General features: G+C 68.1%; 49 protein-coding genes, 2 pseudogenes and 4 riboswitches. Of the genes and pseudogenes, 37 read left to right on the forward strand and 14 right to left on the reverse strand.

What is annotated here, in order from left to right; all coding sequences use genetic code 11:
- Both BKN37_RS29065 and BKN37_RS06675 read left to right on the forward strand, forming a co-directional pair.
- Positions 1-460, forward strand: a 460-nt coding sequence (locus tag BKN37_RS29065; protein ID WP_479724548.1) for an Rv2253/PknI dimerization domain-containing protein, incomplete at its 5' end; no start/stop codon positions are given.
- Positions 461-608: 148 nt separating this feature from the next.
- On the forward strand, positions 609-1,580 hold the full coding sequence (locus tag BKN37_RS06675; protein ID WP_071023609.1) for an acyl-ACP desaturase: 972 nt from the start codon (positions 609-611) through the stop codon (positions 1,578-1,580).
- A gap of 3 nt (positions 1,581-1,583) precedes the next feature.
- Here the strand turns inward: BKN37_RS06675 and BKN37_RS06680 are convergent, their stop codons facing one another.
- On the reverse strand, positions 1,584-2,453 hold the full coding sequence (locus BKN37_RS06680) for a D-alanyl-D-alanine carboxypeptidase family protein (protein WP_071023611.1): 870 nt from the start codon (positions 2,451-2,453) through the stop codon (positions 1,584-1,586).
- A gap of 45 nt (positions 2,454-2,498) precedes the next feature.
- Here BKN37_RS06680 and BKN37_RS06685 point away from each other — a divergent pair, with 45 nt between their 5' ends.
- From BKN37_RS06685 to trmD, 6 genes are all read left to right on the forward strand, one after another.
- A complete protein-coding gene (locus tag BKN37_RS06685; protein ID WP_071023614.1) occupies positions 2,499-2,918 on the forward strand; it encodes a nuclear transport factor 2 family protein in 420 nt (139 codons plus the stop codon).
- Positions 2,919-2,947: 29 nt separating this feature from the next.
- On the forward strand, positions 2,948-4,264 hold the full coding sequence (gene mgtE / locus BKN37_RS06690) for a magnesium transporter (RefSeq protein WP_242657122.1): 1,317 nt from the start codon (positions 2,948-2,950) through the stop codon (positions 4,262-4,264).
- A gap of 160 nt (positions 4,265-4,424) precedes the next feature.
- A complete protein-coding gene (gene rpsP / locus BKN37_RS06695; protein WP_071023619.1) occupies positions 4,425-4,904 on the forward strand; it encodes a 30S ribosomal protein S16 in 480 nt (159 codons plus the stop codon).
- Between the two features lie 7 nt (positions 4,905-4,911).
- On the forward strand, positions 4,912-5,154 hold the full coding sequence (locus BKN37_RS06700) for an RNA-binding protein (protein WP_071023621.1): 243 nt from the start codon (positions 4,912-4,914) through the stop codon (positions 5,152-5,154).
- Between the two features lie 16 nt (positions 5,155-5,170).
- Positions 5,171-5,692 carry a ribosome maturation factor RimM gene (gene rimM / locus BKN37_RS06705; protein ID WP_071023623.1) on the forward strand — a complete coding sequence of 174 codons (522 nt, stop codon included), beginning with the start codon at positions 5,171-5,173 and terminating at the stop codon, positions 5,690-5,692.
- On the forward strand, positions 5,692-6,378 hold the full coding sequence (gene trmD, locus BKN37_RS06710; protein WP_071023626.1) for a tRNA (guanosine(37)-N1)-methyltransferase TrmD: 687 nt from the start codon (positions 5,692-5,694) through the stop codon (positions 6,376-6,378). Before rimM ends, trmD begins: the two co-directional genes overlap by 1 nt.
- Positions 6,379-6,460: 82 nt before the next feature.
- On the opposite strand, the gene BKN37_RS06715 is transcribed toward trmD, so the two are convergent.
- Complete coding sequence (locus BKN37_RS06715) at positions 6,461-7,378, reverse strand: serine hydrolase (protein WP_071023628.1); 918 nt, start codon at positions 7,376-7,378, stop codon at positions 6,461-6,463.
- A 340-nt stretch (positions 7,379-7,718) separates the two neighbouring features.
- On the opposite strand from BKN37_RS06715, the gene rplS reads away from it, so the two are divergent.
- The 9 genes and pseudogenes from rplS (at position 7,719) to ettA (ending at position 15,163) form a co-directional block, all read left to right on the forward strand.
- Positions 7,719-8,060, forward strand: a complete 342-nt coding sequence (gene rplS, locus BKN37_RS06720) for a 50S ribosomal protein L19 (RefSeq protein ID WP_071023630.1) — start codon at positions 7,719-7,721, stop codon at positions 8,058-8,060.
- 84 nt (positions 8,061-8,144) lie between these two features.
- Positions 8,145-9,029, forward strand: a complete 885-nt coding sequence (gene lepB, locus BKN37_RS06725) for a signal peptidase I (protein WP_071023632.1) — start codon at positions 8,145-8,147, stop codon at positions 9,027-9,029.
- 2 nt (positions 9,030-9,031) lie between these two features.
- A pseudogene (locus BKN37_RS06730) lies at positions 9,032-9,786 on the forward strand (ribonuclease HII).
- Positions 9,783-10,088, forward strand: coding sequence for a DUF2469 domain-containing protein (locus BKN37_RS06735; RefSeq protein WP_012393608.1), 306 nt, complete (start codon positions 9,783-9,785; stop codon positions 10,086-10,088). Before BKN37_RS06730 ends, BKN37_RS06735 begins: the two are co-directional and overlap by 4 nt.
- A gap of 63 nt (positions 10,089-10,151) precedes the next feature.
- Entirely contained in the window at positions 10,152-11,198 is a 1,047-nt protein-coding gene (locus tag BKN37_RS06740) for a questin oxidase family protein (RefSeq protein ID WP_071023636.1), read from the forward strand.
- A gap of 61 nt (positions 11,199-11,259) precedes the next feature.
- Entirely contained in the window at positions 11,260-11,925 is a 666-nt protein-coding gene (locus BKN37_RS06745; protein ID WP_071023703.1) for a GNAT family N-acetyltransferase, read from the forward strand.
- Positions 11,926-12,087: 162 nt separating this feature from the next.
- A complete protein-coding gene (locus BKN37_RS06750; RefSeq protein WP_071023638.1) occupies positions 12,088-13,110 on the forward strand; it encodes an ABC transporter ATP-binding protein in 1,023 nt (340 codons plus the stop codon).
- Between the two features lie 50 nt (positions 13,111-13,160).
- Entirely contained in the window at positions 13,161-13,472 is a 312-nt protein-coding gene (usfY, locus tag BKN37_RS06755) for a protein UsfY (RefSeq protein ID WP_207547212.1), read from the forward strand.
- A gap of 17 nt (positions 13,473-13,489) precedes the next feature.
- The gene (gene ettA, locus BKN37_RS06760; protein WP_071023643.1) at positions 13,490-15,163 is read left to right on the forward strand and encodes an energy-dependent translational throttle protein EttA; all 1,674 of its coding nucleotides are present in this window, start codon (positions 13,490-13,492) and stop codon (positions 15,161-15,163) included.
- Between the two features lie 92 nt (positions 15,164-15,255).
- Here the strand turns inward: ettA and narI are convergent, their stop codons facing one another.
- The 8 genes from narI to BKN37_RS06800 form a co-directional block, all read right to left on the reverse strand.
- Positions 15,256-15,996: a respiratory nitrate reductase subunit gamma gene (narI, locus tag BKN37_RS06765; protein ID WP_071023646.1), complete on the reverse strand. Its 741-nt coding sequence runs from the start codon at positions 15,994-15,996 to the stop codon at positions 15,256-15,258.
- A gap of 89 nt (positions 15,997-16,085) precedes the next feature.
- Positions 16,086-17,639, reverse strand: coding sequence for a MutS-related protein (locus BKN37_RS06770; protein WP_071023648.1), 1,554 nt, complete (start codon positions 17,637-17,639; stop codon positions 16,086-16,088).
- Positions 17,636-19,165, reverse strand: a complete 1,530-nt coding sequence (locus tag BKN37_RS06775) for a MutS-related protein (protein WP_071023650.1) — start codon at positions 19,163-19,165, stop codon at positions 17,636-17,638. Before BKN37_RS06775 ends, BKN37_RS06770 begins: the two co-directional genes overlap by 4 nt.
- 33 nt (positions 19,166-19,198) lie before the next feature.
- Positions 19,199-19,259: riboswitch (Fluoride riboswitch) on the reverse strand.
- Between the two features lie 32 nt (positions 19,260-19,291).
- Positions 19,292-19,576: a WXG100 family type VII secretion target gene (locus tag BKN37_RS06780; protein WP_071023652.1), complete on the reverse strand. Its 285-nt coding sequence runs from the start codon at positions 19,574-19,576 to the stop codon at positions 19,292-19,294.
- Between the two features lie 12 nt (positions 19,577-19,588).
- Positions 19,589-19,885 (reverse strand): WXG100 family type VII secretion target, encoded by a 297-nt coding sequence (locus BKN37_RS06785; protein WP_071023654.1) that lies wholly within the window; start codon positions 19,883-19,885, stop codon positions 19,589-19,591.
- Between the two features lie 41 nt (positions 19,886-19,926).
- Positions 19,927-21,066, reverse strand: coding sequence for a PPE family protein (locus BKN37_RS06790; protein WP_071023657.1), 1,140 nt, complete (start codon positions 21,064-21,066; stop codon positions 19,927-19,929).
- 44 nt (positions 21,067-21,110) lie between these two features.
- A complete protein-coding gene (locus BKN37_RS30155) occupies positions 21,111-22,262 on the reverse strand; it encodes a PPE family protein (protein WP_071023659.1) in 1,152 nt (383 codons plus the stop codon).
- Positions 22,263-22,274: 12 nt separating this feature from the next.
- Positions 22,275-22,574, reverse strand: coding sequence for a PE family protein (locus tag BKN37_RS06800; RefSeq protein WP_071023661.1), 300 nt, complete (start codon positions 22,572-22,574; stop codon positions 22,275-22,277).
- Between the two features lie 283 nt (positions 22,575-22,857).
- Positions 22,858-22,919: riboswitch (Fluoride riboswitch) on the reverse strand.
- Between the two features lie 168 nt (positions 22,920-23,087).
- On the opposite strand from BKN37_RS06800, the gene BKN37_RS06805 reads away from it, so the two are divergent.
- A complete protein-coding gene (locus BKN37_RS06805; RefSeq protein WP_071023663.1) occupies positions 23,088-23,402 on the forward strand; it encodes a hypothetical protein in 315 nt (104 codons plus the stop codon).
- Here BKN37_RS06805 and BKN37_RS06810 read toward each other — a convergent pair whose 3' ends face one another.
- Entirely contained in the window at positions 23,403-23,972 is a 570-nt protein-coding gene (locus BKN37_RS06810; protein ID WP_071023665.1) for a histidine phosphatase family protein, read from the reverse strand.
- A 146-nt stretch (positions 23,973-24,118) separates the two neighbouring features.
- Positions 24,119-24,196, reverse strand: a riboswitch (Fluoride riboswitch).
- A gap of 92 nt (positions 24,197-24,288) precedes the next feature.
- Positions 24,289-24,363: riboswitch (Fluoride riboswitch) on the forward strand.
- A gap of 49 nt (positions 24,364-24,412) precedes the next feature.
- Here BKN37_RS06810 and BKN37_RS06815 point away from each other — a divergent pair.
- The 7 genes from BKN37_RS06815 to BKN37_RS06845 are packed head-to-tail and all read left to right on the forward strand — an operon-like array spanning position 24,413 to position 32,355.
- Entirely contained in the window at positions 24,413-24,868 is a 456-nt protein-coding gene (locus BKN37_RS06815) for an NUDIX hydrolase (RefSeq protein WP_071023667.1), read from the forward strand.
- Positions 24,865-25,824: a respiratory chain complex I subunit 1 family protein gene (locus tag BKN37_RS06820; RefSeq protein WP_071023670.1), complete on the forward strand. Its 960-nt coding sequence runs from the start codon at positions 24,865-24,867 to the stop codon at positions 25,822-25,824. The genes BKN37_RS06815 and BKN37_RS06820 overlap by 4 nt, the downstream gene beginning before the upstream one ends.
- Complete coding sequence (locus BKN37_RS06825; RefSeq protein WP_095407014.1) at positions 25,824-26,504, forward strand: hydrogenase; 681 nt, start codon at positions 25,824-25,826, stop codon at positions 26,502-26,504. The genes BKN37_RS06820 and BKN37_RS06825 overlap by 1 nt, the downstream gene beginning before the upstream one ends.
- Positions 26,505-26,507: 3 nt before the next feature.
- Positions 26,508-28,013: a proton-conducting transporter transmembrane domain-containing protein gene (locus BKN37_RS06830; protein WP_071023672.1), complete on the forward strand. Its 1,506-nt coding sequence runs from the start codon at positions 26,508-26,510 to the stop codon at positions 28,011-28,013.
- Positions 28,010-29,530 carry a hydrogenase large subunit gene (locus BKN37_RS06835; protein ID WP_071023674.1) on the forward strand — a complete coding sequence of 507 codons (1,521 nt, stop codon included), beginning with the start codon at positions 28,010-28,012 and terminating at the stop codon, positions 29,528-29,530. The genes BKN37_RS06830 and BKN37_RS06835 overlap by 4 nt, the downstream gene beginning before the upstream one ends.
- Positions 29,531-30,328: an NADH-quinone oxidoreductase subunit B family protein gene (locus tag BKN37_RS06840; protein ID WP_071023676.1), complete on the forward strand. Its 798-nt coding sequence runs from the start codon at positions 29,531-29,533 to the stop codon at positions 30,326-30,328. It begins immediately after the preceding gene.
- Positions 30,325-32,355: a proton-conducting transporter transmembrane domain-containing protein gene (locus BKN37_RS06845; RefSeq protein WP_071023679.1), complete on the forward strand. Its 2,031-nt coding sequence runs from the start codon at positions 30,325-30,327 to the stop codon at positions 32,353-32,355. The genes BKN37_RS06840 and BKN37_RS06845 overlap by 4 nt, the downstream gene beginning before the upstream one ends.
- Before the next feature lie 10 nt (positions 32,356-32,365).
- Here the strand turns inward: BKN37_RS06845 and eno are convergent, their stop codons facing one another.
- Complete coding sequence (gene eno, locus BKN37_RS06850) at positions 32,366-33,640, reverse strand: phosphopyruvate hydratase (RefSeq protein WP_071023681.1); 1,275 nt, start codon at positions 33,638-33,640, stop codon at positions 32,366-32,368.
- Positions 33,641-33,783: 143 nt separating this feature from the next.
- Between eno and BKN37_RS06855 the strand changes: the two genes are divergently transcribed.
- The 12 genes from BKN37_RS06855 to BKN37_RS06900 all read left to right on the forward strand — a co-directional run bounded on the left by BKN37_RS06855 (position 33,784) and on the right by BKN37_RS06900 (position 45,072).
- Positions 33,784-34,863 (forward strand): DUF190 domain-containing protein, encoded by a 1,080-nt coding sequence (locus BKN37_RS06855; RefSeq protein WP_071023707.1) that lies wholly within the window; start codon positions 33,784-33,786, stop codon positions 34,861-34,863.
- A 4-nt stretch (positions 34,864-34,867) separates the two neighbouring features.
- Positions 34,868-36,070, forward strand: a complete 1,203-nt coding sequence (locus BKN37_RS06860; RefSeq protein WP_071023684.1) for an MFS transporter — start codon at positions 34,868-34,870, stop codon at positions 36,068-36,070.
- A 205-nt stretch (positions 36,071-36,275) separates the two neighbouring features.
- Entirely contained in the window at positions 36,276-37,445 is a 1,170-nt protein-coding gene (gene nhaA / locus BKN37_RS06865) for a Na+/H+ antiporter NhaA (protein ID WP_165618300.1), read from the forward strand.
- 162 nt (positions 37,446-37,607) lie between these two features.
- A complete protein-coding gene (locus BKN37_RS06870; protein WP_071023688.1) occupies positions 37,608-37,976 on the forward strand; it encodes a YraN family protein in 369 nt (122 codons plus the stop codon).
- Positions 37,976-39,484 (forward strand): YifB family Mg chelatase-like AAA ATPase, encoded by a 1,509-nt coding sequence (locus BKN37_RS06875; RefSeq protein ID WP_071023690.1) that lies wholly within the window; start codon positions 37,976-37,978, stop codon positions 39,482-39,484. The genes BKN37_RS06870 and BKN37_RS06875 overlap by 1 nt, the downstream gene beginning before the upstream one ends.
- Entirely contained in the window at positions 39,484-40,608 is a 1,125-nt protein-coding gene (gene dprA / locus BKN37_RS06880) for a DNA-processing protein DprA (RefSeq protein WP_071023692.1), read from the forward strand. Before BKN37_RS06875 ends, dprA begins: the two co-directional genes overlap by 1 nt.
- Positions 40,609-40,658: 50 nt before the next feature.
- Positions 40,659-41,069, forward strand: coding sequence for a hypothetical protein (locus BKN37_RS28795; protein ID WP_131823532.1), 411 nt, complete (start codon positions 40,659-40,661; stop codon positions 41,067-41,069).
- Positions 41,044-41,322 carry a hypothetical protein gene (locus BKN37_RS28800; protein WP_131823533.1) on the forward strand — a complete coding sequence of 93 codons (279 nt, stop codon included), beginning with the start codon at positions 41,044-41,046 and terminating at the stop codon, positions 41,320-41,322. The genes BKN37_RS28795 and BKN37_RS28800 overlap by 26 nt, the downstream gene beginning before the upstream one ends.
- 181 nt (positions 41,323-41,503) lie before the next feature.
- The gene (locus BKN37_RS06885; protein ID WP_071023694.1) at positions 41,504-42,352 is read left to right on the forward strand and encodes a siderophore-interacting protein; all 849 of its coding nucleotides are present in this window, start codon (positions 41,504-41,506) and stop codon (positions 42,350-42,352) included.
- A gap of 3 nt (positions 42,353-42,355) precedes the next feature.
- Positions 42,356-43,516: a lactate 2-monooxygenase gene (locus tag BKN37_RS06890; RefSeq protein WP_071023696.1), complete on the forward strand. Its 1,161-nt coding sequence runs from the start codon at positions 42,356-42,358 to the stop codon at positions 43,514-43,516.
- 32 nt (positions 43,517-43,548) lie between these two features.
- On the forward strand, positions 43,549-44,451 hold the full coding sequence (locus tag BKN37_RS06895) for a tyrosine recombinase XerC (protein WP_071023699.1): 903 nt from the start codon (positions 43,549-43,551) through the stop codon (positions 44,449-44,451).
- A 153-nt stretch (positions 44,452-44,604) separates the two neighbouring features.
- Complete coding sequence (locus BKN37_RS06900; RefSeq protein ID WP_071023701.1) at positions 44,605-45,072, forward strand: hypothetical protein; 468 nt, start codon at positions 44,605-44,607, stop codon at positions 45,070-45,072.
- 35 nt (positions 45,073-45,107) lie between these two features.
- Here the strand turns inward: BKN37_RS06900 and BKN37_RS06905 are convergent, their stop codons facing one another.
- Positions 45,108-45,752, reverse strand: a complete 645-nt coding sequence (locus BKN37_RS06905; RefSeq protein WP_242657123.1) for a Uma2 family endonuclease — start codon at positions 45,750-45,752, stop codon at positions 45,108-45,110.
- Positions 45,745-45,852: pseudogene (locus BKN37_RS29770) on the reverse strand (M23 family peptidase); the annotation flags it as partial. The gene BKN37_RS06905 and the pseudogene BKN37_RS29770, both read right to left, overlap by 8 nt.

Below are 45,852 nucleotides of genomic sequence, written 5' to 3' on the forward strand. Positions count from 1 at the left end.
GCTCGACGGCGCCTACCAGGTCGACGTCAACCGGACCCAGCAGACGTTCAACGGCACCCCGGCCCCGCAGCCGCCCAACGTCAGCACCTGGTGGGCGTTTCGGTCCTCCTGCAGCGCCAGCGGATGTGTCGCCACCGGTATCCAGCTCGACGACACCGACCACCAGCGGGTCAACCCGGCCGCCGCCAGTCAGCTGCTGGTGCTGGATTTCCGCGACGGCGCCTGGCAGTCGCGGCCGCAAACGCTGCGGTTCCCGTGCGTGGGACCGAACGGGGCGGCGGACAAGGAAACCACGACCCAGGCGCTGCGGCTGCAGCCGCAGCCGCACGGGCCGATGCACGGTGTGATGACCGTCACCGTCGAAACCGATGAGTGCGGTCAGCGCGGCGGCAACATCGAAATACCCGCCGTCGCCGGACGAGTCGGCGCGGTGCCGCCCGGCGTCACCGTGCCCCGATGAGCCCCGGCCCGGTGTTGGTCGCGCAATGGGCGAGGTCACGCGCGTAATGGGGTAGCGTCACGCAGATAGCGTGAACCCGAGTAGGCACGGTCTGGACTTAGCACTCCCGGCGATGCGCCCGCGAAATGCCCGACGCCTAAGGAGACCGATGTCGACTGCCTACACCGATGGGGACCTGCTGCGCGAACTCGAACCGACCGTGGAGGCCAACCTCAATCGGCACCTGTCGGCGACCACCGACTGGCAGCCGCACGATTACGTCCCGTGGGGTGAGGGACAGAACTACGCGGCGTTGGGCGGCGCCGACTGGGACGTTGCCGAATCGCGGCTGTCGAAGCTGGCGCGGATCGCCATGGTCACCAACCTGCTCACCGAGGACAACCTGCCCTCCTACCACCGTGAGATCGCCCAAAATGTAGGGATGGACGGCGCCTGGGGCGCCTGGGTGAACCGCTGGACCTGCGAGGAAAACCGGCACGGCATCGCGTTACGCGACTACCTGGTGGTCACCCGGGCGGTGGACCCCATCCAGCTGGAGACGGCCCGCGTCGAACAGGTGACCGCCGGCTTCAGCCCCGGTCAGCAGGGCCAGGGCGTGGTCTTCGCCGACACCCTGTTCGACTCCATCACCTATGTGACGTTCCAGGAGTTGGCCACCCGGGTCTCCCATCGCAACACCGGTAGGGCCTGCGGCGACCCGACCGCCGAGGGGTTGCTGCGGCGCATCTCCAACGACGAAAACCTGCACATGATCTTCTACCGCAACGTGATGGAAGCCAGTCTCGAGATCGCCCCGAACCAAGCGATCGAGTCGATCCGGCGCATCCTGACCCACTTCCAGATGCCGGGTTTCTCGATGCCCGACTTTCGGCGCAATGCCGTCACCATGGCCGTCGGCGGCATCTACGACACCCGGCAGCACCTCGACGATGTGGTGATGCCGGTGCTGCGCAAATGGCGCATTTTCGATCGCACCGACTTCAGCGGCGAGGGGGAGAACCACCGCGACCAGCTGGCCACCTTCCTGCACGGCCTGGAGGCGGAGGCGACGAAGTTCGAGGAATCCCGGGACCGTTACCTGGCGCGGGAAAAGCGCAGGGCCGCAGCAAAACTGGGCTAAGAATTACAGCGAGCCGACGGCCGCCTGCGGGCTCTGCGCGAAGCCCCAATCCAACAGGCTGGCGGCCTGATCCCAGTACGTCGGGCCGCCCTCGTGGATCAGCCCGTACATCATCGCGATCACCAGCCGGCGGCCGTTGCGGGCGGCGGCGCCGACAAACGTCTTGCGGGCGGCGTTGGTGAACCCGGTCTTGCCGCCGATCGCACCGGGATAGCGCTGCAGCAACTCGTCGGCGTTGAGGATCTGCTTCTCGCCGGTATCGGTGGGGAACATCGCCGACGGCTCCGCGGTGATCAGCGCGAACACCGGATTGGCCAGCGCAGCCCGGAAGATCACCGCCAGATCGTGCGGGGTGGTCGACCCCGAACCGCCCGGGCCGTCCAGCCCGGAGGGGGTGGCGGCGTGGGTGCTGGTGGCGCCGATCGCGGCGGCCTTGGCGTTCATCTTCGCCACCGCGGCATCAGCGCCGCCGAGCATCTCGGCCAACGTGTTGGCGGCGTCGTTACCGGACACCAGCAGCGTCGCATCCAGCAGCTGGCGGGCGGTGTAGCTGCGGCCGGGTTTGATCCCGACGCAATTGCACTCCACCTCGGTGTCGGCGGGGGTGGCGACCACACTGGAATCCAGGTTCAGCTCATCGAGCGCCACCAGCGCCAGCAGCACCTTGATGGTGCTGGCCGGCGGGTGGACCGCGTAGCCGTTGCTTTCGGCCAGGATCTGCCCGCTGTCCAGGTCGGCGACGATCCAGTTCGGCGCCGGGCCGGCCGGGATGGGAACCGAGCCCGCGGGCTGGGACACGTCGGCCGAGGCGGTGGGCGCCAGGGTGACCACCCCCGCCACGGCGACCGCGACGCACGCGATGAACTTCCGCATGGGCGCTGAGCCTAGCTGCGGCAATTGATCGTGTTCAATCGAGGAATGCTGAGCCAGGCCGAAATTTCCGACCGGTGGCAGATCCAGCAACTGCTGGTCGACTATTCCACCGCCATCGACCTCCGCCGATTCGACGACCTCGACCACGTGTTCACCCGCGACGCCTACATCGACTACCGCGCCATGGGCGGAATCGACGGCCACTATCCGGAGGTCAAGGCGTGGCTGAGCGAGGTGTTGCCGGCCTTCGCCAACTATGCCCACATGCTGGGCCTGCCGTCGATTCGGGTCGACGGTGACCGCGCCGCCGCCCGCACCTTCTGTTTCAATCCCATGGTGTTCGCCGGCGACAAACCCACCACCATGCTGTTGGGGCTGTGGTACGACGACGAGTTCGTCCGCACCGGGGCGGGCTGGCGGATGAGTCGGCGCGTCGAGACCAAGTGCTTCGACCGGGTCGGGTGACGCCGTTGCGCTATGAGTCCGATACCCGGGTGATTGAACGTGCCCTCGTCGACGTCGACCTGGCCGCGGCGACGGCCGCGGTCCGTCGGCTGAGCCCGCCGCAGACCGTGGACGTGCTGGAACGGCTGAATCGGCAGCAGCGCGCCATCCTGTACCGGCTGCTGACCAAAGAGCAGGCCCTTGCGGTGTTCGAGGATCTCGAACCGACGCTGCAGGGTGATTTGGTGGGTGCGTTGCAGCAGGAGGACGTCGCCATCCTGTTCGCCGATCTGGACCCCGACGACCGGGTCGAGTTGCTCGATGAGCTGCCCGCATCGGTGGCCCGACGGTTGATCCAGGGGCTCCCGCCGCATGAGCGGGGCCTGACCGCGACCGTCCTGGGCTATCCGCACGGGTCGATCGGGCGGCGGATGAGCCCGGAGTTCGTCGCGGTCCGGTCGGATTCCACTGCCGCGCAGGCGTTGTCGCGTGTTCACCAACGCCTCGAGGACGCCGAAACCGTCTACACCCTGCCGGTCACCGACGACCGACGCACCCTGGTCGGGGTGGTCAGCCTGCGTGATCTGCTGCGGGCGTCGCCGGCCACCCCGATCGGCGAGCTCATGCAGCCGGCGCACCCGGTGCGGGCCACCGACGACGCCGAGACCGCCGCCCGGCACTGCGCCGACCTGAAGGTCCTGGTGCTGCCGGTGGTGGACAACGAGTCGCGGCTGGTGGGCATCCTCACCGTGGACGACGCGCTGCGCATCCTGGACACCGCCGAGACCGAAGACCAGGCCCGCACCGGCGGCACCGAGCCGCTGCGGCGACCGTATCTGGCCAGCCCGATCCGCAACCTGGTCCGGGCCCGCGTGGTCTGGCTGCTGGTATTGGCGGTGGGCGCCACGTTCACCGTGCAGGTGCTGTCGGCGTTCCGCGGGACCCTGAGCCACGTGGTGGCGCTGGCGCTGTTCGTCCCGCTGCTGATCGGCACCGGCGGCAACACCGGCAACCAGGCCGTCACCACCGTGACCCGGGCGTTGGCGCTGGGGGACATCGGCCCGCGCGACACCGCCAAGGTGGTGGCCCGCGAATTCCGGGTGGGGCTGATGCTCGGCCTGCTGCTCGGGTCGGTGGCGTTCGTGCTGGCCAGCGTGGTCTACAACCGCTCGCTGGGCGCGGTGATCGGCTTGTCGCTGCTGGCCGTGTGCACCATGGCCGCCACCGTCGGCGGGGCGATGCCGTTGGTGGCCCGCGCCCTGCACGCCGACCCGGCGGTGTTCTCCAACCCGTTCATCAGCACCTTCGTCGACGCGACCGGTTTGGTGATCTACTTCCTGATCGCCAAGGCCGTGCTGCCCATCTGAGGCTGGATTACCGGCGCCGCGGCGCGTTATGGCAGGATAGGCGGCTGTCCGCCGCGCGACTACGCGCCGCTCGGCGGTCATTACACGCAAGGCAAAACCGGGTCTGGGTACTCCCGCCCCGACCGCTGAATTGCAGCGTGACACCACAGGAGATACCCGCATGGCTGTCAAGATCAAGCTCACCCGGCTTGGCAAGATCCGCAATCCCCAGTACCGCATCGCCGTCGCCGACGCGCGCACCCGCCGCGACGGCCGCGCGATCGAGGTCATCGGCCGCTACCACCCCAAAGAAGAGCCCAGCCTGATCGAGATCAACTCCGAGCGGGCCCAGTACTGGCTGTCGGTGGGCGCCCAGCCGACCGAGCCGGTGCTCAAGCTGCTGAAGATCACCGGGGACTGGCAGAAGTTCAAGGGTCTGCCCGGCGCCGAGGGCACCTTGAAGGTCAAGCCGCCCAAGCCCTCCAAGCTGGAGCTGTTCAACGCCGCACTGGCCGAGGCCGAGGGTGGGCCGACCACCGAGGCCGCCACCCCCAAGAAGAAGAAGGCCCCGGCCAAGAAGGCCGACAAGGCCGAGGCCAAGGCTGAGGACGCCGAGGCCAAGCCCGCCGAGGGCGGCGAGCAGGCCGAGACCGAGAGCTGACCCGCCGATGAGCACCGTCGTCGTCGACGCCGTCGAGCATCTGGTTCGCGGGATCGTCGACAACCCCGATGACGTCCGGGTTGACCTGGTCACCAACCGACGCGGCCGCACCGTCGAGGTGCACGTGCACCCCGATGACCTCGGCAAGGTGATCGGCCGCGGCGGGCGCACCGCCACCGCGCTGCGCACCCTGGTCACCGGGATCGGCGGCCGCGGTATCCGCGTCGACGTGGTGGACACCGACCAATAAGCACCGCGGAGCTCTGATGGAGCTGACAGTCGGGCGGGTCGTCAAGGCGCACGGGATCACCGGCGAGGTCGTCGTCGAGGTGCGCACCGATGACCCCGACGCCCGGTTCGTGCCCGGGGCCGCGTTGCGCGCCCGCAAATCCGGCAGCCCCGAGCGCAGCTACGTCATCGACACCGTCCGCGAGCACGGCGGGCGGCTGCTGGTGCGGCTGGCCGGGGTGGCCGACCGCGACGCGGCCGACGCGCTGCGCGGCAGCCTGTTCGTCATCGACTCCGACGAACTGCCGCCGATCGAGGACCCCGACGAGTTCTACGACCACCAGCTGGAAGGGTTGCGGGTGCAGACCACGGCCGGTCAGCAGCTCGGCACGGTGACCGAGGTGCTGCACACCGCCGCCGGGGAACTGCTCGCGGTGCGCCGGGAGGGCGCCGCCGAGTTGCTGGTGCCGTTCGTGGCCGCGATCGTCACCTCGGTGTCGCTGGACGCGCAGACGATCGAAATCGATCCGCCCGAGGGCCTGCTGGAGCTGGGGACCTAGTGCGTATCGATGTCGTGACGATCTTCCCCGACTACCTGGAGCCGCTGCGACAGTCGTTGCCGGGCAAGGCGATCCAATCCGGGCGGGTCGAGCTGGGGGTGCACGACCTGCGCCGCTGGACCCACGACGTGCACCGGTCGGTGGACGACGCGCCCTACGGCGGTGGACCGGGGATGGTGATGAAGGCCCCGGTGTGGGGCGCCGCGCTCGACGAGCTGTGTTCCCCGGACACCTTGCTGGTGGTGCCCACCCCGGCCGGGGTGCTGTTCAGTCAGGCCACCGCCCAGCAGTGGACCGGCGAGGGGCACCTGGTGTTCGCCTGCGGGCGCTACGAAGGCATCGACCAGCGGGTCATCGATGACGCGGCCCGGCGGATGCGGGTGGCCGAGGTGTCGATCGGTGACTACGTGCTGCCCGGCGGCGAGGCGGCGGCGCTGGTGATGATCGAGGCGGTGCTGCGGCTGCTGCCCGAGGTGTTGGGCAATCCGGCGTCGCACCACGACGATTCGCACTCGCCGGGCACCGATGGGCTGCTGGAGGGGCCCAGCTACACCCGGCCGCCGAGCTGGCGCGGGCTCGACGTCCCGGAGGTGCTGCTGTCGGGCAACCATGCGCGGATCACCGCCTGGCGTCAGCAGGCCTCGCTGCAGCGCACCCGGGAGCGCCGCCCCGACCTGCTGGACTAGCCGCGGTAACCAGGCCGCGAGTGGGAATTTCCCGACGCGACACACCGGCGAGGCGTCGGGAAATTCCCCCTCGGCGACGGGATTAGATCCGACCGCCGGGGAACATCGTCTTAACGGCCTGGGTGATGGTCTGCCGCGCGGTGGCGTCGTCGCTGGGCTGCAGCGACTCCACCACCACCACGTAGCGGTGATCGGTGCCGACGACCCCGGTCGACAGGTGCATCCAGTCGGCCCCGATGCAGCACATCCAGCCCTGCTTGACGGCGACCGGTTCGGCGTACAGGCCCTCCGGGATACCGAACCGCTGCGGGTATCCGTCGATGCCGACCGCGGTGGAGTGGGCCAGGTCGGTCATGATCACGTCGGCCCGTTCCCGGGGCAGCCCGCCGGCCCCGTCGAGCAGCATGTCGTAGTAGCGGACCAGGTCCGCGGCCGTGCTGATGGTGTTCCACCAGCGCCCGTCGCTGCCGGGCGTGGTGGCGGCCAAACCGTAGCGGGCCGCCACCCGGCTGATGATCGCGTCGCCGCCGCCCGCGCTCCAGAACTTCTCGGCGGCGTTGTCGTCGGAAGATCGCAGCATCACGTCCAGCTCGGCGCGCTCCTCCGGGGACAGCTTGGTGGCCCCGTCCGACTCGTGTAGCAGCAGATCGTCGGCGATGAATAACTTCGCCACCGACGCGGTCGCGATGTTGTGCGCCGAGCCGTTGGAGATCAGTTGACCGGTGGCGCGGTCGAGCACCGCCGCCGAGATGCTGGCGCCCTGCGCGGCCGCTTCGGCGGTGGCCTGTTCGATACGGGCCGGCAGGCCGTCGAGGTCGGGGGTGGCCTGTCCGGCCGGCGCACCCGGGCCGTTCAGCGCGGTAGCCATCGGGGTGACCACGGCGATGCGGGGCGTGGGCGCGCTGGCCGCCGGTGCGACGTGCACCTTGCCGACGCACGCCCCCACCAGCACCGCCACCGAGGCGATGGTGAGCAGCAGCTTCGACGGCCGCGCGCGCATGGGCCTCCTCAGGACGCGTAACGCAAACTGTGAGTGGGCTCGCCGCATTCCGCCGCCCGCGCATTAGGGTACCGGAGGTCGGCCCCGCTCTCCGGTACATCTGCCACGTCAGCGTGCCTTCCGACGCTGGATAGACGGCCCGGATTTCCGGCGATTTCACCGCATGGAGGCCATCTGGCACAATTGAGCAGTTGTCGTCGAGCAGTTGCCGGCTGCCGGTTGGCTTAGCCTGCTGCACGACACGCCACAATGCCCGAATCCAATCGGCTCGGTGAGCACGCCACGCCCCCTGCGTGAGCAGCTGCCCGCAGTCGCGACCCGCAAGGAAGTGCCTTCGGAAATGAACACGCTGGACTTCGTCGACAAGGCGTCGCTGCGCGACGACATCCCGGCCTTCGGTCCTGGCGACACGGTCAACGTGCACGTCAAGGTGATCGAGGGCACCAAGGAACGCATCCAGGTGTTCAAGGGTGTGGTGATTCGTCGGCAGGGTGGCGGTATCCGCGAGACGTTCACGGTGCGCAAGGAAAGCTACGGCGTCGGCGTGGAGCGGACCTTCCCCGTGCATTCCCCCAACATCGACCACATCGATGTCGCGGTCCGCGGCGATGTGCGTCGCGCGAAGCTGTACTACCTGCGTGAGCTGCGCGGCAAGAAAGCCAAGATCAAGGAAAAGCGCTGACCTGGTGGGGGGCGACCGGCGCAGCGCCCCGCGACCCCGTGTGCGGCGCGCCGCGCCGCGGGCCCCGCTGACTACGCTGATCTCGTGACCGAAACCACCGACTCGTCACCTGAGAATCCACCCGGTGCTGACTCGGCTGCCGCCGACGCCGCGCCCGAGACGCCGGCCGACGCCGCGCCGGAGGCACCTGCCCCGACCGCGGAGCAGGCGCCCACCGAGGGTGAGCCGGCCGGCAAGAAGCGGGCGGCGCTGCGTGAAGCCGTCATCCTGGTGTCCATCGCGGTGGTGCTGTACTACCTGATGTTGACGTTCGTCGCCCGGCCCTACCTCATCCCGTCGGAGTCGATGGAACCCACCCTGCACGGGTGCCCGGGTTGTGTGGGCGACCGCATTTTGGTGGACAAGGTCAGCTACCGGTTCTCTGCGCCGCGTCCGGGCGACGTGGTCGTCTTCAAGGGGCCGCCGTCGTGGAATATCGGCTACAAGTCGATCCGGTCGCACAACGCCGCGGTGCGCGCCGTGCAAAACGCGCTGTCCGTCATCGGGTTCGTCCCGCCCGACGAGAACGACCTGGTCAAACGGGTCATCGCGGTGGGCGGCCAGACCGTGCAGTGCCGTGCCGACACCGGGCTGACCGTGGACGGCAAACGCCTCAACGAGCCGTATCTGGATCCGGCCACCATGATGGCCGACCCGACGGTGTACCCGTGTTTGGGCAGCGACTTCGGCCCGGTCACCGTCCCGCAGGGGCGGCTGTGGGTGATGGGCGACAACCGGACCCATTCGGCGGACTCGCGTGCGCACTGCGCCAACACCCCCGACGGCGTGCGCGAGCACGTGCTGTGCACCGGTGACCCGACGGCGGGGACGGTGCCGGTGGGCAACGTCATCGGCAAGGCGCGGTTCATCGCCTGGCCCCCGACGCGCTGGGGTGGTGTTGATTCGGTAAACCCGCAGCAGGGTCCCTAGCCATGGCGTCGACCTGGCCGCCGCGCCCGGTGATCCGCAAGTCCTCTGGGTTGCGCACCCTGGAGTCGGTGCTCTACCGCACCGGGCTGGGGCCGGTGGCCGGCGTCGACGAGGTGGGCCGCGGCGCCTGCGCGGGACCGCTGGTGACCGCGGCCTGTGTGCTGGGTCCGGGCCGGTTGGACAGCCTCGCGGCGCTGGACGACTCGAAACGGCTCACCCCTCAGGCGCGGGAGAAGCTGTATCCGCTGATCTGCCGGTACGCGCTGGCCTACCACGTGGTGTTCATCGATTCGGTGGAGGTCGACCGCCGCGGGGTGCACGCGGCCAATATCGAGGGGATGCGCCGGGCGGTGGCCGGGCTGTCGGTGCGGCCGGGTTATGTGCTGTCCGACGGGTTCCGGGTGCCGGGGCTGCCGATGCCGTCGCTGCCGGTGATCGGCGGCGACGGGGCGGCGGCCTGCATCGCCGCGGCCAGTGTGCTGGCCAAGGTCAGCCGGGATCGGTTGATGGTGGCGATGGACGCCGACCACCCCGGCTACGGGTTCGCCGAGCACAAGGGCTACAGCACCCCGGCGCACACCGCGGCGCTGGCCGCGTTGGGGCCCTGCCGCGAGCACCGGTTTTCGTTCATCAATGTGCGCCGAGTGGCGACCTCGTCGGGTCTGCAGATGATCGCGGAGCCGGTGACGCCATGCGGCGAGCCCGGATGAGGAAAGATGGAACTGACAACCGCCGAGAAGGACAGCTGAGCCGATGAGTGCCGAAGATCTCGAGAAGTACGAAACCGAGATGGAGCTCTCGCTGTACCGCGAATACAAAGACATCGTGGGCCAGTTCAGCTACGTCGTGGAAACCGAGCGGCGCTTCTACCTGGCAAACAGTGTGGAGATGGTGCCCCGCAACGCCGACGGCGAGGTGTATTTCGAGCTGCGGCTGGCCGACGCCTGGGTGTGGGACATGTACCGGCCGGCCCGCTTCGTCAAACAGGTGCGGGTGGTGACCTTCAAAGACGTCAACATCGAAGAGGTGGAAAAGCCCGAGCTGCGGCTGCCCGAGTAGCGCCGCGGACCGGTCGGCGGGGGCAGACTGGGACGTAGCGCGGCATCTCGGGAGGGAGTTCCGATGGGCGGCTACGTCGACGTCGTCACCGACGCGCTGCAGCGGATGGACGACTTGGGCTACGAACGCGGTGAGCATCACTTCGCCAACCACGGGCCGATGGCCGCCGAAGCGTTGGCGGTGCTCGGGTTTGACACCGAGGTTCCCGGCTGGGTGGGCGGGTATCGACGCCGGATGGACCACCACCCACCGCCGGAGCCGCGGTTTGCGCTCGACGCTGACGACGAGGCGTCGTGGCGGCCGGCGCTGGGCGCCTTCGACCGGGCCGGCGACTGGGAGCTGCTGTTTCGTCGCCAGCTCGACCAGCAGCCCTGGCCCGCCGTCCTCGCGGCATGGTGGCCGCGGCTGCTGCCGGGGTTGTTCGCGCGCCTGACCCACGGGCTGATCCGGACCGCGCACGCGGTGCGCGGCGTGGCCGGGGCCGCCGACCCGAACCCGGTCCAACTCGGTGAGCTCGCCCGCGGGCTGGCGTTTTGGGCGGCGGGCTACACCGCCCTGCCCGGCACCGCGCGCCTGACCGGGTCGGCGAGCGTCGCCGCCGCGGTGGCCGCGCTGCCGCGCGCCGACGACGACGCGCCGCTGGACGCTCACCCGGGGTATGCGGCGGGCTTGGGCGCGCTGGCCGCGGCCGACCCGGATGCGCTGCTCAGCGACATGACCGCGACGTTCGCCGGGGTGTATTTGGCGCACCCGGAGGCGGCCCCGGTGCCGCTGGTGCACGGCGTGACCGCGCCGGCGGCGATCCGGCTGGTGCTGCCGTACCTGCCGGATGCGCTGCGGCTGCCGACGGTCGCCGCGATGTGGCAAAGCCACCTGGCGATGCTGCTGACCTTCACCGGCTCGGCCGCCGGCGAGGACGACGTCATCCGGCGGGCCGCCGACGTCGACGCCCCGCCGGTGGCGGAGTTGATCGGCCGCGCCCTGGATCACGGCGACGAACACGTCATCAAGTTCACCGAGGCGGCGCTGCGTGAGCACGCGCTGCGACCGGATGCGCGGTTCCTGCCGGCCATCCTCGCCGCCCAGCAACGGATCCCGCGCCCCGGCTAAACCGGTGCGCGATTTTGTCGGCGGGGCGCGGGCGCCGCGGCGCCTGCTCTACGCTTACGCCATGACCGATCAGGACCGCGCCGTCGCGCGCCGCGAGATCACCGACGCCCTGCTCAAAGCGCTGGAGCGCCGCCACGAGGTGCTCGACGTGATTGTCGACGCCGAGGATCGGCCCGCCGCGGTTGACGCGATCGCCGCCCTGCTCGACACCTCACGGCTGGGCTGTGAAGCCGTGATGGGGATGTCCTTCGATCAGCTCACCAAGGACTCCCGCCGCAGGATCGCCGACGAGCTGGACGACCTGAACAAGCAGTTGACCTTCACCCGCACCGAGCGGCCGGCCAGCGTGGCCGACGCGCTGGAGTTGCGGGTGTTCGCCGGGGACGCCGACCGCGACATCTTCGCGGTGCGTACCGCCGAGATCGGGTTCCGCGGCGACGGATCCGGGCAGCCCGCCGGCGACCTCGACGACGAGATCCGCGCGGCGCTGGCCCGGGTGGACGACGAGGAAGCCGCCTGGTTCGTCGCCGTCGACGACACCGAAAAGGTCGGCATGGTGTTCGGTGAGCTCGCCCACGGCGAGGTGAACGTGCGGATCTGGATCCATCCCGAGCACCGCAAGAAGGGCTACGGCACCGCCGCGCTGCGCAAGGCCCGCTCGGAGCTGGCCGCCTATTTCCCGGGTGTGCCGCTGGTGGTGCGGGCCCCCGGCGCCCGGCCCAGCTAACCCCGGCGCCGCCTGCCCAGGGGTATTCTGGACAACAGCCGCGATATCTGGATTCGCGGTCGGCGGATGAGGCTCCGCCACCCTTTGCGTCGCTCGGCGCTGATGGCTTCTGCTAACAGCATCTGTTTGGAGACGCGTGTCTCCCAGGCGGAAGGGGTCGCCATGGGTACTGCGATTGAAGTGGAAGGATTGACCAAGTCCTTCGGGTCCGCGCGGATCTGGGAGGACGTCACCCTGGAAATCCCGGCGGGCGAGGTCAGTGTGCTGCTGGGTCCGTCGGGTACCGGCAAAACCGTGTTCCTGAAAGCCCTGATAGGTCTGATACATCCGGAGCGCGGCTCGATCATCGTCAACGGAACCGACATCACCAAATGCTCGGGCAAGGAGCTCTACGAGATCCGCACCCTGTTCGGGGTGATGTTTCAAGACGGCGCGCTGTTCGGGTCGATGGACCTGTTCGACAACACCGCATTCCCGCTGCGCGAGCACACCAAGGAGAAAGAAAGCGAGATCCGTGACATTGTCATGGACAAGCTGAAGGTGGTTGGGCTCGGTGGCGACGAGAAGAAGTTCCCCGGTGAGATCTCCGGTGGTATGCGCAAGCGCGCGAGCCTTGCCCGTGCGCTGGTGCTCGACCCGCAGATCATCCTGTGCGACGAGCCGGACTCGGGTCTGGACCCGGTGCGTACCGCGTATTTGAGCCAGTTGCTGATCGACGTCAACGCCCAGATCGACGCCACCATATTCATCGTGACGCACAACATCAACATCGCCCGCACCGTGCCGGACAACATGGGCATGTTGTTCCGCAAGCAGTTGGTGATGTTCGGGCCGCGCGAGGTGCTGTTGACCAGTGACGAGCCGGTGGTCAAGCAGTTCCTCAACGGCCGGCGGATCGGGCCGATCGGCATGTCGGAGGAAAAGGACCAGGCCACCATGGCCGAGGAGCAGGCCATGCTCGATGCCGGTCAGCACCACGGCGGTGTCGAAGAGATCGAATTTGTGCCGCCGCAGCTCACCGCCACACCGGGGTTGCCGGAGCGCAAAGCGGTCGAACGGCGACGGGCCCGGGTGCGTCAGATCCTGGACACGCTCCCGAAAAACGCGCGGGAGGCGATCCTCGATGATCTGGAGGGCATCCACAGATACCACCCCGGCGAGTTCGCCGGCTCGGTGAGCGGTTAACCGGGCCGTTTTGGTGTTCCCCTATTCCCGATGACGGGGAGGAGGCGATCATGGGAGATACGCATCATGATCCGTCGGATCATTCCCGGACCACACAACCGCACGCCGGGATCACGATGAAGGACAATTTGTTGTGGCCCGGGTTGATCCTGTTGGCCGTAGCGTTATCCGCGATGGTCAGCACGGCGGTGGTGGCTGCCTATCGGCACTATGAATGGCTCGGCGCGACGGTCCTTATCGCCGTGCTCGGAACGGTTGCCGGAGCGCTATGGTTCGTCGTGGAGTTTCGCCGCGTGACCCACATGGATGAGCAGTGGGCACGCGCGCACCGTGATAGTCAGCTCGGGCAGCGCGCTGCCTGAACTGAAAGGCGGTTGGCGTGCAGTGGATTTACCAGCTGAACCACGCCCGCGTGGTGCGGGGCGAGAAGGTGATCCTCGACGACGTCACGTTGTCGTTTCTGCCGGGCGCCAAGGTCGGCGTTGTCGGCCCCAACGGTGCGGGGAAATCGACCCTGCTGCGCGTGATGGCCGGGCTGGAGGTGCCGTCGAATGGGGATGCGCGACCCGCACCGGACAGCACTGTTGGGCTGCTACCACAGGAACCGATGCTGGACGACACCACAACGGTGCTCGGCAACGTGCGCGGCGGCGTTGCCGACATCGACGAACTGCTTGCCCGCTACGCCGAGATCACCGATCAGCTGACCGACGACTGTAACGATGAGCTGATGGCCGAAGTGGGTTCGCTGCTCGAGCAGTTGGACCATCGCGACGCCTGGGATCTCGACGTGCGTCTCGAGCAGGCCATGGATGCGCTGCGCTGCCCGCCACCCGATGCGCAGGTATCCGGTCTGTCCGGCGGCGAACGGCGCCGGGTGGCGTTGTGCCAATTGCTGCTGCAGCGGCCCGATCTGTTGCTGCTGGACGAGCCGACCAACCATCTTGATGCCGAGAGCGTGCAATGGCTGGAACAACATCTGGCCGGCTATCCGGGCACGGTTGTCGCGGTCACCCACGACCGGTATTTCTTGGACAATGTCGCGCAATGGATCCTGGAGCTCGACCGCGGACACGCCTACCCGTATCAGGGCAACTACACCACCTATCTCGATACCAAGGCCGCTCGCCTGCAGGTCGAAGGCCGCAAGGACGCCAAGCGGTTACGGCACCTACAGCGGGAACTGGAATGGGTGCGTTCCGGGGCCAAGGCCCGCCAAGCCAAAAGCGGTGCCCGACTGCGCCGTTACGACGATATGGCGGCGGCCGCGGCGCAAACCCGCCGGCTCGACTTCGACGAGATCCACATCCCGCCGGGACCGCGACTGGGCAGTGTGGTGATCGAGGCCGAACATCTGAGCAAGACCGTAGGTGATCGCGAACTGTTCACAAATCTGTCGTTCTCGCTGCCGCGCAACGGAATCGTGGGCATCATCGGGCCCAACGGGGTCGGCAAAACGACCCTGTTTCAGATGCTCACCGGCAACCAGGAACCCGATCAGGGAACGATCAAACTCGGCGACAGCGTGCGGATCGCCTACGTGGATCAGAACCGCACCCGCATCGACCCCGACCGCACGGCCTGGCAGGTGGTTTCCGGTGGCCAGGACGTGCTACACATCGGGGTGGTGGAAGTATCGTCGCGCGCGTACCTGGCCGCCTTCGGTTTCAAGGGCGCCGATCAGCAGAAACCGGCCCGGCTGTTCTCCGGAGGAGAACGTAACCGGCTCAACCTCGCCCTCACCCTGAAATTGGGCGGCAACGTGCTGCTGTTGGACGAGCCAACCAACGATCTCGACACCGAAACCCTCGCATCGTTGGAGAACGCGATCGGTGAGTTCCCCGGCTGCGTGGTGGTCACCGCGCACGACCGCTGGTTCCTCGACCGGATCGCCACCCATATCCTGGCTTGGGAAGGTACCGACACCGACCCCGCGCAGTGGTATTGGTTCGAGGGCAACTTCGCCGGCTACGAGCAGAACAAGATCGCTCGCCTTGGCGTCGAAGCCGTTCGCCCGCACCGGGTGTTGCACCGTCGGCTCACCCGAGAGTGAACTACTCCGGTGGGGTGCGGGCACCGAGGCCAAGCGTGCTCACCTGGTGGGAACAGCATGGCCAGAAACCTGGACCGCATGCTATCCGATGATCAGTATGGGACGCCGATCTTGCGCCACTCGTGCCCGCCGGTGCCGGGCTCTTGGGGCTGTTTGGCCACCCGGCTGCGGATGACAATGTAGGGCCGCCACAGATACCACAACGGAAAACTCCAGGCGTGGACCAGTCGGCTAAACGGCCACACGATGAAGATCGCCCACGCCGCCACCGCATGCACCTGATACATCAGCGGGGCGCCCACGATCGCTTTGACGTTGGGGTGCAAGGCGAACAGGCTGCGGAACCAGACCCCGACGGTGTTGCGGTACTCGTAATGCGTCAGGTCTTCGATCCCGATCGTCAGATATATGCCGAGGATCACGATGATGGCCAGCAGGGTCAGCGCCAGGTAGTCCACCGCGCTGGTGGTGGCCCGAACCCGCGGCACCGCGCTGCGCCGGATGGTGAGCAAGGCGCCCCCGATCAGTACCCCGATCGCCGCGGCTGTCCCGGCCACCGCGGAGACGTCCTGATAGAAGGTCTCGTGGATACCGAGCCAGTCGGTGACCGCTTTCGGCACCAGAATGCCCAATGCGTGCCCGGCGATGGCGGCGAAGGCCGAATAGTGGAACAGCGGGGCGCCCCACTTGAGCAGCCGCTGCTCCTGCAGTTGGGTGGAGCGGCTGGTCCAGCCGAATTGGTCGTAGCGCCACCGCCAGATGTGGCCCACCACGAACACCACCAGCGCGATGTAGGGCAGGGTCACCCACCACCAGATGTTCCATGTGGTCATTTGTGCCATGGGTCGCCTCCCGACTTCCACGCTGATTGACCTGGCTCAGCTCGCAATCGCCGACCTTGGTGGTTCACCGGTTGGTCGTGTCATTGGTGCTGGAAATGTCGAGAAGCCGTTTCTACCTGCTGATCCGCGACTTGCCCTGGCGCGCCGATCCCGAAGACCCGCCGGAACGAGTCCTCGCCGTGGCTGGTGGGCTTGGGCTCGCCGGGACGCAGTCGGAAGGTGCGCGCCCCGTCGGGGCGACGCTCGGCGCGCAGGAACAAACTGGCCGGGTCCCGCCGAGTGTGCATGCTGTGCGCCAGGTCGTACAGGTGGGTGACGAAGACGACTTTGATACCGCATTCCACCATGGCACGCGTAACGTCCCGGGCAATCTGTGACCCTTCGCGTTCGTTGGTGGAGGCGAAGGACTCGTTACACAGCAGCAACGACCCCGACCCGATGAAGTCGGCGATCTCACTTATCCGGGCCAGTTCCTCGTCGAGCTTGCCGTGCGCCATGGTGGTGTCTTCCTCCCGCTTGAAATGAGTGAAGACCGCGTCGCGGACATCGGCGCTAAACGATTCCGCAGCGACGAACATGCCGGCCTGCATCATCACCTGTGCCGCGCCGACGCTGCGCAAAAACGTCGACTTGCCGCCCTCGTTGGCGCCGGTGACCATGATCAGCGACTTGCCGTCGGCGTCGACGTCGTTGCCGACGATTTCGTTGTCGGTGGCCAGACACAGCCCCACATCGCGCAGGCCGCGACATCCAAACCGGGGGTGCCCAGCCGGGGTCGGGACCGGAAAGCAGGTCGGGACACCGGAGTCGGTGAGCCGATCATGCAGGTTCGCGCACCCCAGATAGAACGCCAGCTCGGTGCGCAACCGCTCAAAGAACCCCTGCACGTGGTCCGCGGATTGGGTGACAATGTTGGCGACGTCGTTGAGGGCGTGTCCCGCGAGCTCGGCCAGCGCCTGGGCGCCGGTCTCATCGCGCTCATCAAGGGTGAACCCATAGCCGTCGTGGCCGCCGGTCAGCTTGTCCCACCAGCTGCGGTGCGGTGGCTGGTGCAGTATGTGGCGTTGGCCCTTGTTGCCCAATCCGAGTTGGGCCGAAAGCAGTACGCCGCGCGGCAGCTGCAATTCCGCCAGTTGTTCGTCCAGCTGACGCAGGTAGTCGTCGGCGAGCTGTTCACGCACCATCGCCAGCAGCTGCCCGAACCCCGCGGAGCGGAACTGATCGGCATGCCGGTCGGCGAGGCTGCGCAACTGTTTCAGGTTGTCGCGCAGGTATTCCAGCATCCGGACCGAGCGGCGCAGGATTGCTTGCGGATCGCGGTAGGCCAGGCCGCCGAGAAAAACTTTGCGACGCACTTCGGCCCCGTCGAACGCGATGTCGTACATCTCCTGCACCACAGCACGATTGGCCAGACAGTCGGCAAGCACCTGCTGGCGGTAGGTGATCACGTCGGGGTCGGTGACGGTCAGCGGGACCACCTTTTGGGCGATATCGAGCAGGAACGCGTCGTCATTCGCCATCGCTTTGTAGAGGCGTCGCAACTCGAGGTCGTCGTCGATCAGGTCAGCCAGATGCCAGGGCAGCCGCGGCTCCAGGGTGACATCGCGTTCGGGATCTAACAGTCGGACTCTCATTGGGTGATCCTCCGCCGTAAGACATCGTGGGTGAGCCCGTATTTGCCGGCCAGCGCCGCGGCGTAGGCCAGACCGTCGGCAGGCCTGGGAGTGAACTTGAACGTTCGCCGAGTCGGATCCTCCGGTGCGACTTCACCGACCATGCTGACGCAGGTGGGGTCGAGGTTGGCCAATTCGTCCAGGAAGGTCACGTAGACGGCCACACAGCGCAACCGGCTCATGCGCCCCAGCACCTCGGTGCCGATTTGCAGTGCGTCATCTGCGGTGGTGGACGCAAAGCTCTCGTTCATGACGATCAGGCTTGCGGCGGTGGCGCGGGACAGGATGTCGTGGATGCGCACCAGTTCATCGTCGAGTTTGCCGTGCAGCGTCGCCAAGGTTTCCTGACGTTCGAAGTGGGTATAGATCGCGTCCGGCAAGGTGAACGCGGCGTGCGTTGCCGGTACCGGGCAACCTAGCGCCGCCAGATACGCGCATTGCCCGATTGTTCGGGCGAATGTGGTCTTGCCACCCTGGTTCGGTCCGGTGATGACGAAGATACGTTCCGCTCCCGATAGCCGGAAATCGTTGCGTATGACGGGTTTGTCCTCGCGGAGGGATTTGATCGCGAGGGCGAGGTCGAACGCGTCGTTGGCGCACACCACACCGGGTTCGTCGGTGACCTGGGGGTAGCTGAACGTCAACCCCGCCTCGGCGAACAGCCGCATGAACGCGAGATAGGACAAATAGAAGTGGATTTCGCGGTCGAACCGGTCGATGACGGGCTCCACAAAATTGGTGTTGTCGGTGCAGAACGCTTTGAGCAGGGAAAAAACCTGCGGATATAGCCTGGCAACGCATTCCAGGACCTGCTCTTCGACATGATTCATGTCCGGGAAGTCCGGCAGCCGCACCCGGTAGTCCTTGGCCGTGGCGGTGACAAACCGCTCGAATGTCGCGGCGACCTGTGCGCTGTAATCGGGTTGGGCATCATACTTCTCGACATGGACGCGCAGCCCCTGAATGTGCACCGCGTAGCGCACCTGGTGCAGTTCGGCCTGGACGTTTTGGGTGTCGGCCACCAGCATCTGGAACGTGTCGCTGTCGACGTAGTGGCACACATGCGTGACGAAATCACGTAGACCATCCGATGTGAGCGTGGCCTGTGCGAGGTCATCGCGCAGAATTTTCAGTGCGCTGCAATACGCTTCGACGGCGTAGACGAACCAGCCGTGCTGTTGCAGCGGGTGCCACAGGTGCGCGGACTGGTGCATACGCTGTCGCATGGTGCGCATGCCGGCGACAAAATTCTCGATCGGCCGGCGGACTTCGTCACGCTCGAGGTCGCGGAACACGTCATGGCGGTAGTTGACCGTGGATACGTCGTGCAGCGGTGCGTAGAAGAAATTCTCCAGGCCATCGTCGGTGTGCCCGGTGGTCACGGTGCGGATCACTTGATCCAGGTACAGATCGGCACAGCAATCCGGCATACCGGTCTCGTCTACCGTCGTGGCGTGGGGGGACAGAATGCTCGTGAATGACGCCATTTGCCGATCACCTGCCTCCTACCGTGAGTTGTTCACGTCGTAGAAGCCATCAGCCGGTGTGGCAGTTGAGGCGAACTCCATCGCCTGACCTCGATAGTACCCCGCGACTGGCTTGGCGATTAGGTGTTAGGCCCAGCTGGCGCTGACGGCGCCGTCGGTGGAGGCCATGTTGCCGCCGGCGGTTTGGACTTTGGTGCCGTGGGTGGCGGCTTGTTCGTAGATGACCTGGAAGTTGCGACCCAGTTGGGTGATGAATTCTTGGCAGGCCACCGAACCCGAGCCGCCCCAGAAGTCCCCGGCAGCCAAGACGTCGGCGATGATGGCCTGGTGCTCGGCCTCCAGGGAGGCGGCCTGAGCCTTGATCAGCGCGCCGTGCGCGTCGACGTCGCCGAACTGGTAGTTGATGCTCATCGGTATGGCTCCTTAGCTGCTCAGCGCCGTCTGCGAGGCGGCTTCTTGCTGCTCGTAGTTGTTGGCGTCGCGGATCAGGCCGTCGCGTACGCCGTGCAGCATGTTCACGATGTTGCGGAACGCGGTCTGCATCTGGCCCATGGTGTCGTAGGAGGTGTTGGCGGCGGTTCCGCCCCAGCCGGCTCCGGTGATGTTGGTCGAGGACGCCCACATCTTGCGGGCCTCGTCCTCGACGGTTTGGGCGTGCACATCGAAACGGCCCGCCATGGCCCGCATCTGGTGCGGATCGGTCATAAAACGCGTAGGCATATCAATCTCTCCTTAACTCGTTGCCTGCGATGGGTGGTCGCTCATCCGGCAGCCGGTGACCGGGGCACAACGCTGGGTCGCCGCAATTTCGCAGCGGCGTTGCTGACACCGCGTCCGGCCAGCGTGCCCAGCAGGGCTTCGCCGAATATGCCTTGGCCGGGCATGGTTTGCAGCGCAGCCGGAGCCACCGCAGCACTGGTCGCCGGCGCCGGTACTGCCGCGGAACTCGCCGCCGGAGTGGCCGTGGCCGCCCAGGTTTGCGGTACGGACATGGTGCCGACCAAGCTGGCCCGGCCGACCGCAGCTGAGGCGGCCGGGGCCGCGACGCCGGCGGCCGGCGCGACTGAGGCGGGCGCTCCGACCAGGAACGGACCGATCCCCTGCGCCTCGTCGCGCAGCGCGTTGACCGCGACCGCGTGATTGGTGGTGTAGATCGCGGCACCGGAGAACGACGAACTGGTGCTCGACGCGGCGGCGCTGGTGATCGACGGGATCTGCAGCAGGTACGTCAGCAGTGACGGGGGATCGGCCGCGGCGGGGGCGGCCGCCGCCGGCGCGGCAAGTTGCTGCATTGCCGCGGGGAGCTGGGTGAGCAGCTGGGCCGGGTTGCCCGCGGACTGGGCGGCGGCGGCGGTTTGGGCGGCCAGCCCGGCCGGGTTGGTGGTTTGCGGCGGGTTGGTGAAGGGCGTCAGCGTCGACGCGGTCGACGACGATGTGGCATAGCCGTACATCGCTGCGACATCCTGCGCCCACATCTGTTCGTACTCGGCTTCGGTGACCGCGATCGCCGGGCTGTTCTGCCCGAAGAAATTGCTGGCAACCAGCGCCGTCAGCTGGGTGCGGTTGGCCGCGATCAGCGGTGGCGGCACCATCATCGCGAACGCCGTTTGGTAGGCGTTTGCGGCGGTCTTGGCCTGGGCGCCGGTCTGCTCGGCGTGCACGGCGGTGTTGTGCATCCACGCGACGTAGGGCGTGATGGCATTCGCCATCACCAGTGATGACGGACCTTGCCAGCCGTCGGTCGTCAGCCCGGCGATCACCGAGCCGTAGGCGGCCGCAGATGAGTGCAGCTCGGTGGCGAGTTGGTCCCAGGCCGCCGCAGCCGCCAGCATCGGTGCCGACCCCGGACCGGTATACATCCGGGCCGAGTTGATCTCTGGGGGAAGTGCCGCGAAATCCATGCTAAATACCCTTCTCGGTTGGCGATGATGTAGTTCGGTTCTGGTTATCCAGCGGCCGGTGATCGCACGATCAGCGGTTTGCTCTTGGCGCGGGGAGCGTCATAGCCCTGCCGGGACAGCGTCCCCAAGACCGACTGGCTGAACGCACTCCCAGGTACCGGTGGCAGGTCCGCCGCGGCAGCCGGGGCGGCGGCGGTGCCAGGGGCCGGCAGAGTAAATGCCATGGGCCGGATCTCCGGCGCGGCGGTGGCCCAGTTCGGCGGCACCGAAAGAGACCCGACCGGGGTGGCCCGACCCATTGCGGCCGACACCCCCGGCACCATCGACCCGCCGAATCTCACCGGACCGGTCGACACCAGGCGTTCGCCGAGTGCGGGGGCCGTGTTCGCCTCTTGGGCGGCCTGAAACGCCAGCCGTGCGTTCAGGATGGCCATACCGCGCCCGGACGTCGCGGCGTTGGTGAACGAGAGGACCGTGTTCACCTCGTTGGGGACACGCTCCAGGATGTCCAGCAACGTCGGAGACGAGGTCGGGGGCGCGGTGGGTGCGGCCAGTTGCTGGAGCGCCGCCGGAGCCATGGACAGCACATGCGGGACGGACGTCGGCTGAGTGGCGGACGCATTGCCGGCCGCTTGGGCGACCGCCGTCGACTGGGCGACGAGCCCGGCCGGATTGGTGGTGTGCGGCGGCTCGCTGAACGGCGCCAGCTGGCTCGCGGCCGCCGCGGCACCGGCGTATCCGTACATGGCGGTCGCGTCCTGAAGCCACATCTCGGCGTAGTGGGCTTCGGTCGCCGCGATCGCCGGCGCGTTTTGCCCGAAGAAGTTGGTCGCGACCAACGCCATCAACAGGCTGCGGTTCGCGGCGATCACCGGCGGCGGCACCGTCATCGCGAATGCCAGCTCGTACGCCGCCGCGGCCGCCATCGCCTGGGCCGCCGTCTGCTCGGCTTGTGCGGCCGTGACATGCAGCCAACCCACGTACGGCGCCGCCGTTGTGGCCATCGACAACGCAGCCGGCCCCAACCAGCCCTCGCCGGTTAGATCCGACAGGATCGATCCGTATCCAGCGGCGACCGTTGACAGTTCGGCCGCCAACGCGTCCCAGGCCGCGGCGGCGGCCACCATCGGAGCTGCTCCCGGGCCCGCGTACATTCGGGCCGAGTTAATTTCCGGCGGAAGTGCACCAAAATCCATCGACCTTGACCCTCAGCTGGCCGCGACTGCGTTAGCGGCTTCGGTGGCGGCGTAGGAGGCGGCGCTGGTACCCAGGGTTTCGACGAACAGTTGGTGAATCGCGGTCGCCTGGGCGGCGACCTGCTGATACATCAGTGCGTGGGTGGCGAACTGTGCAGCGGTCAGCGCCGACACCGTATCGGCCGCAGCGGGGATCACTCCGGTAGTGGGGGCGGCCGCGGCGGCATTCTCGGCGCTCATGGACGAGCCGATCCCGCTCAAGCTTCCGGCTGCCGCGGTCAGTATTTCGGGCTGAGTAGTGACAAAAGACATCAGATTTCCCCTAGAGAATTGGTGCCAGAGGGCAAAGGATTTATGTCGTGGATCAGGCAGGCAGCATCGAGCGCGCTCGCAGTCGACGGAACGTGGTGGCACCAAGCCGTGACCGCGGGCTATACGTGGTTGCTGGGCTACTGCGGGGGGCTTCGGGCCGGGAGTATCGAAGGCTGCGTCCCGCAAAGACGCCGTAGCGGAAGGGTTTTCGCAAGAAAACTAAAACCCTGAAGATGGGGATGGCATACCACTGGCCGATCACCTGCCTCTACCGTCAGTCGGTCATTCGGTAGAGGCCATTAGCCAGGTGCGGCGGTTACGGCGAGCCTCATCGCCTAGTCGGAATGCTACACGACGTTAAAGATCACGCAAGGATTAGTTTGGCAAATCGTTAGGCGCGCGCCATCATGAAAAGGTGGCGGTGGGGCCCGCCAAATAACTGCGGAGGCGCCGACGGTCCCTGGATATCTACCAGGGAGGACGCATGGCCACGAAGATGCCGCGGGGGCTGCCATGAGTTCGCCGCTGCGCCCGATCGGCGACCTGACGCGGTTCGGCAGCATGTTCTGGTTCCCGCCCGGCGGCACCGACAACGGAGTCTGGGCCAGCGCATGGGCGGAGCTGGCCGATCTCGAGATCGCGGACGTGGGTCCGGTGCTCAAGTCGCTCGCCGACGCTGACGTGGGCGGTTACATCGCCACCCCGGGCGGCCAGTGGCGCGGCCGCGGCGAGCCGGTGATCCACCGGTTGTGGGTGGATGCGTTGCAGTATCACCGCGCGGAAGACGTGCTGATGGCCTACCTACACCGCCGAGACCGGCGCCGCTGATCAGGCCGCGATCTGGTCGTAGGCATCCACCCGCCAGGTGCCGTCGACCAGGCTGAGCTGATTCCAGCATGCCGTTCGCTGGGCAACCTGGTTCAGGGTTGGATCGAGCTGATTGAGCAAGGCCTGGTTGAACGCGTCGTGCGACACCATCACAACCGGGCCCGGTCCAAGTTCGTCCACCAGCTCGAAAAACGCCTGTCGGGCACGGTCCGCCAGCACCGTGAGGGGTTCCACGCCGGGTGCGGAATCGACACTGCCGTACCGGCGCTCGACGTCGGCGCGGGGCAGCCCGGTCTGTGGTCCATAGTCGCGGTCGTTGAGCCGGACGTCGACACGGGTTGGCGCGCCGGCCGCCGCGCCAATCGCCTGCGCTGTCGCGACCGCGCGCTGTAGCGGGCTGGACACCACCACTGCCGGCTGCTTGGTGGCGAGCACCTCGGCCAGCCGCCTCACCTCGGCGACACCAACCTCGTCGAGCGGCGGATCGCTGAGTCCGCGCAGCCGCCCGTCCGCGTTGAGTGCGGTGCGTCCGTGTCGGGCCAGATAGACCCGTACCACGCCGGCGGTCATCGTGGCCCCTCGGCGGACTTGGGGACCACGATGACGAGGCTGTGGCGCAACAGTATTCGTGCCGCAGTGCCACCCAGGGCGGCCCCGATGCCGTGCTCAAGGCGGTCGTTTCCGGCAACTAGAGTCACCACGAACTCCTCATCTGCGTTCCAGCAGGAACCATCAGCCCGGTCGGCGGTTTGGGTGTGCACACACCCCGGCGGAGATCCATCGCCTGGCCGCCAGCGTAGGCGATCGGCGTCCGCGACGGATGGTGGAGCGACTACCCAAACGCCGTGTTTTGCTTGACCAACTGAATGGCCGTTGGTTAACTAAAACGAGCACCGGCGATGGGGCCCGCCCGGAAGTCTGACTTCCGAACCGCCGCAAGGATGATGGCCTCTGCGAACGAAGGAGTCGCAGATGCCGCGTGCCCGTTGCCGCCGAAGCGTGGTGTGTCGATGAAATCCGTCGCCGATTCGCCGGTCGAGTTGCGTTGTGCGGTCGCTGTCATCCGCGGCGACGCGGTGTTGTTGGTGCAACGGCCCAACCGCGGCGACTGGGTGCTCCCCGGCGGTCGTCCCCACCTGAATGAAGGCATGTCGTCCTGTGCCCGCCGGGAGACCCGCGAAGAGACCGGTCTGGACGTTTACCCCAATCGGTGTGGCCTGGTCCTGGAGGTCAACGATCCGGTAGCGCAGCATCGTATCGTCGAACTGGTCTTCGTCGCCGAAGAGTTCGACCACGGGGTGCCGATCACCGGTGAGCCGGGGCGGCGACCGGCGTGGGTCAGCTGGGACGAGCTCAAAACCGTCACACTGCATCCGCCGATCGCCGGGTTCCTTCCCGACCTGCGCCGCGGCGGGTACGCCCGCTACCTGGGCAACCTATGGCGCCCGGAGCCGGGCGATCGATGACGAGCCTGCCGCTGCCGGTAATCCAGGGACTGCAGGTCGCGACGGTGGCAATCGGTGCGCCCGGTGTCAGCGGCTTCATCGCCTGGTTCGAAGCCCGCCTGCAGGGCCGCCGCGGTCCGCGGATCGTGCAGCCCTACTTCGACCTGGTCAAACTCTTCGGCAAGGAATCGCTGAAACCGACCGGGGCCGGCCCGTTCTTCCGGTTCGCGCCGATCGCGTCGTTCGCCTGCTATCTCACCGTGCCGATGCTGATCCCGGTGCTCACCAGTTATGCGTTGCCGCTCGGCTATATGGGGGACATCCTCGGCGGCGGACTGATCTTGGCGTTCGCCAGCTTTCTCGTCGCCGTGGGCGCGGCCGAAACCGGCGACTCCTACGCCCAATTGGCGTCCAGCCGCGCCAAGACGTTTGCGGCGATCACCGAACCGGTGATGCTGCTGGTCTTCTTCACCGTCGCGCTGATCACCACCACGGATCTGCCGTATGTACTGGCGGCCACGGTCCGCAGCGGTCCCGATCAGATCGTGCGGCCCGCACACCTGCTCGCGTCGGCGGCGCTGTTCATGGTCATCGTGTACGAAACGGCCCGCATCCCGGTCGAAACGCACACCGGGACCATCGAGTTCGGGATGATCGAGACCGGGCGCACGTTCGAATACTCGGGCCCCGACCTGGCGCTGCTGCACTGGGGTTCGGCCGCCAAACAGTTGGTGCTCTACATCATCCTGCTCAACGTGTTCGTGGCGCCGTGGGGGTTGGCTGCGGGTACCTCTCCGACGGAGGTCGGGTTGGCCATCCCGGCGATCCTGGTCAAGGCCGCGCTGCTCGGCTGCGCGGTCGCGGTCCTCGACAACAGCTACGCCAAACTGCGGCTGTTCAAGATCACCGAATTCGTCGCGGCCGCATTGCTGTTAGCGATCTTGGCGGTGTTCACCTTGTATCTGGGCGGCGGCTGATGGTGCTGCACGCCAGCCAGTACGTTCCCAGCGTCTTCGACGGAGTCGCGAACACCGTGGCGCTGATCGTGCTGTTGTTGGAGTTCGGCATGCTGCGGGCGGCGCTGCTGCGGGGCCAGGTCCGGCTCTACGCGGGGCAGTCGCTGGCCGTCAGCGTGCTGGCCGCGGTGGTGGCGTACGGCCACAACGTTCCCGAACTGTATGCGCTGGCCGTGCTTTCGCTGCTGCTCAAGGTGGTCGTGGTGCCGCTGCTGGTGCTGGGTCTGCTGCGGGAGGCCAGCGAAGAGATCGCCGGCAGCGGCGTGCTCGGGGTGGCCAACGAAGTGCTGATCTCCATCGCGATCGCGGCGTTCGGGTTCTTCGCGGTCGGTGTGCTCGGTATCCACTCCGAGGTGCTGCCCACCGCCGCGCTGAGCCTGTCGGTGGCGGTGGTGTTGGTCGCCTTTGTCCTGATGATCGTCCGGCGCGATGTGGTCAGCCAGGCCGTCGGTTTCTTCTCACTGGAAAACGGGGTATCGGTGGCCAGTTTGGTGGTCGCCGCCGGCATGCCGCTCATCCTGGAGGTGGCGTTTCTGTTCGACCTGCTGGTGGCCGTCGTCGTCTTCGGGGTGCTGATGCGGACCCACCACCGCCGCACGCGGTCCCTATCCACCGCCATGCTGGATCGGCTCAGGGGGTAGCCGATGCCCGTGCTGATGGTGCTGCTCATCGTCTTGCCCCTGGTCGCCATGGGTGTCTGTGTCGGTGCCCCGCATCGGGTCGCCGCAGCGGTCACCGCGCTGACCGGTGTGCTGGCCTTCGTGCTGGCGGCCGCGCTGGTCCCGGCCAGCGTCGAGCACACCATCACCGCGCTGCGCTATCTGCGGGCCGACGCCTTGTCGGTGATCTTCCTGCTCGGCACCTGCTTCCTGTACGCGGCGGTGGGGATCTACGCCATCGGCTATCTGGCCGACGAGGCCGCCGCGGTGCGCTCCGAAAGCGCCGAACAGCAGGCCCTGTTCGCCCGCCACAGCACCCGGTTCTACCTCGGTCTGAACGCGTTCGCGTGGTCGATGATCTGCGCGCCGCTGGTCAACGGTCTAGCGTTGCTGTGGATCGCCGTCGAGATCACCACCGTGGTCTCCGCCCTGCTGGTGGCGTTGGACAATACCGAGGGCGCCACCGAGGCCGCGTGGAAGTACGTGCTGATCGCCTCCTCCGGGCTCGGCATCGCGCTGCTGGGCACCATTTTCATGTACTACGCGGGCGCGCAGGTGCTGGGCCAGTCCTACGACCTGGCGTTCGACCCGTTGATCGCCGCCGCCGGCCAATCACCACACACCCCGGTGCGGTTGGCGTTCGTGCTCGCGGTGGTCGGTTTCGGCACCAAGGTCGGCCTGTTCCCGGTGCACACCTGGCTGCCCGACGCGCACGCCGAAGCGCCCACACCGGTGTCGGCGCTGCTGTCGGGATCGCTGCTGGCGGTCAGCTTCTATGCCATCCTGCGCTACTACCAGATCAGCGTCGCGGCGCTCGGGCCACGGTTCCCGCAGACGGTGCTGCTGGTGTTCGGCGTGCTGTCCTTGCTGTTGGCGGCGCTGTACCTGCTCGAGCAGCGCGATATCAAACGGCTGCTTGCGTATTCGAGTGTGGAACACATGGGCATCCTCGCCATCGGGGTCAGCTTCGGTGCGCCGGTCGCGTTGTCCGGGGTGCTGCTGCACGTGCTGGCGCATGCGGCGGCCAAAGGCAATGCGTTCATGGGCGCCGGGGTGATTGTGCGCAAGTTCGGCACCAAGGAGCTGGATCGGATGGCCGCAGGCATCCGGTTGCTGCCATGGTCGGGGCCGCTGTTCTTGATCGCCGTGCTGGCGCTGTCGGCGATGCCGCCGTTCGCCCTGTTCCGCAGCGAGTTTCAGATCGTCGCGGGTGGCTTCGCGCACGCCCGCAACGCGCCGACCGCCGCGCTGGTGTGCCTAGTCACGTTGGCGTTTCTCGGTCTGACCCTGGCCACGACACGCATCCTGCTGCGTCCCGAACCGGCCGCGCCGGCCGCGGTGGCGCCGACTCGCGGTGAACCCAGCCGCTGGATGGTGGCCCCCGTGGTGGCCGGAGTCGTGGTCTTACTGGTGCTGGGCCTGGCGCCGCCGTCGGACCTGGTCGACCTGCTCAACCATGCGGCGGCCGAACTCGCGGTAGGTGCACCATGACCGCTGCCACGCCGACCGCCGTGGTGGACCTGCCACTGGATCAGTGGCATGCCCAGCTGGGCGAACGCGTCGCGGCCGGGGATCGGTTCGCCGGGGTCTACAGCAGCCACCGCGGCGACGGTGCGCAACTGCATGCCCTGCTGGTCGGCGCGAGCACGGTCAGCTGTCTGCGGACGCAGCTGACGCCGACCGGAGACGGGTCACTGTCCTACCCGGCGTTGACCCCCGATGTGCCGGCGGCGTTTTGGTATGAGCGGGCGCTGCGCGACCTGTCCGGGGTCGTGCCAATCGGGCACCCCCGCCTGGACCCGCTGCTGCTGCCGCTCTCGCCCGGTCAGCCCTCACCGCGGCCCGGGCATCCCGACCGTGCCGCGCTCGACCAGCACATCCACTCCCGGGCCACCGAACAGCACGGGCCCGTCGACGTGACGGGCGGTGGGGTGTTCACCCTGCCGCTGGGTCCGGTGCGCTCCGGGGTGTTCGAATCGATCGAATTCCTCATCGAAACGCCGGGCGAGGACATCCCGCACCTGAACATCCGGCCGCACTACAAGCATCGCGGCATCGCCAAGCGGTTCGAGACGCTACCGGTGTCCGACGGAATCTTGGTCGCCGAACGCGTCGAAGGCATCGCCTCGGTGGCCCACGCGCTGGCGTTCGCGCACGCCGCGGAGACCCTGGCCGGGGTGACCCCGCCGCGCCGGGCGCGGCTGCTGCGGGTGATCCACGCCGAGCTGGAACGGATCGCCAATCACCTCGACGTGGTGATGCGGCTGTGCGACGCGGCCGGGATTGCCGTTCCCACCGCCCGATTCGGCTGGCATAAAGAATGCGTTATGCGCTTGGTGTCGGCGCTGTGCGGCAACAGGTTTGGCCGTGGCGTGGTCCGGGTGGGCGGTGTCGCGGCCGCGCCCCGGCTCGCGCCGGCGGAGGTGTCTGACCAACTGGCGGTGATCATGCATCGGATTCGCCGGGACCGCGACCCGCTGATGATCGACGCCTCGTTCCTGGACCGGCTGCGCGGCACCGGGCACCTCGATCTGGCGTTGGCCGCCTCGCACGGGGCGCTGGGACCGGTCGGCCGCGGTTCGGGCTGCGACGACGACGCCCGCCGCCGCGCCTACGACGGCTACACCGAGCTGTCCGCGGTGGACGGGGCCGCGGTCGACGACCACGGCGACGCCCTGGCCCGGCTGCGGGTGCGGTGGACCGAGATCGACGTCGCCGCCGAGCTGATCGGCCACGCCTGCGACCGGCTCGCTGAGTTGGCCGACGCCCCGCTCGGTGCGCCGGCGGATAGCGCCGACGGCTTGGCGCTGGGTTGGGCCGAGGCGCCGCAGGGCGAAGTGCTCTACGGGCTGGAGGTCCGCGACGGGGTGATCGGACGTTGCTTCGCCCGGTCGGCCTCACTGCACAACATGCTGTTGTTTCACGATGTGTTCGGCGGTGACGTCTTCACCGACTTCCCGTTCATCGAGGCCAGTTTCGGGTTGTGCTACGGCGGGGTGGCGATGTAGATGCCGTGGGTGTTTCGGGGGCTGCGCAACGGGATCCTCACGGCCCGGTGGCCTAACCGCGCCGACGACTATTTCGACGAGTTCCCGGCGGCGGTGGGTGTGCTCGGCGACCCTGCATCCCCGGTGCCCGCCGTGGTCGGCGAAGCGGCCGCGGCGTGTCCCACGGCCGCGATCTCCGTCGCACCACGCCCGCGGCTGGACCGCGGGCGCTGCATCCTGTGTGGTCGCTGCGTTGAGCGCGCACCCGACTGGTTTGCGTGGGAATCCGGATCGGGCACCGCAGCACTGACCCAGGCGGCGTTGGTGGTGGGCGACGTCGAAGAAACCGACCAGGCGCTGGCCGAACTGCGGGCCAGCCTGGCCAGCCGGGTGCGCCGGCTGCGGCGCTCGGTGCACCTGCGTCACATCGACACCGGATCCGACGGCAGCGACGAATGGGAGATCCAAGCCCTGACCAACCCGGTCTACGACCTGCACCGGCTGGGCATCTTCTTTACCGCCAGCCCCCGCCACGCCGATATCCTGCTGGTTACCGGCATCGGCGCGACCGGCATGGTTGAGCCGTTGCGCCGCACGCTCGATGCCATGCCGGTGCCCACCGTCGTGATCGCCGTCGGCACCGACGCCGTCAGCGGCGGGCTGATCGGCGGCGGCTACACCGGCGGAGTCGGGATCGCCGACCTGGTGCCGGTGGACGTGTGGGTGCCCGGAGCGCCCGCCTCGCCGTTCAGCGTGCTGCACGGCATTCTGCTGGCACTGGGCCGGTTCCCGGTGACTGGCCAGGGGAGCGCCCGGTGATCGCCGCCGGGCTGGCCCTGACCGCCGCGGCGGCGCTGCTTGGCTGGTGGGCCGGCCTCGCCCGCAACGGCACCCAAGTCCGTCTCGCCACCACCGCGTGGACCCTGAACATCGCCGCGGCCGTGCTGTTCGTGGTCGCCGGCGCGAACGGACTCGCGGGACGCCCCGACCGGTTCGACCTCGGCGGGTTGGCGGGGCTCGGCCCGGCCACCGTCAGCGTGGACGCGCTGTCGGGGCTGTTTCTGGTCGTCGCGTTCGGTGTGGCGGTCCCGGTCCTGGCCGCGGCCGCCGCGCCGGCCAACCGCAATCGCCCACGACTGCCCGCCGCGGTCGCCGTGGCGTTGGCCGCGGTCGCGGTCATCTTGACCACCGACAACTTCTTTGTGCTGTTGTTCGGGTGGGAATCGCTGACCGTCGCGTTCTATCTGCTGGCCGGCTATGACCGTGATCTGCCCGGGCGGGTCGGCGGTTCGGTCATCACGGTGGTGTTCGGGAAGACCAGTGGGGCAGCGGTGCTGATCGGCGCGCTGCTGCTGAGCGGGCGCACCCACACGTTCGTGTTCACCGCGGGCGCTGTCGACCCGCACGATGTCGTCGGCCAAGCTGCCTATGCGCTGTTGTTGTTCGGGTTCGGCATCAAAGTTGGATTGGTGCCCGCGCACATCTGGATGCCGCGCGGGTACGCCGCGGCGCCCGGCCCGGCCCGCGCGGTGATGGCCGGTGTCGCGGTCAACGTCGGCTTCTACGGCATGTGGCGCACCCTGAATGTCCTCGGGCCGCCGCCGGTTTGGCTGACCTGCGTGGTATTGATTGTCGGGGGAGTCACCGCCATCCTGGGCATCGCCCACGCCGCGGTCAATCCCGATCTGGCTGCCCTGATCTCGTGGTCGAGCGTGGAGAACGCCGGCGTGATCACCGCCGGTTTCGGGGTGGCGATGGCGGGCGCGTCGGCACGCGAGGCGCCGCTGATCGCCGCCGGGCTGGTGGCGGCCACCGCGCAGTTGATCGCCCACGCCCTGGGCAAAACGTTGCTGTTCACCTCGACCTCCACGATTGAGCAGGCAACCGGTACCACCGATCTGGATCGGCTCGGTGGGGTGGCACGCCGGTTACCGTGGGCGGGAACCGGTTTGGTGATCGGTGCGCTGACGCTGGCAGGAGTGCCGCTGACCGCCGGATTCGCATCGGAATGGTTCACGCTGGAGTCATTGATGCAGCAATTCCGGGTATCCGGGCTGGCCATGCAGCTATCTACCGCCGTGGCCGGCGCGCTGGTCGCGTTGACGATCGGCATCGCGGCGGTGACGTTTGTGCGCGTCGTGGCGCTCACCGCGTTCGGGCCGGCCCGCATCGGTGAGCCGCCGCTGAATCCCGACCTGGCGCGGGCCGATGGTCAATGGCCCTACCGCGTCGGTGTGGGTGTGCTGGCGGCAGGCTGCCTGGGCGCCGCGGCGTTCGCGCCGCTGCAGGTGCGGCTGATTGGCCGCGGCCTTACCCCGCTGGTGGGCGATCGTGCGGCCGGGGCCAACGCCAAACCGTGGGTACTGCAACCGGTGTACGCCGACTTCTCCGCGTTGTCGCCCAGTTGGCTGTGGATCGTCCTTCCGGCCATGGCGGTGGTGATCACCGGGTGTGCGGCCCTGTTCGCCGGGCGGAATCCCTTCCGGGCGCGGGTGGTGGCCCCGTGGTCATCGGCCTCGCCCGGGGTGCACCGGGGCGTCGGCTACACCTCGTTCGCCTACGCCAACCCGGTCCGCAACGTCTTATCCAATGTGCTGTTGACCCGTGCCGAACTGGTGGAGTCCGCCGACCAAACCTCGGGTGACGTCGCCGCGGCACCGGGATTGACCTACCGGGTCGGGGTCGTCGACCTTGTCGAACGGTACTTCTACCGGCCGTTGGTCGGCGGTGTGTTGTGGGTGTCGCGGTGGGCTAGGCGGCTGCAATCGGGGCGCCTCGACGCGTACATGGCTTACATGTTGATCGCGGTGCTAGCCGTCCTCGCCGTGGTGATCGCCACCGGGTGATTTGGGTGGATCAATGACACTCAGCGGGCAACCCAAACGGCAATTCAGCTGCCGCATCGGCGATGTCGAGGAGGCGATTGTATTTGGCGACCCGTTCACCGCGGGCCGGGGCGCCGGATTTGAGCTGTCCGCATCCCGAGCCCACCGCCAAGTCGGCGATGAACGAGTCATCGGTTTCGCCGGAGCGGTGCGAGATCATCGCTCCGTAGCCGGATTGTCGGCATACCGCCAGCGCCGCAAGGGTTTCCGAAACGGTACCGATTTGATTCAGCTTGATCAGGGCGGCATTGCCGACACCGGCGCCCACCGCGGCAGCGATCAGTTCGGGGTTGGTCACGAAGTTGTCGTCGCCGACCAGTTGCACCCGGTCGCCCAGCGCCGCGGTGAGCTGTTGCCAGCCGGTGGTGTCGTGTTCGCCCATCCCGTCCTCGATGCTCCACACCGGGAACTGGTCGACGATGTTGGTGTAGCGCTCGATCAGGTCGGTGCTGGACAACGAGTCACCGCCCACCCGGTAGTGGCCGTCGCGGTGGAACTCGCTGGCCGCCGGGTCCAAGGCGATGGCGACACCGTCGCGCCCGGCGGTATAGCCGGCGTCGTCGATGGCCGCGGTGAGCAGGGCGAGCACCTCCTCCGGGCTGTCGATCTCGGGTGCAAAACCCCCCTCGTCGCCCAATCCGGTCGACAGCTGACGGTCGGCCAACGCCGTGCGCAGCGCCCGGTACACCTCGGCGCCGGCTCGGACCGCCTCCGGCAGCGACGGTGCACCCAGCGGTGCGATCATGAACTCCTGGAAATCGAGGTCGTTGAGCGCATGCGCCCCGCCGTTGACCACATTGAAGTGCGGAACCGGCAGCCGCGGCGCGACGCCGGACGGAAGCAGCCACTGCCACAACGGCTGCCCCGCCGCGAGCGCGAACGCCTGCGCGGCGGCCATCGAGACACCGACGATCGCGTTGGCGCCCAGCCGGGATTTGTTGGCGGTGCCATCCAGGTCCCGCAGCGCCTGGTCGACCTGCTCAAGAGAAGTCAACGGTCGACCGATCAGGGCGTCGGCGATCGGCCCGGTGACGTGATCGACCGCGCGGCGCACTCCCAGACCGGCGTAGCGTGCCGGGTCATGGTCACGCAGTTCGACGGCCTCCCGACTGCCGGTCGACGCCCCGGACGGAACGCCCGCGCGCACCCGTGGGCCGTCGGCCAGTGTCGCGGATACCGACAGGGTGGGCCGCCCCCGCGAGTCCAGGATCTCGATCGCGGATATCGACGAGAACTGTACGGTCATCTGTGCGCCTCCCCACCTGGACCGAACCGGTGCGGCCAGTCGGAGGCGGGTCCGCTGCCGCACGCGCTCGCCAAGATTACCAGCGACGCCGGAAAGCCGTGGCGGATTGAAAGACGGTGTATCGCAAGGGGAAGGAGGCGTCGATGAACGAAGACTGCCTGAAGCTCACCGCCTATTTCGAGGAGCGGCACCGCGCCGGCGACCGCTTCCTCTCCGACGCGATGCTGGATCTCTACGGACAGCGTCGGGTCGCCACCAGCATCGTGTTGCGCGGAATCGGCGGCTTCGGGTCACGGCATCACCTCAGAAGTGACCAATCGTTGAGTCTGTCCGAGGATCCACCCGTCGCGGTGGTCGCGGTGGACACCAGTGCCGCGATCGAGGCCCTAATCGACCCGTTGCGGGCGATCCCGAAACGCGCCTTGGTCACCTTGGAGCGGGCACGGATGCTGACCGGCCAGATCGGGCCGGTCGAGTTGTCCGACGAGTTGCACGAGGCAACCAAACTGACCATCTACGCGGGTCGCAAGGAACGGATCGACGGGGTTCCCGCCCATATCGCGCTGTGCGACCTGATGTACCGACGCCAGCTGGCCGGGGCATCGGTGTTCCTCGGCGTCGATGGGACGGTTCACGGCCGTCGCGAGCGTGCTCATTTCTTCGGCGGTAACGCCGACGTCCCGGTGATGATCATCGCCGTGGGCGACGGTGAACGCATCGGTGCGGTGGTTCCCGAACTCGCCGGTCTGCTGCGACAGCCTTTGTTCACCATCGAACGGGTGCGGGTCTGCAAACGTGACGGTGAACTGCTGCAACGACCACACGAGCTACCCGGCACCGACGAGCATGGACTCGCGTTGTGGCAGAAGTTGATGGTCTACACCACGGAAGCGGACCGCCACGATGGGGTGCCGATCCACCGCGCCCTGGTCCAGCGGCTTCGACAACGAAAGCAGTCGCGCGGGGCCACGGTGTTACGTGGAATCTGGGGGTTCCACGGCGACCACCAACCGCACGGCGACAAGTTGTTTCGGCTGACCCGCCAAGTCCCGGTGGTCACCATCATCGCCGACACACCGCAGCACATCGCCGAATCTTTCGATGTGGTCGACGAACTCACCCGCGACGGCGGTCTGGTGACCAGCGAAATGGTGCCCGCCCTGGTGTCGGTCAACGGTGATGATCGCGACGGCGGAACACGGCTGGCCCACTACCGGTACTGACCCCATGCCTGAGCGCCGACGGCTCTCGCCGGCATTGAAGTTCGTGCTGATGGTCGGCGCGATGAGCTTCTTCGCCGACTTCACCTACGAAGCCTCCCGCAGCATCGTCGGCCAGTTTCTGGGGGTGCTCGGTGCCGGCGCGCTGGCCATCGCGATGATCACCGGCTTCGGGGAGCTGCTCGGCTACGGGCTGCGGCTGTTCTCCGGGCCCGGCGCGGACCGCACCGGGCTGTATTGGCCGATCACCATCGGCGGCTACATCCTGCAGATGTCGGTGGTGCCGCTGCTGGCGCTGGCCGGCAGTTGGCAGATGGCCGCCGCACTGATCATCCTCGAGCGGGTCGGCAAGGCCATCCGCAACCCGCCACGCGACGCGATGCTCTCGCACGCCGCCAAACAGATCGGCTACGGCTGGGGCTTCGGCGTGCATGAGGCGCTCGACCAGTTCGGCGCCATGTTCGGACCGCTGCTGGTCGCGTTCGTCGTGGCCAGCACGCACGACGACTACCGGCTCGCGTTCGCTGCGCTCGCCGTCCCGGCGGCCGTCATGCTGTCGCTGCTTGCGGTGGCGCGACTGGTGTATCCGCGCCCGCAGGATCTGGAGCCGGCCAGCGCGACGGCGCCTACCCGCAAGCTGCCGCAGGTATTTTGGATCTACCTGGCCGCCGCGGCGCTGGTGGCCGCCGGCTTCGCCGACTTCCCAATCCTGGCCTACCGATTCCAGCAGACCGGAACCGTCCCGGCGACCGCCATACCGATCTTCTACGCCGCCGCGATGGCGGTGTCAGGCACCGGGTCATTGGTGTTTGGGCGCCTGTTCGACCGGTTCGGGATCGGTCTGCTGATACCGCTGACCCTCGTCGTAGCGGCGTACGCCCCGCTGGTGCTCCTCGGCGGGTTCTGGCCCGCCTTGCTCGGCAGCTGCCTGTGGGGCCTGGGCATGGGTGTGCACGAATCGATCATTCCTGCCGCGGCGGCGCCGATGGTGTCGCCGGACCGCCGCGCCTCTGCTTATGGACTGTTCACCGGCGTCTACGGCGTCGCCTGGTTCGTCGGCAGCACCGCGATCGGTGCGCTGTTCGGGGTGTCGCTCGCGGTCGTCGTCGCGTTCTGCGTCGCCGCCGAACTCGCCGCCGTTCCGCTGCTTTTGTTTGTGCGGCGACGAACGGCCAGCACCAACGTCACATCACCGAATCCTTCGATGTAGTCGACGATTCACGTGACACCGCCTCCCGTCGCCGACGGGAACGCGTGTGTTGCCCGTGTCAAGACTGGTTGCCGCTGCAGTTCAGCCCGATCCAGCGAATCTTGCTGTCCTCGTCCGAAACCGCCCGTCGACCCCGGGCAGCGTTCTGCGGCAAAACGTATTGTTGCCGGGTAGTAGGGTGTGGCGGGTGCCCACGATGCGGCGAGTGTTGGGATCGGAGCTGGCCCCGGGGGTGGCGCTGCTGGTGGCGACGGTGGCCGCAGTGGTGTGGGCCAACTGCGCCGGTGACAGCTACACCAGGTTTTGGGAGACGGAATTCGGGTGGCCGCGGCTGGGCCTGCACATGGATGGGCGGCATTGGGTCAATGACGCGCTAATGACGGTGTTCTTCTTCGTCATCGGATTGGAGCTCAAACACGAACTGACTCAAGGATCTTTGGCTCATCCACGTCGTGCACTGGTGTCGGTGGCTGCGGCCCTTGGCGGGGCGATGGTGCCCGCACTCATCTTCGTGGCCAGCACATGGGGAACTGACGCGGTGACAGGGTGGGGTGTGCCCATGGCCACCGACCCCGCGTTCGCAGTAGGGGTGTTGGCGTTGGTGGCCCCGCGGGCTCCAGCGGGGTTACGGGCCATGCTGCTGGCGATCGCGACCGTCGATGACGTGTTGGCGGTGTTGGTGATCGCCTTCGGCTACGCGCACGGTATCGCCTGGGTCTGGCTAGGCGCCGCGGTAGCCGGATGCGTGGTAGTGGTGATCATGCGACGCGCTGGCGTGGCCGGGGCGGGGTGGTATCTGCCCATCGGTGTGTTGGTGTGGTTCGCTACCTTGCACAGCGGCATCCACGCCACCATCGCCGGCGTCGCGCTCGCGCTGCTGACCCCGGCGAGTCCCGTAGCGGGGCGGCAGGTTCTCACCGACCTACTGCGAATAGCGAGTCCGGTCAGCGCCTTCATCGCTGTGCCAGTCTTTGCCGTGGCCAACGCCGGTGTACCACTAAGCGTTTCGGCGTTACACCATGCCGCGCACGCACGGGTGACATGGGCAGTGCTGGCGGCGCTGCTGGCTGGAAAGTTCCTCGGCGTCGGTTGCACGATCACGGTCACCGTCGCCTGCAGGATCGGTCACCTCCCAGACCAGGTGCGCCCCGGACACGTAATCGGATTGGGTTGCATCGCCGGACTGGGTTTCACCGTGGCATTGTTCGTCACCGATCTCGCCTACACCAACGCCGCGATGATCGAACAAGCCAAGGCCGGGATATTCGCAGCGTCGCTTCTGGCCGCAACTAGCGCCGCCGCGGCACTCGCCGCCACCGACCGCCGGTGCCAAGCCATGACGACATCACCGGCCGCATCCGGGCCGAGAAAGTAGATTTCTCCTCGGCTAGGTCCACAAAAGACGAGTTTCCCAGACCAGACGGCAAACCGCGTCTTGCTGTGGATGAAGACCGAACTGGGGATAACCGGCCGCCTGGAGGGCGTTTCCGGCGTCCGATGACGCGTGCCGGTCGCCGCGATTGCCGATCCTGGGCGCATGACGACGTGGACGCGCACCGAGCTGGGGGCGCTCGGAGAACAACTGGCCGCCGATTACCTGACCGGCGGCGGGCTGCGGATCCTGGCCCGCAACTGGCGCTGCCGGTACGGCGAGCTGGATGTGATCGCGGTCGATCCGGCGTCGGACACCGCGGTGTTCGTGGAGGTGAAGACCCGCACCGGGGACGGCTTCGGCGGCCTGGCCGAGGCGGTGACCGACCAGAAGGTGCGGCGGCTGCGCCGGCTGGCCACGGTGTGGCTGGCCAGCCAAGACCGGTATTGGGCCAAGGTCCGCATCGACGTCATCCGGGTGCGGATCGGGCGGTGTCCCACCCCGGAGATCAGCCACCTGAAAGGGGTCGGCTGATGGCGTTAGGCCGGGCGTTTTCGGTGGCGGTGCGCGGGCTGGACGGCGAGATCGTGGAAATCGAGGCCGACATCACCTCGGGTCTGCCCGGCGTGCATCTGGTGGGGCTGCCGGATGCCGCGCTGCAGGAGTCGCGCGACCGGGTGCGGGCGGCGATCACCAACTGCGGCCACAGCTGGCCGATGTCGCGGCTCACCCTGGCGCTGTCACCGGCCACCTTGCCCAAGATGGGCAGCGTCTACGACCTGGCGCTGGCCGCGGCGGTGCTCTCGGCGGACCGGAAGCAGCCCTGGGAGCGGTTGCGCAGCACGGTGTTACTCGGTGAGCTGGCGCTCGACGGTCGGGTGCGGCCGGTGCACGGCGTGCTGCCCGCGGTGCTGGCCGCCAAACACGACGGCTGGCCGGCGGTGGTGGTTCCGGTGGCCAACCTCGCCGAGGCCAGCCTGGTCGACGGCATCGAGGTCAACGGGGTGCACACGCTGCGTCACCTGCGCGCGTGGCTGGACGGGGCGGCACCGGCCGCCGGGCGGATCACCGCGAAGCCTCCGGCGCCGGCGCCGACGGCGGATCTGGCCGACGTGGTGGGCCAGGCGCAGGCCCGGTTCGCCGTGGAAGTGGCGGCGGCCGGGGCGCATCACCTGATGCTGACCGGTCCACCCGGTGTCGGCAAAACAATGCTGGCCCAACGCCTGCCGGGTCTGTTGCCGCCGTTGACCGAAACCGAGTCGCTGGAGGTGACGGCGATCCACTCGGTGGCCGGGTTGCTGTCGGACACCACGCCGTTGATCACCCGGCCACCGTTCGTCGCACCGCATCACAGCGCCACGGTGGCGGCGTTGGTCGGCGGTGGTTCCGGGATGGCGCGGCCGGGCGCGGTGAGCCGGGCCCACCGCGGGGTGTTGTTTCTCGACGAGTGCGCCGAGATCCGGGTCAGCGCGCTGGAGGCGTTGCGAACACCGTTGGAGGACGGGACGATCCGGCTCGCCCGCCGCGACGGGGTGGCGTGCTACCCGGCCCGGTTCCAGCTGGTGCTGGCCGCCAACCTGTGCCCGTGCGCGCAGCCCGACCCGCGCGACTGCATGTGCAAACCGATGGAAAAGCGGCGCTACCTGGGGCGGCTGTCGGGTCCGCTGTTGGACCGGGTGGATCTACGGATCCAGATGCATCCGGTGCGGGCGGGCGCGTTCGCCGCGACGGACGGGGAGTCCACGCTGCGGGTGCGACGCCGGGTGGCGATGGCGCGCGACGCCGCCGCCCAGCGTTGGCAGCCGCACGGATACCGCACCAATGCCGAGGTCAGCGGCGCGCTGCTGCGGCGCAACTTCGGGCTCACCCAGGCGGCGATGACGCCGCTGCGCACCGCGGTCGATCGCGGGTTGCTGTCTATCCGCGGCATCGACCGCACCCTGCGGGTCGCGTGGACCCTGGCCGACCTGGCCGGTCGGATCTCCCCGGGATTCGACGAGGTGGCCACCGCGTTGAGCTTCCGCCACCCGGAGGCGTCCTGATGAGCGCCGCCGACCTGGCCTGGGCCTACCTGTCGCGGGTGGCCGAACCGCCATGTCCGGAGCTTGCCGCGCTGGTCAAACGGGTCGGCCCGGTGGAGGCTGCCGAGCGGGTCCGGTGCGGACAGGTCGATGCGGGGATCGCGCAACACGCCGGCGCCAGGAGCGGAATCGACCGGGCCGCAGAAGATCTCGCGCTGCTGGCGCGCCGCGGCGGCCGGTTGATCACCCCGGACGACGACGAATGGCCGGTGCTGGCGTTCGCCGCGTTCGCGGGTGTCGGGGCGCGGACCAAACCGCAGTGCCGACCCCCGCTGGTGTTGTGGGCGCACGGGCCGGCGCGCCTGGACGAGATCGCCCAGCGCGCCGCCGCGATCGTCGGAACCCGGGCCGCCACCGCCTACGGCGAGCAGGTGTCCGCCGATCTGGCCGCCGGGCTGGTCGAACGCGACGTCGCCGTGGTCTCGGGCGGGGCATTCGGCATCGACGGGGCCGCTCACCGCGCGACGTTGGCGTCCGAGGGGTGCACCGTGGCGGTGCTGGCCGGCGGGATCGACGTTCCTTATCCGGCAGGGCATTCCGCGTTGCTGCACCGCATCGGGCAACACGGCTTGCTGGTCAGCGAATACCCGCCGGGGGTGCGCCCCTATCGGCACCGGTTTTTGACCCGAAACCGGATGGTGGCCGTGCTGGCCGGCGCGACGGTGGTGGTGGAGGCCGGGCTGCGCAGCGGCGCGGCGAACACCGCGGCGTGGGCGCGCACCCTGGGCCGGGTGGTCGGCGCGGTGCCCGGCCCGGTGACCTCGGCGACCTCGGCGGGCTGTCACGCGCTGCTGCGCGGCGGCGCCGAGCTGGTCACCCGCGCCGCAGAAGTGGTGGAGCTGGTCGGCCGGGTGGGGGAGCTGGCCGACGAACCCGCTCGGCCCGCCACCCCGCTGGACGGCCTCGGCGACGCCGAGCGGCGGGTCTACGAGGCGTTACCCGGACGGGGATCGGCCACCGTCGACCAGATCGCGGTGGCCTGCGGGCTGGTGCCTACCGCGGTGCTCGCGCCGTTGGCGATGCTGGAGGTGGCCGGCCTGGTCCAGCGGCACGACGGCCGGTGGCGCATCGTGCGCGGTGCGTGACTCCAGCCACAGCCCGCGCTGATGACCGTCCGCCGCCGCGGCTCAAAGGCATGCTTGGACCGAACACGGGTGACGAATTACCGACCTTCAACGGATGGGCGCCGCCAGCACTGCGCAGCGAGGTCGAGACGTTCACCGAGAACGATGCCAACATCGTTCTGGACGGAGACGGAACCGGTGGCCACGGCTATCACCGAAGCGGGCTGGGCATCAAGCCCGACGAGTTTCCGCCGCGATGGGGTGAATCCGAAGTTGTGGATCTCACGAACGCGATATTCGACCGTCCGTCCGACGGAACGCCAGGTGTTCGTACCCAGGAGTTCAGTGTGTATGGGACATGGCGAGAAGTGCCGTCTGTGATTCGAGTGCGCTACGAGGAGAATACGGGGTGGCGCATCGCCACGGTATATCCATACGACGCGGTACGCTGGGGCCGTGAACGTAAGCGGTTGGGCCACTGAGCTACTGCAACGACATGCGGATGCGGTGGCTTCGGCGCGGATCGATGACGTCCACGCATTGGTTGCCGACGGCGAGGGCTGGCTGGCCGCTTATGACCTGTTCCGTGATGGAATGGATGATGGATGGTTGACGACCACCGATCTTTCCGAGGCGTTGGGTTTAGCCCGCGCAGGCGCATTTTCTAAGTTCAGTGCGGATGTGGAGCGGAAGGCTGCGCGCGCGCTGGCCAATCGTGGTCGCATAGCCCTGTAACAGCACGACAATTTGGGTCCGACGTCCATTCAGGTTGCGGAGCACTCGTCCCTAACCTCGCCCTGTGAGGCCGAAGCGCGGATGGCCACCGGCAGCGCTGCTGGTCATCATGGCGTACGCACCCCGCACCCGCGTACCTCGTATAGTCGGCCAGGGCAGCTGACCTAAGGCAGGAGGTACCGTGGCGGGTCGACCAGTGCACACCTTCGAAGTGCTGCGCACCGAGCAACTCGCACCGCATATGGTTCGGGTGGTGCTGGGCGGCGCCGGCTTCGCCACCTTCGTCCCCAGCGAGTTCACCGACTCCTACGTCAAGCTGGTATTCGTCGGCGACGACATCGACGTCGGCGCGCTGGCACACCCGTTGACCCTGGACAGCTTCGACGCGCTGCCCGACGACCAGCGCCCGGTCATCCGCACGTTGACGGTGCGCCGCGCCGACCCGGTGGCCGGCGAACTCAGCATCGACGTGGTGACGCACGGCGACCACGGCACCGCCGGAAAATGGGCGGCCACCGCCGAGCCGGGCCAGCCGGTCTACCTGATGGGGCCTAGCGGCGCCTACGCGCCCGACCCGGCCGCCGACTGGCACCTGCTCGCCGGTGACGAGAGCGCGTTACCGGCCATCGCCGTCGCGCTAGAAGCGTTGCCGGCCACCGCGATCGGCAAAGTGTTCGTCGAGGTCGCCGGTCCGGAGCACGAGATCGCGCTGCGGGTGCCCGACGGGGTGCAGCTCAACTGGATCTACCGCGGCGGGCGCGCCGACCTGGTCGGCAACGACCGGGCCGGGGACCACGCCCCGTTGATCGAGGCGGTCACCACCGCCCAGTGGCTGCCCGGCCAGGTTCAGGTCTTCATCCACGGGGAGGCGCAAGCGGTGATGCACAACCTGCGGCCCTATATCCGCAAGGATCGCGGCGTGGACGCCAAGTGGGCGTCGATCTCCGGCTATTGGCGGCGCGGCCGCACCGAGGAGACGTTCCGGCAGTGGAAGAAGGAACTGGCCGCCGCGGAAGCCTCGGCGGGCTGAGCCATGGCCTTCGGCGACTATCAGTTCGAGATCTACCTGCAGGGCCTGGGTGGGGTCACCCCGTCGCTGCCGATGGCCTACGCGGACCTGGAAGCTAAGGCGCAGGCCGCGATGCCGCCGTCGGTGTGGTCGTATGTCGCCGGGGGTGCCGGTGACGAACGCACCCAGCGGGCCAACGTCACCGCGTTTGAGCGCTGGGGGCTGATCCCGCGGATGTTCATCGGCGCCGCCGACCGTGACCTGTCGGTGGAGTTGTTCGGGATGCGGCTGCCGTCGCCGGTGTTCCTGGCGCCGATCGGGGTGATCGGCATCTGCGGCCAGGACGGCCACGGCGACCTGGCCACCGCCCGCGCCGCGGCGGCCACCGGGGTGCCGATGATGGTGTCGACGCTCACCGCCGATCCGTTGGAGGATGTCGCCGCCGAATTCGGTGACACCCCAGGGTTTTTCCAGCTGTACACCCCGAAAGACCGGGACCTGGCCGCCAGCTTGGTGCACCGCGCCGAGGTCGCCGGGTACCAGGCCATCGTCGTCACGCTGGACACCTGGGTGCCCGGTTGGCGTCCCCGTGACCTATCCACGTCGAACTTTCCGCAGCTGCGCGGGCACTGCCTGGCCAACTACACGTCTGACCCGGTGTTTCGCGCCGGCTTGACCCAACCGCCGGAGGAGAACCCGCAGGCGGCCGTGCTGGCCTGGGTGCAGACCTTCGGCAACCCGCTGACCTGGGACGATCTGCCGTGGCTGCGGTCGCTGACCGACCTGCCGCTGATCGTCAAGGGCATCTGTCACCCCGACGATGCGCGCCGCGCCAAGGACGGCGGGGTGGACGGCATCTACTGCTCCACCCACGGCGGCCGCCAGGCCAACGGCGGCCTGCCCGCGCTGGACTGCCTGCCCGGCGTGGTGGAGGCCGCCGACGGGCTGCCGGTGCTGTTCGACTCCGGGGTGCGCAGCGGCGCCGACATCGTCAAGGCCTTGGCGTTGGGGGCCACCGCGGTGGGGGTCGGCCGCCCGTACGCCTACGGTCTGGCGCTGGGCGGGACGGACGGCGTCGTGCACGTGCTGCGCTCGCTGCTGGCCGAGGCCGACCTGATCATGGCCGTCGACGGCTATCCGACGTTGAAAGATCTCACTCCGGAAGCGCTGCGGCGCGTCGACTAAGACCGGCGGCGCCGGTCTGGGACCGTTATGCAGTGGACGCGATCCTGGCCGAGTTCGACGACTACCTCGATCTGCAGCGAGGCCGGTCCGAGCACACCCGGCGGGCCTACCTGGGCGACCTGCGTTCGCTGTTCGCGTTCGTGGCCGAACGGTCCCCGGAGGCCGGCCTGGCCGGGTTGAGCCTGCCGCTGCTGCGGTCCTGGCTGGCCGCCCAGGCCGGCGCCGGTGCGGCCCGCACCACGTTGGCGCGTCGCATCTCGGCGGTCAAAACCTTCACCGCCTGGGCGACCCGACGCGGCCTGCTGTCGAGCGATCCGGCGGTGCGGCTGCAGCTGCCCAAGGCCCGGCGCACCCTGCCCGCGGTGCTGCGCCAGGACCAGGCGATGGACGCCATGCTGGCCGCGAAATCCGGGGCACAACAAGGCGACCCGTTGGCGCTGCGGGACCGGTTGATCGTGGAGTTGCTGTACGCCACCGGTATTCGGGTCTCGGAGCTGTGCGGCCTGGACGTCGACGATGTGGACACCGGACACCGGCTGCTGCGGGTGCTGGGCAAGGGCAACAAGCAGCGCACCGTGCCGTTCGGCGAGCCGGCCGCCGAGGCGTTGCGGGCGTGGCTGGCGCACGGGCGTCCGGCGCTGGCCGTCGCCGACTCCGGCCCGGCGCTGCTGCTGGGGGTGCGGGGCCGCCGACTGGATCCGCGGCAGGCCCGCACCGTCGTGCATCAAACCGTCGCCGCCGTGAACGGTGCCCCCGACATGGGTCCGCACGGGCTGCGGCACAGTGCGGCAACGCATCTGCTGGAGGGCGGCGCAGACCTGCGGATCGTGCAGGAGCTGCTCGGGCACACCAGCCTGGCCACCACCCAGCTCTACACTCACGTGACGGTGGCGCGGCTGCGGGCGGTACACGACCAGGCCCACCCGCGGGCGTGAGGCGCCGACCCGAGCGCGCCAATCCACGATGAGCAGGTCACCGCTGCAGCGGGACCGAAAAATGTGCACCAGCTGCGGAATCCAGGCCGCCATACTAGAAGAATGTCCGCGTGCGTCACTAGATTCGTACTGGCCGTTACCGTCACGGCGAGTATGACGCTCGGTGGCTTGGGCGCGCCGTCGGCGTGCGCCGCACCGCAAATCCCCGACTTTGGCAGCTATCCCAAGGCCGACTACCAGGACTTCGTCGTCCGAGATACGCAGGTGTACTCGGTCCGCGGTTTTCAGACACCGGATGGATTGTTCTGCACCTCGTCGTCGCATCGGGGGATGCACGCGTTGGATTGCTTCGGCGCGTTCCCCGCCGCGCCCGAGGAGGCGAATACCGTGCACCTGTTTAGCTCTGGAGCCGTGGTCAGCCCGGTCGCCTTCAAGGTCGCCACGGTCGGGCCCGCGGAATTTGAAGGCCACCCGCTTCCCCTGCTTCCGGCCGGGATCAACTACGCCTTCGACGGGGCCCAGTGCGTTCGCGATGCGCGGTGGCTGCTGGCGTGCGCGATGGGGACCGGCGACGCGCAGGACGGCTTTGTCGTCACTGCGGGCAAGACCGAGGCGTTCTAGGCCCCGAGACGGCGCAGGGCCAGTGCGAAACACGGCTAGGTCAGCAAACCGCTGATCGCCTCCAGGTCGATGGTGAGCGGATACGGCATCTCGGCGCGGTAGGAATGGATCCCTTTACCGCCATCGGCGTAGCCTGGTTCGCCCGTCTTCCGGAAGGCCCGCAGGCTCATCGCATCCGTCGGCTCCAGATCCACGATCCAGTAGTAGGGGATACCCGCGTCGGCGTACTCGGCGCGCTTGATCACGCAATCCGTGCGCCGCGACCCCGGCGACACGATCTCAACCACCAACACCGCCTCGGACGCCCGCAGTAGACCGCCCTCGGCGCGCACCCGCTCGACAGCAGACCGTTTGACCACCACCAGATCGGGACGCCGCGACGTGCCGGGCTGATCCCCGCGATCGAGCTGCAAATCGATATCCACGTCCTGAATCACCACAACCTCGTCGGGGAGCTGGGTCTTCAGCTGCTCGCACAGCACATATGACGCGAGCATGTGATCGGGTGACGGTGACGGCGACATCACGAGGTTGCCCTCTTGCAGTTCCCAGCGGTAGCGGTCATCCTCACCGAGTTGCGTGTACTCGGCGATGGTCAGCAACCGGCCGGGCGGCTCGACGAGAGCAGTCACGATCGGCTTCCGTTCCGGCACCTTGGTAGTGTCCCACGCCTCACCCACCCAGCGGTTTGAGCCGAATCGGCGTCGACGCCAGCAACCCCAACGGGTCGACGTAATCGCCGCGCGACGCCGGCCCCCACATCGCCCCCCAATGCAGACA

Origin of the sequence: Mycobacterium talmoniae (genome assembly GCF_001854525.1) — a bacterium.
Classification (GTDB): Bacteria; Actinomycetota; Actinomycetes; order Mycobacteriales; family Mycobacteriaceae; genus Mycobacterium; species Mycobacterium talmoniae.

What these genes read in the sequence shown, in the direction of transcription:
- dprA (WP_071023692.1), top strand. Translation starts at nt 39,484, where the DNA reads ATGAGCGCCGCCGACCTGGCCTGGGCCTACCTGTCGCGGGTGGCCGAA.
- BKN37_RS06770 (WP_071023648.1), bottom strand. Translation starts at nt 17,639, where the DNA reads ATGAGAGTCCGACTGTTAGATCCCGAACGCGATGTCACCCTGGAGCCG.
- BKN37_RS06810 (WP_071023665.1), bottom strand. Translation starts at nt 23,972, where the DNA reads ATGACCGCCGGCGTGGTACGGGTCTATCTGGCCCGACACGGACGCACC.
- BKN37_RS06750 (WP_071023638.1), top strand. Translation starts at nt 12,088, where the DNA reads ATGGGTACTGCGATTGAAGTGGAAGGATTGACCAAGTCCTTCGGGTCC.
- eno (WP_071023681.1), bottom strand. Translation starts at nt 33,640, where the DNA reads ATGACCGTACAGTTCTCGTCGATATCCGCGATCGAGATCCTGGACTCG.
- BKN37_RS06780 (WP_071023652.1), bottom strand. Translation starts at nt 19,576, where the DNA reads ATGAGCATCAACTACCAGTTCGGCGACGTCGACGCGCACGGCGCGCTG.
- BKN37_RS06675 (WP_071023609.1), top strand. Translation starts at nt 609, where the DNA reads ATGTCGACTGCCTACACCGATGGGGACCTGCTGCGCGAACTCGAACCG.
- BKN37_RS06805 (WP_071023663.1), top strand. Translation starts at nt 23,088, where the DNA reads ATGAGTTCGCCGCTGCGCCCGATCGGCGACCTGACGCGGTTCGGCAGC.
- BKN37_RS06870 (WP_071023688.1), top strand. Translation starts at nt 37,608, where the DNA reads ATGACGACGTGGACGCGCACCGAGCTGGGGGCGCTCGGAGAACAACTG.
- BKN37_RS06715 (WP_071023628.1), bottom strand. Translation starts at nt 7,378, where the DNA reads ATGCGCGCGCGGCCGTCGAAGCTGCTGCTCACCATCGCCTCGGTGGCG.
- narI (WP_071023646.1), bottom strand. Translation starts at nt 15,996, where the DNA reads ATGACCACATGGAACATCTGGTGGTGGGTGACCCTGCCCTACATCGCG.
- BKN37_RS06855 (WP_071023707.1), top strand. Translation starts at nt 33,784, where the DNA reads ATGAACGAAGACTGCCTGAAGCTCACCGCCTATTTCGAGGAGCGGCAC.
- rpsP (WP_071023619.1), top strand. Translation starts at nt 4,425, where the DNA reads ATGGCTGTCAAGATCAAGCTCACCCGGCTTGGCAAGATCCGCAATCCC.
- BKN37_RS06785 (WP_071023654.1), bottom strand. Translation starts at nt 19,885, where the DNA reads ATGCCTACGCGTTTTATGACCGATCCGCACCAGATGCGGGCCATGGCG.
- usfY (WP_207547212.1), top strand. Translation starts at nt 13,161, where the DNA reads ATGGGAGATACGCATCATGATCCGTCGGATCATTCCCGGACCACACAA.
- BKN37_RS06815 (WP_071023667.1), top strand. Translation starts at nt 24,413, where the DNA reads ATGAAATCCGTCGCCGATTCGCCGGTCGAGTTGCGTTGTGCGGTCGCT.
- BKN37_RS06900 (WP_071023701.1), top strand. Translation starts at nt 44,605, where the DNA reads ATGACGCTCGGTGGCTTGGGCGCGCCGTCGGCGTGCGCCGCACCGCAA.
- BKN37_RS06775 (WP_071023650.1), bottom strand. Translation starts at nt 19,165, where the DNA reads ATGGCGTCATTCACGAGCATTCTGTCCCCCCACGCCACGACGGTAGAC.
- BKN37_RS06745 (WP_071023703.1), top strand. Translation starts at nt 11,260, where the DNA reads ATGACCGATCAGGACCGCGCCGTCGCGCGCCGCGAGATCACCGACGCC.
- rplS (WP_071023630.1), top strand. Translation starts at nt 7,719, where the DNA reads ATGAACACGCTGGACTTCGTCGACAAGGCGTCGCTGCGCGACGACATC.
- BKN37_RS06860 (WP_071023684.1), top strand. Translation starts at nt 34,868, where the DNA reads ATGCCTGAGCGCCGACGGCTCTCGCCGGCATTGAAGTTCGTGCTGATG.
- BKN37_RS06680 (WP_071023611.1), bottom strand. Translation starts at nt 2,453, where the DNA reads ATGCGGAAGTTCATCGCGTGCGTCGCGGTCGCCGTGGCGGGGGTGGTC.
- BKN37_RS06890 (WP_071023696.1), top strand. Translation starts at nt 42,356, where the DNA reads ATGGCCTTCGGCGACTATCAGTTCGAGATCTACCTGCAGGGCCTGGGT.
- BKN37_RS06825 (WP_095407014.1), top strand. Translation starts at nt 25,824, where the DNA reads ATGGTGCTGCACGCCAGCCAGTACGTTCCCAGCGTCTTCGACGGAGTC.
- BKN37_RS28795 (WP_131823532.1), top strand. Translation starts at nt 40,659, where the DNA reads ATGCTTGGACCGAACACGGGTGACGAATTACCGACCTTCAACGGATGG.
- BKN37_RS06685 (WP_071023614.1), top strand. Translation starts at nt 2,499, where the DNA reads ATGCTGAGCCAGGCCGAAATTTCCGACCGGTGGCAGATCCAGCAACTG.
- BKN37_RS06830 (WP_071023672.1), top strand. Translation starts at nt 26,508, where the DNA reads ATGCCCGTGCTGATGGTGCTGCTCATCGTCTTGCCCCTGGTCGCCATG.
- BKN37_RS06835 (WP_071023674.1), top strand. Translation starts at nt 28,010, where the DNA reads ATGACCGCTGCCACGCCGACCGCCGTGGTGGACCTGCCACTGGATCAG.
- BKN37_RS06800 (WP_071023661.1), bottom strand. Translation starts at nt 22,574, where the DNA reads ATGTCTTTTGTCACTACTCAGCCCGAAATACTGACCGCGGCAGCCGGA.
- BKN37_RS30155 (WP_071023659.1), bottom strand. Translation starts at nt 22,262, where the DNA reads ATGGATTTTGGTGCACTTCCGCCGGAAATTAACTCGGCCCGAATGTAC.
- BKN37_RS06735 (WP_012393608.1), top strand. Translation starts at nt 9,783, where the DNA reads ATGAGTGCCGAAGATCTCGAGAAGTACGAAACCGAGATGGAGCTCTCG.
- BKN37_RS06790 (WP_071023657.1), bottom strand. Translation starts at nt 21,066, where the DNA reads ATGGATTTCGCGGCACTTCCCCCAGAGATCAACTCGGCCCGGATGTAT.
- BKN37_RS06820 (WP_071023670.1), top strand. Translation starts at nt 24,865, where the DNA reads ATGACGAGCCTGCCGCTGCCGGTAATCCAGGGACTGCAGGTCGCGACG.
- BKN37_RS06700 (WP_071023621.1), top strand. Translation starts at nt 4,912, where the DNA reads ATGAGCACCGTCGTCGTCGACGCCGTCGAGCATCTGGTTCGCGGGATC.
- BKN37_RS06875 (WP_071023690.1), top strand. Translation starts at nt 37,976, where the DNA reads ATGGCGTTAGGCCGGGCGTTTTCGGTGGCGGTGCGCGGGCTGGACGGC.
- BKN37_RS06740 (WP_071023636.1), top strand. Translation starts at nt 10,152, where the DNA reads ATGGGCGGCTACGTCGACGTCGTCACCGACGCGCTGCAGCGGATGGAC.
- BKN37_RS06840 (WP_071023676.1), top strand. Translation starts at nt 29,531, where the DNA reads ATGCCGTGGGTGTTTCGGGGGCTGCGCAACGGGATCCTCACGGCCCGG.
- rimM (WP_071023623.1), top strand. Translation starts at nt 5,171, where the DNA reads ATGGAGCTGACAGTCGGGCGGGTCGTCAAGGCGCACGGGATCACCGGC.